This window comes from Ectothiorhodospira magna (genome assembly GCF_900110965.1).
GTDB classification, from domain to species: Bacteria; Pseudomonadota; Gammaproteobacteria; order Ectothiorhodospirales; family Ectothiorhodospiraceae; genus Ectothiorhodospira; species Ectothiorhodospira magna.
The window spans coordinates 1-55,609 of the sequence record NZ_FOFO01000016.1; the positions used below are offsets into that span (position 1 = coordinate 1).

General features: G+C 62.8%; 55 protein-coding genes and 1 pseudogene (1 of these 56 cut by a window edge). 38 read left to right on the top strand and 18 right to left on the bottom strand.

Going from position 1 to position 55,609, the window contains the following annotated elements; translation table 11 throughout:
• Window positions 1-147: helix-turn-helix domain-containing protein (locus BMX62_RS07610; RefSeq protein WP_202906236.1), on the bottom strand; the 147-nt coding region annotated here is incomplete at its 3' end.
• A gap of 262 nt (window positions 148-409) precedes the next feature.
• On the opposite strand from BMX62_RS07610, the gene BMX62_RS07615 reads away from it, so the two are divergent.
• On the top strand, window positions 410-1,438 hold the full coding sequence (locus BMX62_RS07615) for an NADP(H)-dependent aldo-keto reductase (RefSeq protein WP_090207026.1): 1,029 nt from the start codon (window positions 410-412) through the stop codon (window positions 1,436-1,438).
• A gap of 24 nt (window positions 1,439-1,462) precedes the next feature.
• A complete protein-coding gene (locus tag BMX62_RS07620; protein WP_090206824.1) occupies window positions 1,463-2,020 on the top strand; it encodes a thioredoxin family protein in 558 nt (185 codons plus the stop codon).
• Window positions 2,021-2,077: 57 nt separating this feature from the next.
• Here the strand turns inward: BMX62_RS07620 and BMX62_RS07625 are convergent, their stop codons facing one another.
• Window positions 2,078-3,007 (bottom strand): histone deacetylase family protein, encoded by a 930-nt coding sequence (locus tag BMX62_RS07625; RefSeq protein WP_090207029.1) that lies wholly within the window; start codon window positions 3,005-3,007, stop codon window positions 2,078-2,080.
• Window positions 3,008-3,195: 188 nt separating this feature from the next.
• Between BMX62_RS07625 and BMX62_RS07630 the strand changes: the two genes are divergently transcribed.
• Window positions 3,196-5,877: a bifunctional acetate--CoA ligase family protein/GNAT family N-acetyltransferase gene (locus BMX62_RS07630; protein WP_090206827.1), complete on the top strand. Its 2,682-nt coding sequence runs from the start codon at window positions 3,196-3,198 to the stop codon at window positions 5,875-5,877.
• 24 nt (window positions 5,878-5,901) lie between these two features.
• On the opposite strand, the gene BMX62_RS07635 is transcribed toward BMX62_RS07630, so the two are convergent.
• Together BMX62_RS07635 and BMX62_RS07640 are read right to left on the bottom strand one after the other, a co-directional pair.
• Window positions 5,902-8,931: an efflux RND transporter permease subunit gene (locus BMX62_RS07635; protein ID WP_090206830.1), complete on the bottom strand. Its 3,030-nt coding sequence runs from the start codon at window positions 8,929-8,931 to the stop codon at window positions 5,902-5,904.
• Window positions 8,928-10,055 carry an efflux RND transporter periplasmic adaptor subunit gene (locus BMX62_RS07640; RefSeq protein ID WP_162273518.1) on the bottom strand — a complete coding sequence of 376 codons (1,128 nt, stop codon included), beginning with the start codon at window positions 10,053-10,055 and terminating at the stop codon, window positions 8,928-8,930. Before BMX62_RS07640 ends, BMX62_RS07635 begins: the two co-directional genes overlap by 4 nt.
• 191 nt (window positions 10,056-10,246) lie before the next feature.
• Here BMX62_RS07640 and BMX62_RS07645 point away from each other — a divergent pair, with 191 nt between their 5' ends.
• Window positions 10,247-10,600 (top strand): hypothetical protein, encoded by a 354-nt coding sequence (locus BMX62_RS07645; protein ID WP_090206838.1) that lies wholly within the window; start codon window positions 10,247-10,249, stop codon window positions 10,598-10,600.
• Between the two features lie 17 nt (window positions 10,601-10,617).
• On the opposite strand, the gene BMX62_RS07650 is transcribed toward BMX62_RS07645, so the two are convergent.
• The 4 genes from BMX62_RS07650 to BMX62_RS07665 all read right to left on the bottom strand — a co-directional run bounded on the left by BMX62_RS07650 (window position 10,618) and on the right by BMX62_RS07665 (window position 14,461).
• Window positions 10,618-11,637, bottom strand: a complete 1,020-nt coding sequence (locus BMX62_RS07650; RefSeq protein ID WP_090206841.1) for a methyl-accepting chemotaxis protein — start codon at window positions 11,635-11,637, stop codon at window positions 10,618-10,620.
• A 150-nt stretch (window positions 11,638-11,787) separates the two neighbouring features.
• Window positions 11,788-12,306: a phosphatase PAP2 family protein gene (locus BMX62_RS07655; RefSeq protein ID WP_090207032.1), complete on the bottom strand. Its 519-nt coding sequence runs from the start codon at window positions 12,304-12,306 to the stop codon at window positions 11,788-11,790.
• Between the two features lie 10 nt (window positions 12,307-12,316).
• On the bottom strand, window positions 12,317-13,561 hold the full coding sequence (locus BMX62_RS07660; RefSeq protein ID WP_090206844.1) for a glycosyltransferase family 4 protein: 1,245 nt from the start codon (window positions 13,559-13,561) through the stop codon (window positions 12,317-12,319).
• A 174-nt stretch (window positions 13,562-13,735) separates the two neighbouring features.
• Window positions 13,736-14,461: an LOG family protein gene (locus tag BMX62_RS07665; RefSeq protein WP_090207037.1), complete on the bottom strand. Its 726-nt coding sequence runs from the start codon at window positions 14,459-14,461 to the stop codon at window positions 13,736-13,738.
• A gap of 465 nt (window positions 14,462-14,926) precedes the next feature.
• Between BMX62_RS07665 and pip the strand changes: the two genes are divergently transcribed.
• Both pip and dtd read left to right on the top strand, forming a co-directional pair.
• Entirely contained in the window at window positions 14,927-15,883 is a 957-nt protein-coding gene (gene pip / locus BMX62_RS07670) for a prolyl aminopeptidase (protein WP_090206851.1), read from the top strand.
• The gene (gene dtd, locus BMX62_RS07675) at window positions 15,880-16,320 is read left to right on the top strand and encodes a D-aminoacyl-tRNA deacylase (protein ID WP_090206855.1); all 441 of its coding nucleotides are present in this window, start codon (window positions 15,880-15,882) and stop codon (window positions 16,318-16,320) included. The genes pip and dtd overlap by 4 nt, the downstream gene beginning before the upstream one ends.
• Window positions 16,321-16,326: 6 nt before the next feature.
• Here the strand turns inward: dtd and fnr are convergent, their stop codons facing one another.
• A complete protein-coding gene (fnr, locus tag BMX62_RS07680) occupies window positions 16,327-17,124 on the bottom strand; it encodes a fumarate/nitrate reduction transcriptional regulator Fnr (protein WP_090206858.1) in 798 nt (265 codons plus the stop codon).
• A 223-nt stretch (window positions 17,125-17,347) separates the two neighbouring features.
• Here fnr and hisB point away from each other — a divergent pair, with 223 nt between their 5' ends.
• From hisB to gspJ, 18 genes and pseudogenes are all read left to right on the top strand, one after another.
• Window positions 17,348-17,941 (top strand): imidazoleglycerol-phosphate dehydratase HisB, encoded by a 594-nt coding sequence (gene hisB / locus BMX62_RS07685; RefSeq protein WP_090206861.1) that lies wholly within the window; start codon window positions 17,348-17,350, stop codon window positions 17,939-17,941.
• Between the two features lie 40 nt (window positions 17,942-17,981).
• Entirely contained in the window at window positions 17,982-18,629 is a 648-nt protein-coding gene (hisH, locus tag BMX62_RS07690; RefSeq protein WP_090206864.1) for an imidazole glycerol phosphate synthase subunit HisH, read from the top strand.
• Between the two features lie 26 nt (window positions 18,630-18,655).
• Window positions 18,656-19,393 (top strand): 1-(5-phosphoribosyl)-5-[(5-phosphoribosylamino)methylideneamino]imidazole-4-carboxamide isomerase, encoded by a 738-nt coding sequence (hisA, locus tag BMX62_RS07695; RefSeq protein WP_090206866.1) that lies wholly within the window; start codon window positions 18,656-18,658, stop codon window positions 19,391-19,393.
• A 14-nt stretch (window positions 19,394-19,407) separates the two neighbouring features.
• Entirely contained in the window at window positions 19,408-20,178 is a 771-nt protein-coding gene (gene hisF / locus BMX62_RS07700; protein WP_090206869.1) for an imidazole glycerol phosphate synthase subunit HisF, read from the top strand.
• A gap of 87 nt (window positions 20,179-20,265) precedes the next feature.
• Window positions 20,266-20,679: a phosphoribosyl-AMP cyclohydrolase gene (gene hisI / locus BMX62_RS07705; protein WP_202906235.1), complete on the top strand. Its 414-nt coding sequence runs from the start codon at window positions 20,266-20,268 to the stop codon at window positions 20,677-20,679.
• The gene (locus BMX62_RS07710) at window positions 20,669-20,995 is read left to right on the top strand and encodes a phosphoribosyl-ATP diphosphatase (protein WP_090206871.1); all 327 of its coding nucleotides are present in this window, start codon (window positions 20,669-20,671) and stop codon (window positions 20,993-20,995) included. Before hisI ends, BMX62_RS07710 begins: the two co-directional genes overlap by 11 nt.
• Before the next feature lie 65 nt (window positions 20,996-21,060).
• A complete protein-coding gene (gene tatA / locus BMX62_RS07715) occupies window positions 21,061-21,363 on the top strand; it encodes a twin-arginine translocase TatA/TatE family subunit (protein ID WP_090206874.1) in 303 nt (100 codons plus the stop codon).
• A gap of 67 nt (window positions 21,364-21,430) precedes the next feature.
• Window positions 21,431-21,700: pseudogene (gene tatB, locus BMX62_RS07720) on the top strand (Sec-independent protein translocase protein TatB); the annotation flags it as partial.
• 61 nt (window positions 21,701-21,761) lie between these two features.
• Window positions 21,762-22,796 (top strand): twin-arginine translocase subunit TatC, encoded by a 1,035-nt coding sequence (tatC, locus tag BMX62_RS07725; protein WP_090206877.1) that lies wholly within the window; start codon window positions 21,762-21,764, stop codon window positions 22,794-22,796.
• Window positions 22,797-24,341 carry a 2,3-bisphosphoglycerate-independent phosphoglycerate mutase gene (gene gpmI, locus BMX62_RS07730; protein ID WP_090206880.1) on the top strand — a complete coding sequence of 515 codons (1,545 nt, stop codon included), beginning with the start codon at window positions 22,797-22,799 and terminating at the stop codon, window positions 24,339-24,341.
• A gap of 45 nt (window positions 24,342-24,386) precedes the next feature.
• Entirely contained in the window at window positions 24,387-25,310 is a 924-nt protein-coding gene (gene gspC / locus BMX62_RS07735; protein ID WP_090206882.1) for a type II secretion system protein GspC, read from the top strand.
• A gap of 17 nt (window positions 25,311-25,327) precedes the next feature.
• Window positions 25,328-27,301 carry a type II secretion system secretin GspD gene (gspD, locus tag BMX62_RS07740; RefSeq protein WP_162273519.1) on the top strand — a complete coding sequence of 658 codons (1,974 nt, stop codon included), beginning with the start codon at window positions 25,328-25,330 and terminating at the stop codon, window positions 27,299-27,301.
• Window positions 27,298-28,830 (top strand): type II secretion system ATPase GspE, encoded by a 1,533-nt coding sequence (gspE, locus tag BMX62_RS07745; RefSeq protein ID WP_090206885.1) that lies wholly within the window; start codon window positions 27,298-27,300, stop codon window positions 28,828-28,830. The genes gspD and gspE overlap by 4 nt, the downstream gene beginning before the upstream one ends.
• Before the next feature lie 34 nt (window positions 28,831-28,864).
• Window positions 28,865-30,079, top strand: coding sequence for a type II secretion system inner membrane protein GspF (gene gspF, locus BMX62_RS07750; RefSeq protein ID WP_090206888.1), 1,215 nt, complete (start codon window positions 28,865-28,867; stop codon window positions 30,077-30,079).
• A gap of 31 nt (window positions 30,080-30,110) precedes the next feature.
• Entirely contained in the window at window positions 30,111-30,545 is a 435-nt protein-coding gene (gene gspG / locus BMX62_RS07755; protein WP_090207047.1) for a type II secretion system major pseudopilin GspG, read from the top strand.
• 5 nt (window positions 30,546-30,550) lie between these two features.
• On the top strand, window positions 30,551-31,120 hold the full coding sequence (locus BMX62_RS07760; protein WP_090206892.1) for a prepilin-type N-terminal cleavage/methylation domain-containing protein: 570 nt from the start codon (window positions 30,551-30,553) through the stop codon (window positions 31,118-31,120).
• Complete coding sequence (gene gspI / locus BMX62_RS07765) at window positions 31,111-31,506, top strand: type II secretion system minor pseudopilin GspI (protein WP_090206895.1); 396 nt, start codon at window positions 31,111-31,113, stop codon at window positions 31,504-31,506. The genes BMX62_RS07760 and gspI overlap by 10 nt, the downstream gene beginning before the upstream one ends.
• Window positions 31,503-32,162 (top strand): type II secretion system minor pseudopilin GspJ, encoded by a 660-nt coding sequence (gspJ, locus tag BMX62_RS07770; RefSeq protein WP_238375909.1) that lies wholly within the window; start codon window positions 31,503-31,505, stop codon window positions 32,160-32,162. Before gspI ends, gspJ begins: the two co-directional genes overlap by 4 nt.
• Before the next feature lie 28 nt (window positions 32,163-32,190).
• Here gspJ and BMX62_RS07775 read toward each other — a convergent pair whose 3' ends face one another.
• Window positions 32,191-33,087 carry a phosphoribosylaminoimidazolesuccinocarboxamide synthase gene (locus BMX62_RS07775; protein WP_090206901.1) on the bottom strand — a complete coding sequence of 299 codons (897 nt, stop codon included), beginning with the start codon at window positions 33,085-33,087 and terminating at the stop codon, window positions 32,191-32,193.
• A gap of 273 nt (window positions 33,088-33,360) precedes the next feature.
• On the opposite strand from BMX62_RS07775, the gene rpe reads away from it, so the two are divergent.
• The 8 genes from rpe to BMX62_RS07815 all read left to right on the top strand — a co-directional run bounded on the left by rpe (window position 33,361) and on the right by BMX62_RS07815 (window position 41,600).
• Window positions 33,361-34,050 (top strand): ribulose-phosphate 3-epimerase, encoded by a 690-nt coding sequence (gene rpe, locus BMX62_RS07780; RefSeq protein WP_090206904.1) that lies wholly within the window; start codon window positions 33,361-33,363, stop codon window positions 34,048-34,050.
• Between the two features lie 5 nt (window positions 34,051-34,055).
• A complete protein-coding gene (locus BMX62_RS07785; RefSeq protein ID WP_090206907.1) occupies window positions 34,056-34,736 on the top strand; it encodes a phosphoglycolate phosphatase in 681 nt (226 codons plus the stop codon).
• 98 nt (window positions 34,737-34,834) lie between these two features.
• Window positions 34,835-36,337, top strand: coding sequence for an anthranilate synthase component I (trpE, locus tag BMX62_RS07790; RefSeq protein ID WP_090206910.1), 1,503 nt, complete (start codon window positions 34,835-34,837; stop codon window positions 36,335-36,337).
• Between the two features lie 57 nt (window positions 36,338-36,394).
• The gene (locus BMX62_RS07795) at window positions 36,395-37,048 is read left to right on the top strand and encodes an anthranilate synthase component II (protein WP_090206913.1); all 654 of its coding nucleotides are present in this window, start codon (window positions 36,395-36,397) and stop codon (window positions 37,046-37,048) included.
• A complete protein-coding gene (gene trpD / locus BMX62_RS07800; protein WP_090206917.1) occupies window positions 37,045-38,067 on the top strand; it encodes an anthranilate phosphoribosyltransferase in 1,023 nt (340 codons plus the stop codon). The genes BMX62_RS07795 and trpD overlap by 4 nt, the downstream gene beginning before the upstream one ends.
• 6 nt (window positions 38,068-38,073) lie before the next feature.
• Window positions 38,074-38,874 (top strand): indole-3-glycerol phosphate synthase TrpC, encoded by an 801-nt coding sequence (gene trpC, locus BMX62_RS07805; RefSeq protein ID WP_090206922.1) that lies wholly within the window; start codon window positions 38,074-38,076, stop codon window positions 38,872-38,874.
• A gap of 82 nt (window positions 38,875-38,956) precedes the next feature.
• Window positions 38,957-39,544, top strand: coding sequence for a CBS domain-containing protein (locus tag BMX62_RS07810; protein ID WP_090206926.1), 588 nt, complete (start codon window positions 38,957-38,959; stop codon window positions 39,542-39,544).
• Between the two features lies 1 nt (window position 39,545).
• Window positions 39,546-41,600, top strand: a complete 2,055-nt coding sequence (locus BMX62_RS07815; protein ID WP_090206929.1) for a tRNA(Met) cytidine acetyltransferase TmcA — start codon at window positions 39,546-39,548, stop codon at window positions 41,598-41,600.
• Between the two features lie 83 nt (window positions 41,601-41,683).
• Here the strand turns inward: BMX62_RS07815 and metA are convergent, their stop codons facing one another.
• Both metA and BMX62_RS07825 read right to left on the bottom strand, forming a co-directional pair.
• Complete coding sequence (metA, locus tag BMX62_RS07820; protein ID WP_090206933.1) at window positions 41,684-42,757, bottom strand: homoserine O-succinyltransferase MetA; 1,074 nt, start codon at window positions 42,755-42,757, stop codon at window positions 41,684-41,686.
• A gap of 50 nt (window positions 42,758-42,807) precedes the next feature.
• The gene (locus BMX62_RS07825) at window positions 42,808-43,662 is read right to left on the bottom strand and encodes an ATPase (RefSeq protein ID WP_090206936.1); all 855 of its coding nucleotides are present in this window, start codon (window positions 43,660-43,662) and stop codon (window positions 42,808-42,810) included.
• 134 nt (window positions 43,663-43,796) lie between these two features.
• Here BMX62_RS07825 and BMX62_RS07830 point away from each other — a divergent pair, with 134 nt between their 5' ends.
• Window positions 43,797-45,707, top strand: coding sequence for an ATP-binding cassette domain-containing protein (locus BMX62_RS07830; RefSeq protein WP_090206939.1), 1,911 nt, complete (start codon window positions 43,797-43,799; stop codon window positions 45,705-45,707).
• A 64-nt stretch (window positions 45,708-45,771) separates the two neighbouring features.
• Here the strand turns inward: BMX62_RS07830 and BMX62_RS07835 are convergent, their stop codons facing one another.
• Window positions 45,772-46,323, bottom strand: coding sequence for a SprT family zinc-dependent metalloprotease (locus BMX62_RS07835; protein ID WP_090206942.1), 552 nt, complete (start codon window positions 46,321-46,323; stop codon window positions 45,772-45,774).
• Between the two features lie 402 nt (window positions 46,324-46,725).
• Between BMX62_RS07835 and BMX62_RS07840 the strand changes: the two genes are divergently transcribed.
• A complete protein-coding gene (locus tag BMX62_RS07840) occupies window positions 46,726-47,190 on the top strand; it encodes a hypothetical protein (protein ID WP_090206945.1) in 465 nt (154 codons plus the stop codon).
• A gap of 354 nt (window positions 47,191-47,544) precedes the next feature.
• On the top strand, window positions 47,545-47,751 hold the full coding sequence (gene cspE, locus BMX62_RS07845; RefSeq protein ID WP_008932428.1) for a transcription antiterminator/RNA stability regulator CspE: 207 nt from the start codon (window positions 47,545-47,547) through the stop codon (window positions 47,749-47,751).
• 239 nt (window positions 47,752-47,990) lie between these two features.
• Here the strand turns inward: cspE and BMX62_RS07850 are convergent, their stop codons facing one another.
• The 5 genes from BMX62_RS07850 to BMX62_RS07870 all read right to left on the bottom strand — a co-directional run bounded on the left by BMX62_RS07850 (window position 47,991) and on the right by BMX62_RS07870 (window position 52,287).
• A complete protein-coding gene (locus BMX62_RS07850) occupies window positions 47,991-48,479 on the bottom strand; it encodes an FKBP-type peptidyl-prolyl cis-trans isomerase (RefSeq protein WP_090206949.1) in 489 nt (162 codons plus the stop codon).
• A 97-nt stretch (window positions 48,480-48,576) separates the two neighbouring features.
• Window positions 48,577-49,719, bottom strand: a complete 1,143-nt coding sequence (rnd, locus tag BMX62_RS07855; protein ID WP_090206953.1) for a ribonuclease D — start codon at window positions 49,717-49,719, stop codon at window positions 48,577-48,579.
• A gap of 59 nt (window positions 49,720-49,778) precedes the next feature.
• Window positions 49,779-50,270 (bottom strand): rod shape-determining protein MreD, encoded by a 492-nt coding sequence (gene mreD, locus BMX62_RS07860; protein WP_090206956.1) that lies wholly within the window; start codon window positions 50,268-50,270, stop codon window positions 49,779-49,781.
• Window positions 50,263-51,201, bottom strand: a complete 939-nt coding sequence (gene mreC / locus BMX62_RS07865) for a rod shape-determining protein MreC (protein ID WP_143339698.1) — start codon at window positions 51,199-51,201, stop codon at window positions 50,263-50,265. The genes mreD and mreC overlap by 8 nt, the downstream gene beginning before the upstream one ends.
• Window positions 51,202-51,240: 39 nt before the next feature.
• Entirely contained in the window at window positions 51,241-52,287 is a 1,047-nt protein-coding gene (locus BMX62_RS07870) for a rod shape-determining protein (protein WP_090206962.1), read from the bottom strand.
• A 126-nt stretch (window positions 52,288-52,413) separates the two neighbouring features.
• Here BMX62_RS07870 and gatC point away from each other — a divergent pair, with 126 nt between their 5' ends.
• The 3 genes from gatC to gatB form a co-directional block, all read left to right on the top strand.
• A complete protein-coding gene (gene gatC, locus BMX62_RS07875) occupies window positions 52,414-52,701 on the top strand; it encodes an Asp-tRNA(Asn)/Glu-tRNA(Gln) amidotransferase subunit GatC (RefSeq protein ID WP_090206967.1) in 288 nt (95 codons plus the stop codon).
• 65 nt (window positions 52,702-52,766) lie between these two features.
• The gene (gene gatA, locus BMX62_RS07880) at window positions 52,767-54,221 is read left to right on the top strand and encodes an Asp-tRNA(Asn)/Glu-tRNA(Gln) amidotransferase subunit GatA (protein ID WP_090206971.1); all 1,455 of its coding nucleotides are present in this window, start codon (window positions 52,767-52,769) and stop codon (window positions 54,219-54,221) included.
• 27 nt (window positions 54,222-54,248) lie between these two features.
• On the top strand, window positions 54,249-55,609 hold the 5' portion of the coding sequence (gatB, locus tag BMX62_RS07885) for an Asp-tRNA(Asn)/Glu-tRNA(Gln) amidotransferase subunit GatB (RefSeq protein WP_090207051.1). The gene runs 73 nt beyond the window's last position; the window shows 1,361 of its 1,434 coding nt (coding positions 1-1,361); it begins with the start codon at window positions 54,249-54,251; the stop codon falls past the right edge of the window.

Genomic DNA, 55,609 nt, shown 5'->3' on the forward strand with positions numbered 1-55,609 from the left:
CAGTTTCTTGATGTCGTGTTTGGCGCTCAACGACTGGCCGTGGTGTTGGTAGCGATGGGATATGATGCGAAGGCCGGTGTTATAGACAAAGCGCACCGCGCCGAACTGGCAGTTCAGAAATGCCGCCTGTTCGGTCGTGGGGTAGATGCGTAATCTTTGTGGCCTTCAGCATGTCAGTGCTCGCTGCTACAATAGCCATAGATTAATAGCTATAACGGGGGATTTCAAGTGAGTGCGGATGCAGTCTACCGACGAGGGCGGCACAGCGTCACAACGTTGAAAGCCTATGTTCAGGGGCAGAAGACACAAAAATAGGGCCGCTTGCGCGGCCCCCGCTGACCTCCCCGCCCGAGTGGGCGAGGGTTCACGCGGGTTTTTGCTGAATCACCATGCCGGACGGGAGGACATCATGCAATACAGAACGCTGGGCACCTCGGACATCCAGGTCAGCCTGCTCTGCCTGGGCACCATGACCTGGGGCGAACAGAACACCGAAGCCGAGGCCTACAGCCAACTGGACATGGCCGTGGATCACGGCATCAACTTCATCGACACCGCCGAACTCTACCCGGTACCCCCCAGGGCCGAGACCCAGGGGCGCACCGAAACCTATCTGGGCAACTGGCTGGCCCGGCGAGGGCGCCGGGACGATCTGGTGATCGCCACCAAGGCCGCCGGTCCCGGACTGGAGCATATCCGCGGCGGCCCCAGACTCGACCGCGCTCACCTGGAGCAGGCCCTGCACGACAGCCTCCAGCGCCTGCAGACCGATTACGTGGACCTGTACCAGATCCACTGGCCCATGCGCAGCACCAACTACTTCGGCAAGCTGGGCTACGAGCATCAGCCGGAAGCCGATGACACCCCCATCGTCGAAACCCTGGCGGTACTGGGGGACATGGTCAAGGCCGGCAAGGTACGCACCATCGGCATCTCCAACGAGACCCCCTGGGGCCTGATGGCATATCTGCGCGTGGCCGAGGGCCAGAATCTGCCTCGCATCGTGTCCATCCAGAACCCCTACAACCTGCTCAACCGCAGTTTTGAAGTGGGGCTGGCGGAAATGGCCCACCGGGAACAGGTGGGTCTGCTGGCCTATTCCCCCATGGCCTTCGGTGCCCTGAGCGGCAAATACCTGGAATCCCCCCCCGCCGATGGCCGCCTGACCCTGTTCTCCCGCTTCTCCCGCTACTCCGGGGACACCGGCGTGGCCGCCACCCGCGCCTATGTGGAAATCGCCCGGCGCCACGGACTGTCACCGGCCCAAATGGCCCTGGCCTTCGTTAACAGCCGCAGCTTTTTGACCAGCAACATCATCGGCGCCACCCGGCTGGAACAACTGGAAGAGAACATCGCCAGCCTGGAGATCACATTGAGCCAAGCCGTCCTGGAGGAGATCGAATCGGTGCATCAGCGCCACACCATCCCCTGCCCATGACCCCATCACGAGGACAAAGCCACCATGGCAAGAACCGAATCAAACATGCTGGAACTGGGCACCCAGGCCCCGGCATTCAGCCTGCCCGACCCGAGCACCGGCAAGCGGGTGTCCCTGGATGACTTTCCCGATGCGAAGGGCTATGTCATCGCCTTCATCTGCAATCACTGCCCCTTCGTGCAGCTGATCCGGCACGAGTTCGCCCGTTTTGGCCGCGCCTATACGGAAAAGGGGCTGGCGGTCATCGCCATCAATGCCAATGATGTGGACAATTACCCGGAAGACAGCCCGGAAAAGATGAAGGACGAGGCCCGTCGTTTCGGCTACACCTTCCCCTACCTGTTCGACGAGACCCAGGAAGTGGCCAGGGCCTATGACGCTGCCTGCACGCCGGACTTCTATCTGTTCGACGGGGATCGGCGGCTGTTCTACCGGGGGCAGTTCGATGCTTCCCGGCCCGGCAGCGACATCCCGGTCACCGGCGCTGACCTGCGGGCCGCCGCCGACGCCCTGCTGGCGGGGCAGCCGGCGCCCCAGGACCAGACACCCAGCCTGGGCTGCAACATCAAGTGGAAGTCATAGCCTGACACGCCGCCCTTCTCCCCCGGTCGGGGGAGAAGGGCCAGGGCTGGCGCACCGTCACGGCCCGATCAGGGCATCCACGTGCACACAGGCCGACCGCCCCAGGGACGACAGGGCATAGCCCCCCTCCAGGCAGGACACCACCCGCCCTTCCCCATGGCGCAGGGCGATCTCCCTCAGCTTGCGGGTCACCCAGGCATAGTCGTCCTCGATCAGCATGAAATCCGCCATATCCTCCTCCCGATGGGCATCAAAACCGGCGGAAATCATCATCAGCTGAGGCCGGAAGGCCTCCAGGGCCGGCAGCCAGTGTTCCGCCACCGCTTCGCGGAATTCCGTCCCGGTGGTCCCTCTGGCCAGCGGCACGCCGACGATATGGTCGGTATCTACCTCCGTGCCGGTAAAGGGATAGAAGGGATGCTGAAACGTGGAACAGAAGATCACCCGCGGCTCGTTACGGAAGATCTCCTCCGTGCCGTTGCCGTGATGCACATCGAAATCCACCACGGCCACCCGCTCCAGCCCATGCCGTTCCAGAGCATGGGCAGCCCCCACTGCAATATTATTGAAAATGCAAAACCCCATGGCCCTGGCCCGCTCTGCATGGTGGCCTGGGGGGCGCACACTGCAGAAGGCCGATTTGGCCTCGCCGCCCATGACCAGGTCCACCGCCAGCACCACCGCCCCCGCCGCCCGTCGGGCCGCCTGCAGGGTATGCTCGGTCATCACCGTATCCCCGTCATCCAGACAGACCATCCCGTCGGCACCCGGTGCCGAAGCTTCCACCCAGTCGATATAATCCTCGGCATGAACCCGCAGCAGCTGATCACGGGTGACCAGGGGAGCATCGTAATGGCGCAGCAACATGCTCAACCCCGAGGCCAGCATACGGTCGTCGATGGCCGCCAGCCGCTCCGGCACTTCGGGATGATGGGTGGCCACCCGGTGCAGGGTGCAGTCGTAATGGGTAATGAATGCGATGGTCATGGTCATCGGCTCCTTTGTAGTCATGACCATGTTACCCCGAAGCAGTGCAGCAAAAAGAGGCCCGGAGGAAGGGGATGAAAGCGAGGAAGGGAATAAAAGCCCTGCTGAATAAACGCTTGTTCCGCACTGCAGCATCTGCCGTACTATACTCGGAAGAACATTCACTCAGAGGTATTGACCGTCGCATCATGGGACCACACTTTCTCAGCCGCATCTTCAACCCCCGCAGCGTGGCCGTCATCGGCGCCAGCGAACGGCCCAACGCCCTTGGCACTTTGGTCTTTGGCAACCTTATCGACGCTGGCTTCAAGGGTGAACTCTATCCGGTCAATCCCAGGCATGAGACTGTCCAGGGCCGCAAGGCTTACCCGGATGTGGAAGCCATTGGCCGTCCGGTGGACATGGTGGTGGTGGCCACCCCGGCCCGCACAGTGCCCGGCATCCTGCGTCATTGTGGAGAACACGGCGTTCGCGGGGCTGTGGTCCTGTCCGCCGGCTTTGCCGAAAGTGGCCGGGTGGGCAAGCGCTTGGAACAGGAAGTGATGGAGATTGCCAAGGAGTACGACCTGCGCCTCATCGGCCCCAACTGCCTGGGCATCATTCGACCCAGCCGGGGCATGAACGCCACCTTCAGCAAGAACCGGGCCCTGCCCGGCAACCTGGCCCTGGTGTCCCAGTCCGGCGCCATCTGTACCGGCATCCTGGACTGGGCGGAAAGCCAGGAAATCGGCTTTTCCGCCGTGGTCTCCATGGGGGATGCCTCGGACGTGGATTTCGGCGACGTGCTGGACTACCTGGCCCTGGACCGGGAGACCCGCAGCATCCTGGTCTACGTGGAGGGGGTCCGCAACGCCCGACGCTTCATGAGCGGCCTGCGGGCGGCGGCCCGCATGAAGCCGGTGATTGTCGTCAAATCTGGCCGCCATGCGGAAGGCTCCCGGGCCGCCATGTCCCATACCGGCGCCCTGGTGGGTGCCGATGATGTGTTTGCTGCCGCTCTGGAGCGGGCCGGTGCAGTACGGGCCATGACCATCCAGCAGCTGTTCTCCGCGGCCCGCATCCTTTCCAGTGGTTACCGGATCGAAGGCAACCGGCTGGCCATCGTCACCAACGCGGGCGGCCCGGGGGTCATGGCCACGGACCGGGCGGTGGAACTGGACATCACCATGGCTCAACTCAGTGCCGCCACCATGGAAAGCCTGAACAAGGCCCTGCCAGCCCAATGGTCCCACGGCAACCCGGTGGACCTGCTGGGGGACGCCGACGCCGAACGCTTCGAGTCCGGCCTTAAGGCCTGTCTGGATGACGATGGCGTGGACGGCACCATCGTCATGCTCACCCCTCAGGCCATGACCGATCCCCTGGGGGTGGCCCAGGCCATCACACCGTTGACCCGCAAGGCTCAAAAACCGGTACTGGCCTGCTGGATGGGCGACAATCAGGTTCGGGCCGCCCGGGAACATTTCACCAAGGAACGCCTGCCCCACTTCACCACCCCGGAAGCGTCGGTGGAAGCCTTTGCCTATCTGGCGGCCCACAAGCGCAACCAGCGCCTGCTGCTTCAGGTGCCCAGCCCTCTGTCCGACCGCACCCGTACCGATGTGCAGGGCGCCCGGCTCATCATCGAAAGCGCCCTGTCGGAAGGTCGAAAGGTGTTGAGCACCATGGAATCCAAGGCCATTTTGTCCGCCTTTCGCATTCCAGTCACCCAGACCATGCGGGCCAACACCCCCAGTGAAGTCCTGGTGGCCGCCGGCACCGTGGGGTATCCGGTAGCCATGAAGATCGACTCCCCCGATATCACCCACAAATCCGATGTGCAGGGGGTGCGACTCAACATCGCCAGTGCAGATTCCGTGCGCAGTGCCTTTCAAACCATGATCGATGATGCCCGGCGCCTGCGCCCCGATGCCCGTATCAATGGGGTCACCATCGAGCGGATGCACAAGAGCACCTATGGCCGGGAACTGATGGTGGGCGTATTGCGGGACCCGGTGTTCGGCCCGGTGATCAGCTTCGGTGCCGGCGGCACGTCCGTGGAGGTCATCAAGGACCGGGCCGTGGCCCTGCCGCCCCTCAACGAGGTCATCATCGAGGGCATGATCGCCCGCACCAAGGTGGCCAGACTGCTCAAGGAATTCCGCAACATGCCGGCGGTGGACGACGAGGCCCTGGAGCAGGTGCTGCTGCGGGTGTCGGAGATGGTCTGTGAACTGCCAGAGATTCAGGACATGGACATCAACCCCCTGATCGCCGACGAACGGGGACTGGCGGCGGTGGATGCCCGCATCTCCGTGGACTATCCGCCGTCGATGCCGGACCGCTACGCCCACATGGCCATCCACCCCTACCCCGCCCATCTGGTGAACAACTGGCAACTGCCGGACGGCATCAATCTGACCATTCGTCCCATCCGGCCAGAAGACGCCAGGATCGAGCAGGAGTTCGTGCGCAACCTCTCACCGGAGGCGCGCTACTTCCGTTTCATGCAGGCGGTGCATGAGCTGACCCCCCACATGCTGGTGCGCTTCACCCAGATCGACTACGACCGGGAGATGGCCCTGATCGCGGTGCGTGAACAGCCGGACGGCTCGGAACTGCAGATTGCCGTGGCCCGCTACACCGCCAACCCGGACCAGCAGAGCTGCGAATTCGGCCTGGTGGTGGCGGACGAATGGCAGGGCCGGGGCATTGGTTCTCACCTGATGAACGAACTCATGGACGTGGCCCGCTCCCGGGGCCTGCGCACCATGGAGGGCGAGGTACTGACCCAGAACACCAACATGATCGCCCTCATGCACCGGCTGGGCTTCACCTCCCGCAACAGCACCGAGGATGACGGCATCAAGGTGGTGAGCAAGCGGCTCTGACCTCACCAGGCCGGGCCGCCCGCGTCAGCGACCAAACAGGATGGCATAGAACAGGGGTACCGCCAGCAGGGTCAGCAGGGCGGCCAGGGCCAGGCCAAACATGATGGCGATGGCCATGGGCGCCCAGAACGGACCGGACAGGGCCAGGGGGATCATGCCCAGCACCGTGGTCAGGGCCGCCAGCATCACCGGCCGGACGCGGCTCACCGCCGCCTCCACCAGGGCTTGACGGGTATCCGCTGCCCGCTCCATCTCCAGGTCGATCTGCTCCACCATCACGATGGCATTCTTGATGATCATGCCCGACAGGCTCATCACCCCCAGCAGGGCCATGAAACCAAAGGGCTGCTGCAGCAACAACAGGCCGGCGCTGACCCCCACCACCCCCAGGGGCACGGTCAGCAGGATGATCAGGGAACGGCGATAGCTGTTGAACTGAGCCATGAGCACCAGCGCCATCAGACCCAGCACCACCGGCACCGGCTGCAGAACCCCCCGCTGGGCCTCGGCGGACTTGGCCGCCTCCCCGTCCCAGTCCAGGCGATATCCCACCGGCAACGGCAGATCCGCCACCACGCGGGCCAGATCCCGCACCACCTCATGGGCGGTGACGCCGGGCACCAGATCCATCTGCAGGGTCAGTGCCCGCTCCCGGTCCAGACGCCAGATCACCGCATCGTCCCAGACCAGGGAAACATCCGCCACCTGCAACAACGGCACCGGGCGGTTTCCCTGCTCCGGCCAGATCACCATGGTCTCCACCCGGGTGGGATCGGTACGCTCCTCCAGGGGGAAACGCCATACGATGGGGATGCGTTTGTCGTCTTCCAGGTAGACGCCGATGGCCTGGCCGGCAAAGGCGGTGGCCAGGGCCTCGGCCACGGCGGCGCTGGTGACATTGGCGCGCCTGGCCCGTTCCTGGTCCACCTGAACCTGGATTTGCGGGGTTCTATCCCGCCAGTTGGGGTGGATATGGGCCACCCGGGGATCGGCCCGCAGCCGGGTTGAAGCCTCCTCTGCCAGTGCCCGCAACACTTCCCGGTCCGGCCCCAGGATACGCAGCATCACCGGATAGCGCACCGGATCGCCCAACTGCATGGGCCGCACCCGGGGTTGTGCATCGGGAAACCCCTCCCGCACAAAATCCAGGGTCCGGGCCATCATCGGCTCCAGATCCCCGACCTCATGCAAATTGACCAGGATCTGACCAAATGCGGGATTGGGGCTTTCCGGCAGCATGGGCAGATAGAAACGGGGGGTACCCTCGCCGATGAAAGCGGTCACCGTCGCCACTTCCTCCCGGGCACCCAGCCAGCTTTCGATGGCCGCCATGTCGGCGGCGGTATGGGTGATCCGGCTGCCCTCGGGCAACCAGTAATCCACCATGAACTGGGCCCGCTGCGCCGGCGGGAAGAAGATCTGCGGCACCAGCATGAAACCCAGCACCGCCACGATCAAAAGGCCCACGAAGGTGGCCACCGCCGTGCGCCGCCAGACCAGTACCCCGCGGAGCAGGGTGCGAAACCCGCCGTACAGCCGTCCCCCATAGGGGTCCTGCCCTTCGCCGCTGGCGCTCACCTTCATCCAGCGATGGCACATCACCGGAGTCACCGTGATGGCCAGCACCCAGCTCAGCAACAGACTAAAACCCACCACCCAGAACAGGGAACGGGTGAATTCCCCGGTGGCGGTATGGGTCAGGGCGATGGGGGAGAAGGCCAGCACCGCGATCAGGGTGGCGGAGAGCAGCGGCCAGGCCGTCTCGGCCACCGCCTCCCGGGCCGCCTCCAGACGATCCAGGCCCCGTTGCATCTTCACATAGGTGAGTTCCGCCACCACGATGGCGTTGTCCACCATCATGCCCAGCACGATCACCAGCGCCCCCAGGGACACCCGATGCAGGTCGATGCCGGTGATCCACATGGCGATGAAGGTGGCCAGGATGGTGAACGGCACCCCGGAACCCACGATCAGCCCGGTGCGCAGCCCCAGAGAAATCAGCAACACGGCAATGACGATCACCACCGCCATCACCAGATTGACCATGAATGCGTTGATTGCCGTGCGCACCTCCCGGGGCTGGTCGGCGATGACACCGAAGGCCATGCCCACCGGCAGGCCGCGGGTGATCTCGTCCAGGCGTTCGTTCACCAGACGGCCCAGGTCCACCACGTTCACCCCCGAGGTGGGCACGATGCCGATGGCCAGGGCCGGGGCGCCATCATGGCGCAGCAGGGCCTCGGGGGGATCGGCAAACCCCCGGCGCACCTCGGCAAAATCCCGCAGATAGACCAGATTGCCGGTGACCGGGCTGCGGATGGCCAGATCCCGGATCTGCTCCAGGGACTCGAACACCCCGCTGGCGAAGATCCGCACCTGCCGGGGCCCCAGTTCCACGAACCCGGCCGGGGCCACCACGTTCTGACGGTTCAGGGCCTGCACCACCAGATGGGGGGTCAGACCCATCTCGGCGATCTTGTCCCGGGAGGTTTCCACGAACACCCGTTCCCCCTGGGCACCGAAGATCTCCACCTTGGCCACCCCCGGCACCCGCAACAACTCACGGCGCACGGTATCGGTGATGCGATCCAGATCGTCGTACCCGTACCCTTCCCCGGTGAGGGACAGCAGCATGGCAAACACATCCCCATACTCGTCATCCACAAAGGGACCGACGACCCCCTCCGGCAAGCGCAGCGCCGCCTCGTTGACCTTGTGGCGCAATTCATCCCAGATCTGGCGCAACTGGTCGGGGCCATGGCGCTCCTGGATGTCCACGAAGATCACCGATACCCCGTCCCGACTGTAGGACTCCACCTGCTCCAGCGAACCCATCTGCTGAATCTTGAGTTCGATGCGCTCGGTCACCTCCTGTTCCACCCGCACCGCCCGGGCACCGGGATATTCGGTGTAGACCACCGCGGTGCGTACCGTGAACTCAGGGTCTTCCAGTTGCCCCAGCTGGGTATAGGCAACGATGCCCACCAGCACCAGCAGCGCCACCACGAAACCCACGAAACGGCCATTGGCGATGGCCCAGACAGCGGCGTTCATCGGCGTGCCCCCCGGATATCATCCTCGGTCAGCAACCGCACCCGCTGACCTTCCTCCAGATGCTGCACGCCGGCCACCACCACCCGCTGACCGGGCTGCAGATCTCCCCGGACACGAATGCCGTCCCGCTCCAAAGGCCCCAGACTCACCGGGACCCGGTGTACCCGTTCATCCGCCTCATCCAGACGCCAGACATGATGATCACCCCGATGTTCCGTCACCGCCGTCAACGGCACCAGAAAATAATCGGCATCCACCCCTTCCGGCAGCGCTGCGCGAAAGTCCACCCGGGCCGTCATGCCCGGCAGGATCATCCGGTCCGGATTCGGCACGGCGATGCGCACCGGATAGGTCTGGGTATCCTCGTCCACGTCCACCCCGATGGCCCGGACATGACCGGCATAGTCGCGGCCCAGGGCGGCAAAATGCACGTCCACCGCCTTCAGGCGCTCACGGTGTACCACCAGGGTCTCCGGCATGCCCACCCGCAGTTCGATCATGTCCAGTCCATCCAGCACGAAGACCACCCGCTGGGGGCTTACCTGCTCGAAAGGCTCGACGGCACGCACCGCCACATGGGCATTGAAGGGCGCCCGCAGCACGGTGTCCTCCAGCGCCGCCCGGGCCGTGGCCAGCCCTTCGGCCAGGGCATCCCGCTGCCCCCGGGCCTGTTGAAAACCGGCCTGAAGACGGTCGAAATCGGCACGGCTGATGGTGCCGTCGGCCACCAGGGTGCGGCCCCGCTCGAAATTCGCCCGGGCCTCCGTCAGTTTGCCTTCGGCGGCCGCCAGCTGCCCTTCCAGTTCACGCACCTTGAGCCGGTAATCCCGGTCATCCAGTCGTGCCAGCTCGGTGCCGGCGGCCACGTAATCCCCCAGATCCGCCCGCACCGAGACCACCTGGCCGGACACCCGGAAGGCCAGGCCGGTCCGTTCCGCCGCCTCGGCCCGGGCGCTGAAACTGCGTGCCGCCAGTCCCGTCGGGCTTTCTAGTTCCACCGCCATCACCGGGCGCACCCGGGGCTCGGACTCTGGTTCGGGTGGGCCGCCGCAGGCAACCAGCAGGACGGCAAGCAGGGAAAACACGCAAGGCAACCAGACTCGGCGGGAGACAAGAGGAGGCATCCGTTCTTTCCTTTGGCGAGGACGGGTGAGGATCAGACAAGGCATGGTGCCAGCATAACAGGGATGAGGCCAACTTCGGGCGGGGGCGGACAAGCGCCCCATTGCTGGTGATCAATGACAGGGGCGGGCTGATGAATTAGTCTGTGCTGATGAACGATTCCGGCTCTTGGACACTCTGGCTACTCATACCCATGGCGTTGGTCGCGGGTATCGGCATCACCCTCTGGGCCACCACCCCGGAACTGGCCCTGCCCGAGCGCGCCATCATCGTGCATGTGCAAAATCGCACCAGCGAAACCATCCCCACGGTGGAGATCGGTTATGCCAATGTGGACACCGAACAACACACCACCCTGCTGCAGCTGCGAGCCGGCGAGACCCGCACCATCACCCTCAATCATGAACCGGGTCTGGGCTACAACATCGAAGCCCACCTGGCCGATGGCCGGGTGCTGGATATCTGCGGCGGGAGGCATCCCGAGAGCCGGGTGATGCGGGAAGTCATTACCCGGGACTCCATCCTCTCGGGCATCGGCCAACCCTGATCGTAGCGTCGGCGAGATCAATGGTACTCGATGGCACCAAACCAACCCATTCCCTCATAGGTTTCATATCCTGGCGTCCGGGCAAAGGCCACCATACGATGCTCAAGAAGATCGTAGCCCTTGTCCCGGCTGCCCGGATTGAATGAATACACTTCCTTGAGAGAGGGATTGCCCTGGGAATCGGCGATCACCCGGTGCTGTGCATCCAGCAGCATGACGCGGCAATGGCTTCGCTCATGTTCATCCAGGGCAATGCCGGAAACAATGGCCTGGGCCTGAGGCGCCCAGTCAAAGAAGATGGCCAGAACACCCAGGGCTTCACCATAGGTCTCACCCTGACTGCGAATGGCTGTGGCATAAGTGGCGGTGGGGGTATCGTCCAGTGCGGGATGGGTATCAATATCGGCCATGGCAAACTGATCACCGTTGCGGGTTGTCATGGCGTGACGAAACCAGGGCATGGAAGATGCGTCATATCCCAGCGCCTGAGGATAGATGTCCGGGCGTCCCTGGGCGATCACCCTGCCATGTTTGTCCATCACCCACAGGTCCAGATAGACCGTATAAGAACGCAAAATGGTTGCAAGACGACTGCACGCCAATGACTGCAGCGCCTGATCCTCGGGGTTTTCCACCAACGCCACCAGAGCGCTGTCAGTGGCCCACCAGCGCACATCGCAGGAACGCTCAAACAGGTTGCGGTCGATGAGTTCTATCGCATTTCGGGCAAGATCGGTAAACCGTCTGCCCCGCAACTCGGTACTCATACGGGTACCGGCCTCCTGAATCTGGGTAGCGTAATGGTCCACATCCCCGCGAAAATCTGCAGCGATCTGGTTGATGCGGGTGGATACATGACTGATTTCCTGGGCAACAACGCCGAATCCGGCACCGGATACCCCAGCCCTAGCGGCCTCGATGCGTGCATTGAGTGCCAGGATCTGGGTCTGGCGCATGATTTTTTCGATCAGGTCCACCTTGTTGCGGGTGGTTTCAGAGAGTTTATAAGCCAGCGTGAGAATGTTGTTATCCTGCATCAGACCTTGGTTACCCCCGGTATTGTGGTTCGTTAAGGGGGCAGAATGATACGGGAGAGGTGGGTTCCAGGCTACCAGGTTCATGCCGTCTGCAAGAAGGACTCACAACTGCGAGTCCTTCGTCGTTGTGCGGCTTGATTAGCCAGAGGATTACAGCATCAGGCTGGTACAGGCCACCAAGGCACCGATCATGGCCCCTGCCAACACATCGCTGGGATAGTGCAAACCCAATACTAACCGCGACAGGGCGATCATCACCATAAAAGGAATCACCAGCCAGGCCCAAGCGGGCAAATAGGCTACCAAAATGATAGTGAAGGCTACTCCGTGCATGGTGTGCCCGGAAGGAAAGCTGAAACGATCCAGGGCCGGCACATTCTGCAGGATGTCCCGATTTTGGGTGTAGGGGCGCTCGCGAACCGTGGTCTGCTTCAGGATCCGGTAAATAGGCAGGCAGAGCAGGCCTACCAGAGCCATGTGCAAGCTCACCTGTAGCGCCCACAGACCATGGATGATGGGCAGAGCCAGCATCAATACATACCAGAACACCCCATTGCCCAGACGACTGACCACGGCAAACACCCGATGGGTCAGCCACTGACGATTGGCCCGATTGAAGATCAAACAAAGAGGTAATTCGACTTCGGTCATTCGCTGCATCATACGCATGGGGAACACCTCACTTGGCTTGGGCAAACTCAAGAAACAGGGCTTCCAGTCGGTCATGCTCACAGCGCCAGTCCACTGTCTCGGCCTCGGCGCGGGCCTGGATACCCAGGCGTCTCCAAATATCGGGATCGACCACCAGTTCGGTGGCCAATTGCCTGAAGTGTTCAGCATCATCAAAGTGAGCCAGCAAGCCGCTTTCACCATGGCGAAGATGCTGGCGTCCTGCAGCGTAGTTGTAGGACACCACCGCCAGCCCCGAAGCCATGGCTTCCAGGACCACGTTGCCGAAGGTGTCTGAAATGGATGGGAACAGGAAGATGTCGCCACTGGCATAGTAGCCAGCCAGATCTTCACCGATATGTACCCCCGCCAGGATCAGGTCCGGGTGTTGTTCGCGTAGTTCAGCCGCGGCAGGTCCATCACCCACCAGGATGAAACGGGCGCGGGGTTGATGGACCTGCATGGCGCGAAAAGCCTCTACTGCCAGTTGCAGATTCTTTTCTGCGGCCAGGCGACCCACATAAATCACCGCAGGGTCATTGGGTTCAAGCCCCCACTGAGCACGTAGATCAGATCGACGGCGCGCCGGGTTAAACAAACGGGTATCCACACCCCGGGCCAGGATCCGACAGGTACCAAAACCCTGTTGCTGAAGTTCTGCCTGCAGGGTGTCCGTGGGGACCAAAGTACAATCAGTACGGCTGTGAAAGCGTCGCAGAAACCCACTGATCACCGGTGCCATGAACCCCAGGCCGTAATACTGGCTATAACGGTGAAAATTGGTATGAAAGCCGCTGATCACCGGGATACCCAGAGATCGGGCTGCGGACAGGGCAGAGCCACCCAGCAGACCTTCGGTAGCCACATAGATTACATCGGGCGGATGGGTACACCATGCCTTGCGAATGGCGCCTCGGGCCGGCAAGCCAAAATGCAGGCCGGGGTAGCCAGGGATGGGCAGACCTGGCGTAAGTTGCTCCCGCAGGTTCTCCTGAGGTGTCAGGGTACCGTGATCCTTCTTACCCTGACGGGGACGGATCAGGTGAACTGCATGCCCGCGCTCCAGCATGCTGTGAACCATCTGACGCAAGGTATGGGCCACACCATTGATCTCGGGGGGGAAGGTCTCGGTGACCATGGCAATGCGCAGACACCGCCTGGGTACTGCGACCAGATGAGGCTGTTGGTTGGCGGCTTCCGAAACACAGTTCGGCGCGGTCGTCCCGGATTCCAGGGGCTTTTGGGCGGGTTGCATGGGGCTTCCAGTGTGGACAGGTCGCCCCGATGCTAGGCGGATTGGTTTTCAGGTTGATGAAGAAGGCGTGAAGAACGGTTGACACCCGCCTCAATCCGGTTGCGAGCCTGCTGCTCAAGGGCGCCGGTTCGTTAAGGGGGCAGAATGATACGGGATTGGAACCTGTTTGCGGTATTACAAGTCCATCAACCGCTGTTTTTCCTCGGAGGTGGGTTCCAGGCCGCCATATTCATAGAAGTTGAAGATCGCGTCCACCACCGATTTGGCGTCGTCCACCAGCATGTAAAGGTCCAGGTCTTCCTTGCCGATGGTGCCTTCTGTCACCAGAGTATTCTCAAACCATTCCAGCAACCCTTGCCAGAACTGGCTACCCACCAGAATGATGGGAATGCGCCGGGTCTTTTGGGTCTGGACCAGGGTGAGAATTTCCGCCAGTTCATCCAGGGTGCCAAAGCCTCCGGGGAGTACCACATAGGCAGAAGCATATTTAACAAACATCACCTTACGGGAGAAAAAATGCCGAAAATCCAGGGAAACATCCTGATAGGGATTTGCGGTCTGCTCGTGGGGTAACTGGATATTCAGGCCAATGCTGGGAGATTTGCCGGCAAAAGCCCCCTTGTTGGCCGCCTCCATGATGCCAGGGCCACCGCCACTGACCACGGCAAAACCCGCGTCGGAAAGTTGCCGGGCAATCTCCTCTGCAAGGGCGTAGGTAGGATGTTCGGGAGGGATGCGGGCAGAGCCAAAGATGCTTACCGATGGCTTGATGCGGGCAAGGCGCTCGAATCCTTCCACGAACTCTCCCATGATCTGGAATATTTTCCAGCTTTCGTGGGTGAGCATGGTGTCATCCATGGGCTGCAATCCTGGATGGCTGGCGCGTTCGTGACTCTTCATCATTTCCCGCGAGAAACCCCGACCTTCAGGGCAAGGCTCGCGTCCTCCTGTATGGGTTTGAGTTGAAGGATATGGCCATCGCCGACCGCCCGTTGCAACAGACGGCAATGGCGGTACGAGAAACAGCAGGACACCAGCCCTGAGTCGATTCGGGTTGGGATGACAGAAGGTGGGATCAGGCTGGACATGACCGCCGAAGATACCCATAGAGCGGAATCCCTGGCAAGTCTTTCCTTGAGGAAAAGACTCCCGCCATCCCTGGCAGGAGGAGGTCCATCCAGGCCCGGTGATTGAAAAGAGACCGGTGAGGTACTTCCCGTACCGTGGGTATATGATTCCATAGGGGACGGGGTGGGTAACACCACCCAAATTCCCCAAAAAACCAAGTTTTGGTGCAAAAACCTGTAGGGATTTTCCTACACCCATGCCTTGAGCCTCTTGTTGAACCCCAGAAGGTTTTTTCTCATGTCTGTCGACCCCCTGTTTCCTGATTGTCGTCCCTATCGCATCCGGCATCTGGATGTGGACCCACCCCATCGTCTTCATCTGGAAGAGTGCGGACATCCCAAAGGGCTGCCGGTGGTGTTTCTGCATGGTGGTCCCGGTGGGGGATGCGAACCCTGGCATCGGCGTTTTTTCGATCCGGATCGTTATCGTGTCATCTTGTTTGATCAACGTGGCTGTGGTCGTTCTACACCCCATGCCTGCCTGGAAAGCAATACCACCTGGGATCTGGTGGCGGATATGGAGCGCATCCGCGAGCATCTGGGGATCGACCGCTGGGTGCTGTTCGGTGGCTCCTGGGGGTCCACCCTGGCCCTGGCTTATGCCCAGACCCATCCCGAGCGGGTGCTGGGCATGGTGTTGCGGGGCATTTTCCTGTGTCGTGACGAGGATATTCGATGGTTCTACCAGGAGGGTGCCGGACGCCTGTTTCCCGATCATTGGGCCGACTATCTGGCGCCGATTCCCGAAGCCGAGCGCAGTGACCTGGTGACTGCCTATTACCAGCGCCTGACCGGGGCAGATGAGGTGGCCCGCATGGCCGCGGCCAAGGCCTGGTCAGAGTGGGAAGGACGTACCGCCACGTTGACCCCCAATCCGGCGGTGGTGAGCCATTTTCAGGATCCCTTCACGGCTTTGGGACTGGCCCGCATCGAGTGTCACTACTTTCACCACGGGGCTTTTCTGGAACCTGGGCAGTTGCTCCGTGATGCCGGGCGTCTACGGGATATTCCCTGCCATATCATCCACGGACGCTACGATGTGGTGTGCCCGGTGGACCAGGCGTGGGCCTTGCATCAGGTGTGGCCGGAAGCCGAGTTGACCATCATCCCCACTGCCGGCCATGCAGCCAGCGAACCGGGCATTGCCCAGGCGTTGGTGGCGGCCACCCAGACCCTGGCGGATCGTCTGGCATGATCGCCCTGTTACAGCGGGTCAGCCAGGCTCAGGTGGTGGTCGATGGCGAGACCATCGGCGAGATCGGTCCCGGCATCCTGGCGCTGGTGGGGGTGGTGCAAGAGGATGGCCCGGCTCAGGTGGCGCGTCTGCTGACGCGGATATTGGGCTATCGACTGTTCGAGGACGAACAGGGGCGCATGAATCTGAGTCTGCGGGACACCGGCGGGGGCCTGCTGCTGGTGCCCCAGTTCACTCTGGCGGCAGATACCCGCAAGGGCATGCGGGCCAGTTTCACCCCGGCGGCAGATCCTGCCACAGGGCGGATGCTGTTTCTTGAACTGGTCGCACAAGCGCAAGCCAACTGGCCCCTGGTGGCCACTGGCCGCTTCGGCGCCGACATGCAGGTCTCGCTGACCAATGCCGGACCGGTGACCTTCTGGATTGAGGCCCGCTAACCGGCCTCAATCCATTGGGGATTTGCCGGGGTTGCACTGGCCGTTGTTGCAGTGCCCCCGCAAATCCTCCCCCACCGGATGGATACCCGCCACGGTATGCAAACCGTCAAGATCATAGATGGTGATCAGTTTGCGTCGCACCTGCATCAGTCCGGCACCCTGGAAGCGGGTAAACAGCCGGCTGACGGTTTCCACCGCCAGCCCCAGATAATTGGCGATGTCGTTTCTCGACATGGTGAGATTGAATTCCGTGCGGGAGAATCCGCGAATGCCCAGGCGGCTGGAAAGGCTCAGCAAAAAAGCCGCCAGTCGGGCATCGGAGGCTTTTTTGCCCAGCAGCATCATGAAATGTTCATCGGTCTGGATTTCCCGGCTCATGATGCGAAACAGCTGGTGCTGTAATTCCGGAATGCGTACCGACAGTTCCTCAAGGCGATCAAAGGGAATTTCGCAAATGCTGGTGGTTTCCAGAGCCCGGGCGGCGCAGGGGTGGATGCCGTCGCTGATGGCGTCCAGGCCCAGCAGTTCACCGGGCAGATGAAAGCCGGTGATCTGTTCCTGGCCATCATCGGTCAGGGTGTAGGTTTTCACCGTGCCGGAACGCACCGCATAGATGGAGGTCATACGATCGCCGGGGCGATAGAGGTGATCCTTGCGCTGCAAGGGGCGTTTGCGGTTGATGATCCGTTCGAGCAGCTGCAGCTCATCATCGCTGACCCCCAGGGGCAAGCACAGATCGTGGAGACTGCAGCTCTTGCAAGCATGCTTGAGACTGCCTAGATCGAGGATCTTCGGGGCGGACATGCGGGTTCAACCACTCCTGCAGCCATCGGGCCGCCAGCTCATTGCCGAGGTTCGGTAACGCACTGATTCGGCACATTACCCAAAGCCGGGCCGGGAGACAAGCACGGGCGTCACCGGGCGGGCACAGGCATACCCTGACCTTAACCAGGGAAGGATGTCAATATAAGGGCAGGGCTGTGGTAGGATGGGCCCCTGACCTGCTTCACCAGAGCCTCAAGCATTCATGACCTCCCGTACAGCCCAGATCTCCCGCGATACCTTGGAAACCCGGATACAGGTGACCCTTGACCTGGATGGTCAGGGCCGGGGTGAATTGGCCACCGGCGTGCCCTTTCTGGATCACATGCTCGATCAGGTGGTCCGCCACGGCTGTATCGACTTGTCGGTGCAGGCAGATGGAGACCGCCACATTGACGACCATCACACCGTGGAGGACGTTGGTATTGCCCTGGGGCAGGCCATGGCCCAGGCGGTGGGAGACAAGCAGGGGATTCGTCGCTACGGCCATGCCTATGTGCCCCTGGACGAAGCCCTGTCCAGGGTGGTGATCGACTTCTCCGGTCGGCCAGGACTGCACTATCATGTGACCTACCCCAGGGACCGTATTGGTCAGTTTGAGGTAGAACTGTTCGAGGAGTTTTTCCAGGGTTTTGTCAACCATGCCCGGGTCACCCTGCATCTGGACAGTCTACGGGGCAAGAATGCCCATCATATTGCCGAAACCCTGTTCAAGGCCTTTGGCCGTGCCCTGCGCATGGCCCTGGAGCCGGACCCCCGCATGCAGGGGATCATGCCCTCCACCAAGGGCGTGCTCTAAAACCGCTTGTCTTCCCGGCCCGACTTTTGAAGAACCCTCTATGAATACTGTTGCGGTGGTGGATTACGGCATGGGCAACCTGCGTTCCGTGGTCAAGGCCCTGGAGCATGCGGCTCCGGCCGGTACCCGGGTGCTGCTTACGGATCGCCCGGCGGATATCCTCGAAGCAGACCGGGTGGTGTTTCCCGGTCAGGGAGCCGCCCGTGACTGCATGCTGGCCCTTGATCAGCGGGGCTTGTCGCAGGTATTGCGGGAAACGGCGCTCACCCGGCCATTTCTGGGCATCTGCATGGGCATGCAGGTGCTCATGGACCACAGTGAGGAAAACGGAGGCACCGATTGCCTGGGGATCGTCCCGGGTCGGGTGCGCGGATTTGGCGTCCATCTGACCGATGCCCGGGGCGAGCGCCTGAAGATTCCCCACATGGGCTGGAACCAGGTCCGCCAGGTCCATGCCCATCCACTGTGGGCCGGCATCGAACAGGACAGCCGTTTCTATTTCGTGCACAGCTATTATGTCGAGCCGGCCACCCTCCCGGTGGTGGCGGGCACCACGGACTATGGGATGCCGTTTACCTCGGCCATCGCCAAAGACCATATCTTCGCCATTCAGTGTCACCCAGAAAAAAGCGCCGCCACGGGTCTGACCCTGCTGCGCAATTTCATGCACTGGACCGGCGGCGTCTGAAATCAGTCAATCAGGGGAATTAGATCATGCTGGTGATCCCGGCCATCGACCTCAAGGACGGCAAATGTGTGCGGCTGCGCCAGGGGCGCATGGATGACTCGACGATATTTTCCGAAAGCCCGGTGGAGATGGCGGCCCGCTGGGTGGACGAAGGGGCAAGACGGCTGCATCTGGTGGATCTGGACGGCGCCATCGCTGGCCGTCCCCGCAACGCGGAGATCATCGGCGAGATCGTCTCCCGCTTCCCCGACCTGCCGGTGCAGGTGGGGGGCGGCATCCGGGACGACGACACGGTGCAGGCTTATCTGGACGCGGGGGTGCAGTGGGTGATCATCGGCACCAAGGCCGTCAGCGCCCCCCATTTCGTCAATGACCTGTGCCTGGAGTTTCCCGGTCACATCATCGTCGGCCTGGATGCCAAGAACGGCAAGGTGGCCATTGATGGCTGGTCGAAACTGTCCCACCACGACGTGGAAGACATGGCCAGACATTTCGAACAGGACGGGGTGGCCGGCATCATCTTCACCGACATCTCCCGGGACGGCATGATGCAGGGGGTGAACGTGGACTCCACCGTGAGCCTGGCGCGGGGCGTGAACATCCCGGTGTTTGCGTCCGGCGGCGTGACCAGCATCGAGGACATCCGCCGTCTGTGCGCGGTGGAAGACGAGGGCGTCACCGGCGTCATCGTTGGCCGCGCCCTTTATGAAGGCACCCTCAGTCTTGCCGAGGCCCAGGCCCTGGCGGACCAGAACGCCACCTGAGCCCAGGGTCCGCCATGCTTGCCAAGCGAATCATCCCCTGTCTGGACGTGGACCGTGGCCGGGTGGTCAAGGGCGTCAACTTCGTCGATATCCGCGATGCCGGTGATCCGGTGGAGATCGCCCGGCGCTATGATGCCGAAGGGGCCGATGAACTCACCTTCCTGGACATCACCGCCAGTTCCGATGAGCGGGAAACCATCGTGCACGTGGTGGAGCAGGTGGCCGAACAGGTGTTCATCCCCCTGACGGTGGGCGGCGGCATTCGCCGGATCGAGGACATCCGGCGCCTGCTCAATGCGGGGGCGGACAAGGTGTCCATCAATACCGCCGCGGTCTTCAACCCGGATTTCGTCCGCGAGGCGGCGGACCGGGTCGGTTCCCAGTGCATTGTCGTGGCCATCGACGCCAAGCAGGTGTCCGCGCCGGGGGCGCCCCTGCGCTGGGAGATCTTCACCCACGGCGGTCGCAAGCCCACCGGGCTGGATGCCATCGACTGGGCCCGGCGCATGGTGGACAACGGCGCGGGCGAGATCCTGCTCACCAGCATGGACCGGGACGGCACCCGTCAGGGCTTTGACCTGCCCCTCACCCGGGCCATCGCCGACGCGGTGACGGTACCGGTGATCGCCTCCGGCGGCGTGGGGCATCTTCAGCATCTGGTGGAGGGGGTCACCGAGGGGCATGCGGACGCGGTACTGGCCGCCAGCATCTTTCATTTCGGCGAGCACACCGTGGGCGAGGCCAAGCAGTACATGGCCGAACGGGGTGTCGAGGTGCGGCTGTAGGGGGAGGGGGGTGCCCGGTTGCTGGTCAATACCCCCGCCAACGGTTTAAAGTACATGCCCGATACCTCTATTCCCAGACTTTGGTGCATGACCCTGAACACTCCCCTGGACATGATTCGATGGAATGCCGACGGTCTTGTCCCCGTCATTGCCCAGGACCATGCCGATGGCTGCGTGCTGATGGTGGCCTGGATGAACCGCGAGGCCCTGGCCCGTACCCTGGAAATCGGCGAGGCGGTCTACTGGTCCCGCTCCCGTGCCCGGCTGTGGCACAAGGGGGAAAGCTCGGGGCATGTGCAGGTGGTCCATGACCTGCGGCTGGACTGCGACCGGGACGTGATTTTGCTCAAAGTAGAGCAAAAAGGCGGCATTGCCTGTCATACCGGGCGACGCCATTGCTTCTATCATCAGTATCGGGACGGTGAATGGGTGGAAGTCGACCCGGTACTCAAAGACCCGGAGGCCATTTACGGCCAGGAGGCCCCTGCCCATGGCCGATGATCGCATCCTCGAACAGCTGGCCCAGGTGCTGGAATCCCGCAAGGGTGCGGATGCTTCCAGCTCCTATGTGGCCAGCCTGTATGCCAAGGGTCTGGACAGCATCCTTAAAAAAGTGGGCGAGGAAGCCACTGAAACCGTGGTGGCCGCCAAGAACGGTGATCCTGAGCAACTGATCTACGAGACCGCCGATTTATGGTTTCACACTCTGATACTGCTGGCCCAGCAGGGACTGGGGCCAGGCCAGGTACTGGCAGAACTGGAACGGCGTTTCGGGCTGTCGGGGTTGGAGGAAAAAGCGTCTCGCGGCACCCGCTAGTCCGCCGCTTACGATACGGATCACCAAAGCGGATACATCATTACTGACACATCTGGAGGCATCTCATGGGTTTTGGCGGCATCAGCATCTGGCAATTGCTCATCATCCTGGTCATCGTGGTCCTGCTGTTCGGGACCAAGAAGCTGCGCAACATGGGCGGTGATCTGGGCAGCGCCATCAAAAATTTCCGGCAATCGGTGCGTGACGGCGAGGCCGGAACGGATGAGTCCCGCAAAGAGGCTTCCGATCCGGCCACACCCCAGCCCCCCTTGGAAAATCATCAGGAATCGGGTCGGGTTTTCGAGGCCGAGGCCACCCGCACCCCTTCCGCCGATGATAAACCCCAGGATGATCGGCGTTCGTCCTGATGTTCTCCGGTGCCGGCGGGACATTGGTGTCCCCTGGTTTTTTTGTGACGATTAAGACGGGCCACACATGTTCGATTTTGGATTCTGGGAACTCATCATCATCGGCCTGGTGGCGTTGCTGGTGGTGGGGCCGGAACGCCTGCCCAAGCTGGCCCGTGAAATCGGTCGCTGGGTGGGCAAGGTCCGTCGTTTCGTCAGCAGCGTGCGCTCCGATATCGAACAGGAGTTGCGGACCGAAGAACTCAGAAAGATGCTTGAGGATCAGGAGCGGGAGATCGGCCGCCTCAAGACCATGATGCAGGATACGGAGCAGGACCTGCGTCGGTCGGCGGACCAGCCCCGGGATCAGGACAGGTCCACGGAGTCCCCCGAGTCCGATCAGCCCCGGAAATCCAACCATGAATCATAATTCCGAGTCCCCCCAGGCCGGGAGCGAGGCCGAGGGAACCTTGCTGTCTCATCTGGTGGAACTGCGCACCCGATTGCTGCGCAGTGTACTGGCGATTTTGCTGGTATTTTTGGTGCTGTTCCCCTTCGCCAATCCCATCTATACCTTCCTGGCCGGGCCACTGATGGTGCATTTGCCGGAAGGCACCAGCATGATCGCCATCGAAGTGGCGGCACCGTTTCTGATTCCCTTCAAGCTGGTGCTGATGCTGGCCATTGTGATTTCGGTGCCTTTTTTGCTGTATCAAGCCTGGGCCTTTATTGCCCCCGGGCTGTACCGCCACGAAAAACGGCTGGCAGTGCCCCTGCTGGTGTCCAGTACCGTCTTGTTCTATCTGGGAATGGCCTTTGCCTACTTTGTGGTCTTTCCGCTGATTTTTGCCTTCTTTACCGCCTCTGCCCCGGAAGGGGTTGCCGTGATGACAGATATTTCCCGCTATCTGGATTTTGTCATCCTGCTGTTTTTGGCCTTTGGCATCGCTTTTGAAGTGCCCATTGCCACCATCCTGCTGGTGGCAATGGGGCTGACCACACCTGACCAACTGGCCGCCAAGCGACCCTATGTGATTGTTGGTGTGTTCGTGGTCGGCATGGTCCTCACCCCACCGGATATCATCTCCCAGACCCTGCTGGCCTTGCCCATGTGGCTGCTGTTCGAGATCGGTATTGTCCTGTCCAGGATTCTGGTCCGGCGCAAGGCGGCTCGGGAGGCTGCCGGAGACACATCCCCCCCCGATGACGATGATCCACCGGACCGCCCAAGGGGCAGCGGGGCCACTGACCTGTCGGCCCGTGCAGCGGCCGCAGCCGCCAAGGCCCGGGCCAAAGCCGCCACCGCCGCAGCCCGTGCCCGTCAGGGTCGAAAAAATGAAACCGACCCGCCGCTGTCGGCATCTGAGATGGATGAAGCCCTGGATCAGGCCGAGGCGGAGGCGCGCCGGCTACGGGGGGGTTCGGATAATCCCAAGCCAAAACAGGATAACTGAATGACCCAGTCTTCCCTCAATACCCCCCGTCGTCCCACGTTGCTGGTCATCATGGACGGCGTCGGGGTGAATCCAGGCAAGCTCAATAACGCCTATCACGACGCTGCAACACCCCGACTGGATCAGTATTTTGCCAACCACCCCCATACCCTGCTGGACGCCTCGGGGCGGGCAGTGGGACTGCCGGACGGGCAGATGGGAAATTCCGAGGTGGGGCACCTGATTCTGGGTTGTGGCGCCGTGATCCGGCAAGACCTGGTGCGCATTGATGATGCCATCGAAGACGGCAGTTTCATGGACAATCCGGCCCTGACTGCAGCGGCAAAGGCCGCTGCTGCTGCGGATCGTCCCCTGCATCTGGTGGGGCTGGTGTCCGATGGGGGTGTTCACAGCCATATCCGTCATCTCCATGCCCTGATCGAACTCTGTGGCCGCCATGATGCCCGCCCCGTAGTGCATATGATCACCGATGGTCGGGATACGGCCCCCAAGTCGTCCCCCACCCATGTGCCCGCCCTGGAACAAGCCCTGGCAGCCCACGGTGGCCGAATCGCTACCGTCACGGGCCGTTATTACGCCATGGACCGGGATCAGCGCTGGGAACGCACTCAACTGGCCTTTGATGCCATGGTCCACGGCAAGGGCATCAAGGCATCCAGTGCAGCCGCCGCCCTGACCGCAGCCCATGAAGCGGGAGAAACCGATGAATTCATCAAACCCCGGATCATCGACAAGGCGGGATTGATTCGTGCCGGAGATCCGGTGCTGTTCTTCAATTTCCGTAATGACCGGCCCCGCCAGCTCACTGAGGCCCTGGCTCAGGCGGCGTTCAGCCATTTTGACCGGGGAAACTTCACCCCCGCCGCCGTCACTTGCCTGACCCGCTACGATGCCCGCTATGAACTGCCGGTGGCTTTCCTGCCGGAGCGGCCCCAGGTGACCCTGTCGCGGATATTGAGCGAGGCAGGACTCCGGCAGCTACACTGCGCCGAGACGGAAAAGTACGCCCATGTCACCTTTTTCTTCAATGGCGGTGTGGAACAGCCAGCCCCCGGTGAGGATCATGTCATGATTCCCTCCCCCAAGGTGGCCACCTATGATCTAAAGCCGGAGATGAGTGCCCCGGAGGTGGCGGCTGCGACGATCAAGGCGCTGCAAAGTGGTGATTATGATTTTGTGCTGGTGAATTTTGCCAATGGCGACATGGTGGGTCATACCGCAGTCTACGAAGCCGTGGTCAAGGCAGTGGAAGCGCTGGATACTGCTGTGGGCCAGGTTCTGGATGTGGCCGTGGACGCAGGATATTCGGTGATTCTCACCGCAGACCACGGCAATTGTGAGGAACTGATCGACCCGGCCACCGGCGAACCCCATACCCAGCACAGCATGTATCCGGTGCCCTGTCTGATCATCGACAGCACCCTCTGGCGCTTGAATAGCGGGGCCGGCCTGAGCGCCATCGCACCCACCGTGCTGCAATTGATGGGACTGACGCAACCCGTGGAGATGACCGGAAAATCCCTGCTGCTTGAAGCCCTGTCCTGATCCGACACCGGAACTGCCGGTCAACCGCCTTGCAGGTCATCGGCCATGCTGACGTTTTCCAGAAGCATTTTCCTGTCGGGTATCCCCCCCCATCCGGCGGTTGTGGCCCGTCTGGGCCAGGGGTTGATGCTGATGCTGGTGGTGCTGTTGGCCTGGAGTCTGGCGCAACTGACCTGGGCCGTGCTGGTGCCCGCAACCAGCCCATCCATGCCGGTCGCGATGCAGGTACCGGGGGAACGTTTCCCCGCCACAGCGCCCCCTGCTGATCCAGGGCAGCGGCTGGCTTCGGTGGCGGATCTGCACCTGTTTGGTCAGGCCCAGGCCCTGCCTCAGACCCCGGCGGTGCCGGCCCAGGCACCAGAAACCCGGTTGCAACTGTCTCTTAAAGGGGTGGTGACCACCCCCGATCCAGCCCAGGGGGTGGCGCTGATTGCCGATGCGCAAGACAATGAACGACATTACCGGGTCGGCGCCCAACTGCCGGGAGGCGCCCGGCTGGAGCAGATTTTTGCCGATCGGGTGATTTTGTCCAGGGGAGGCAGTTTTGAGATGTTGCGCCTGCCCAGGGAAACCCTGGAGACCACGGCAGTGGTACCGGTCCGCCCCATAGCCCCGACCATCGCCAGGGGGGCATCCCAACGGGATGAGACGCTGGCGAGCACTCTGGCCGAACGCCGGGCCATCTGGCTGCAGGAACCCGCCCGGTTCATGGACAGCATCCGGGCAAGACCGGTGATGGTGCAGGGGGAGATACGGGGATTTACAGTATCCCCCCGGCGGGATCCGGCCCTGTTCCGCCAGGCCGGGCTGCGCCCTGGTGATGTGGTGACCGGCATCAACGGCACCCCGGTCAGCGCCATCACCGATCCCCAGGCGCTGCTGACCCAGTTGGCCCAGGCCACCGAAATCAGGCTGGACCTGGAGCGCCAGGGGCGTACCCTGTCCCTGACTTTGCCTGTCGGACCCTGACGTGGAGCACCATCCCCATGATTGATCATTGCCGAAAGTCCCTGATACGGTGCCTGCTGGCGATGAGTTGTCTGCTGGCGGCGGCCCCTGCGATTGGCGACGACGGGCCTACCCTCAATTTTCGAGATGTGGATATCCAGGCGCTGATCAGCTATGTGGCCGAGGAAACGGGGGCCAATTTCATTGTGGACCCTCGGGTGCGGGGACGGGTGACCTTGATTTCCGGCCGGCCAGTCAGTGCAACGGAGTTGTACGATATCTTTCTTTCGGTGTTGCGGGTCCACGGCTTTGCTGCCGTCCAGGCCGATGAGGTGATCAAGCTGGTGCCCGATGCCATTGCCAAACAGGCTGAGGTGCCCACTGCTTCCCACCAGCATCCTTTTCGGGGAGATACATACATTACCCGGGTCGTGACCGTAAACCATGTGGATGCGGCGCAACTGGTGCCCATTTTGCGCCCCCTGATCCCCCAAAGCGGCCATCTGGCCGCCTCCCCGGAATCCAACACCCTGGTGATTTCCGACACCGCGGCCAACGTCAATCGCATGGTGGAGATCATTGGCCGGATCGACCAGGAGAGCCGGGAGGATATGGAAGTCATCCCCCTGCGCCATGCCGCAGCCGGGGAAGTGGCCCGGATCATCAATACCATGGAAGGGGCCGAAGGTCGGCAGCGGCCTGCTGCCCGTCTGCAGGTGGTGGCAGATGAACGTACCAACAGTATCCTGCTGGCAGGCGACCCCAAACGCCGAATGCCGATACGGGTCGTGATTTCCCATCTGGATATCCCCATGGAAGGCGGTAATACCCAGGTCATTTATCTGCGCTATGCCAAGGCGGCAGATGTGGCAGACGTGCTCCGGGGGCTGGCCACCTCCATGGAAGGGGCCACGGCTTCCACCTCAGGCCGGGGAGGCGGTACCCATGTACAGGCCCATGACAGCACCAACGCGGTGGTGATCAATGGACCACCGGACGTGATCCGTGATCTGCGGGCGGTGATTCGGCAACTGGATGTGCGTCGGGCTCAGGTTCTGGTGGAAGCAGTCATTGCCGAAGTATCCACGGAACGGGCCAGGGAACTGGGGGTGCAATGGGCCGTCGGCTCCGAGCGGGACGGGGTGGGCATCGTCAATTTCGGTGGCACCGGGGCGGGCATCTACCCCTTGGCCAGGGGACTCTACGCCGGTGGGACAGACCTGCCCAATCTGGGGGACGGGCTGACCCTGGGGGGTCTGGGCCAGTCCGGTCGCACCACCATCGCCGCATTGATCCGGGCGCTGGCGGGAGATTCTGCCAGTAACATCCTCTCCACCCCCAGCCTGCTGACCATGGATAACGAGGAGGCCCAGATCATCGTTGGCCAGAATGTACCTTTCCGTTCCGGCCGGGCCATTGAGCAATCCGGTCAGGCTTTTGACACCATCCAGCGTCAGGACGTGGGTGTGAAGCTCACGGTTCGTCCCCAGATCAACGAAGGCAACGCGGTGAAGCTGGAGATCGAACAGGAAGTCTCCCAGGTGGCCCCCCGGATCAGCGGCCAGGATGCGGCAGACCTGATCACCAATAAACGCAGTCTGCGCACCAGCGTGATGGTGGACGATGGCCAAATGGTGGTGCTGGGTGGCCTGATTGATGATGTGCTGGTGCAGACCCGTAGCAAGGTACCGGGTCTGGGGGATATTCCCGGTATTGGCCGTTTGTTTCGTTATGATACGGCCAGTAAGGAAAAACGTAATTTGATGATTTTCCTGCATCCGATCATCGTGCGGGATCATCAGGATCTCACCGGGGAGACAGTCACCCGGTACAACCATATCCGGGCAGAACAATTGCTGTCCCGCGCCCGGAGCGTGTTGATGATGCCCGATGATACGGTGCCGGTGCTGCCGGACTGGGACGTATTGCTGCATCTGCCGCCCCCCTTCGAGGCCACTGCAGCGGCCACCCCAGGTGGGTTATCCATCCAGCCACCACCGGGGCGTCAATGACCGCCGGCGGCCCACTCAAGGCGGTGGAAGGGCTGCCTGTCCCCCCGCTGGATGGAGGTGCCCCGGCGCGGGGGGTGAGTTTCGGCTTTGCCCGGCGTCACGGGGTTGTGGTCATGGAAGACGGGGGAGACACCCCGCGGGTGGTCTGCCGGCCGGGTGTTGCCAGCCAGACCCTCACCGAACTGCGTCGCCATCTGGGGCGCCCCCTGACCCTGGAAACGGTGCCGGCGGAACAGTTCGACCTGCTGCTGCGCAGCCGCTATGAGGGCAGCAGCAACGATGCCATGCAGCTGATGGAAGGCATGGGAGAGGACGAGGACCTGGACAGTGTCGCCCAGAGCCTGGCGGAACCGGAAGACCTGCTGGAAACGGCGGATGACGCCCCCATCATCCGTCTCATCAATGCCCTGCTCACCGAGGCCATCAAGGAAAACGCCTCGGACATCCATATCGAGCCCTTCGAGAACCGTCTTACCGTGCGTTTCCGGGTGGACGGGGTGTTGCGTGAAGTGCTGGAACCGCCCAGGGTCCTGGCACCGCTGATCACCTCGCGGATCAAGGTCATGGCCCGTCTGGACATTGCGGAAAAACGTCTGCCTCAGGATGGACGCATCTCCCTGAAGCTGGCGGGCCGGGCGGTGGACGTGCGCGTCTCCACGCTGCCCTGCGGCCACGGCGAGCGGGTGGTGCTGCGCCTGCTGGACAAGCAGGCCGGGCGCCTTGACCTGAGCCATCTGGGCATGGACCCGGCCACCCTGACGGTGATGCAGCGGGTGATTGCACGGCCCCACGGCATCCTCCTGGTCACCGGCCCCACCGGTTCGGGCAAGACCACCACCCTCTATGCGGCCCTGTCCCAGCTCAATGACCGCAAGCGCAACATCCTCACGGTGGAAGATCCCATCGAATACTATCTGGACGGCATCGGCCAGACCCAGATCAACAGCAAGGTGGACATGACCTTCGCCCGGGGGTTGCGGGCCATCCTGCGGCAGGACCCGGACGTGGTGATGGTGGGGGAGATCCGTGACGTGGATACGGTCCACATCGCCGTCCAGGCCAGTCTCACCGGCCATCTGGTCTTTTCCACCCTGCATACCAATACCGCGGTGGGGGCGGTGACCCGGCTGCGGGACATGGGCGTGGAGCCCTTCCTGCTGTCTTCCACCCTGGTGGGCCTGCTGGCCCAGCGCCTGGTGCGCCTGCTCTGCGACCACTGCAAGGCCCCGTACCGGGCCTCCGCGGCCGACAGCCGTCTGCTGGGGTTGCCGCCGGGGGAACACACCCTGTTCCGTGCCGTGGGTTGCCCCGAATGCAATCACCTGGGCTACCGGGGCCGTACCGGCATCTACGAACTGGTGGAGGTGGACGAGACCCTCCGCACCCTGATCCATGACGGCGCCGGCGAGCAGGCCATGGAACGCCACGCCCGCCAGTGTACGGCCAGCATCCGCCAGGACGGCATTCGTCGCATCCTGGCCGGCCACACCACGCCGGAGGAGGTCCTGCGGGTCACCAAGGAAGATTGACCGCCGATGCGTCCCTGGATACCCGTACCGAATCATGCCCGCCTTTGAATATACAGCCCTGAAACCCACCGGACGTCAGGTCCGCGGGGTGCTGGAAGGGGATACCCCCCGCCAGGTCCGCCAGCAACTGCGGGAGAGCGGTCTGACCCCGCTGTCGGTGGAGGCGGTGCAGTGGCGGGAACGCCGGCGGCAACGGTTGCCGGGCCTGTCCCGGGGCATCAGCGCCATGGATCTGGCCCTGCTCACCCGTCAGCTGGCCACCCTGGTGCGTTCGGGGCTGCCCCTGGAGGAGGCCCTGGGCACGGTGGCCCGCCAGAGTGAGAAGGCCCGTATTCGCAGCATGCTCATGGCCGTGCGCACCCGGGTGATGGAAGGCCATTCCCTGGCCCGCGGCCTGGGGGATTTCCCCCATGTCTTTCCCGATATCTATCGCACCACGGTCGCCGCCGGGGAGCAGTCCGGGCACCTGGATGTGGTATTGGAGCGTCTGGCCGACTACACGGAAAACCGTCAGCAGATGCGCCAGAAAATACAGCTGGCCCTGTTCTATCCGGCCATCCTCACCACCATGGCGGTGCTGGTGACCGTGGCCCTGCTCACCTACGTGGTCCCCGAGGTGGTCCAGGTGTTCAGCGGCATCGGTCAGGAATTGCCCTGGCTCACCCGCACCCTGATCGCGGTGAGTGATGCCCTGCGGGATTATGGTCTGATCCTGCTGGCGGCACTGGTGGCGGCCGGTCTGCTGTTTCGGTATCTGCTGCGCCGGCCCGGTCCGCTGCGGGCCTGGCACCGCCTGTTGCTGCGCCTGCCCCTGGTGGGACGGCTTACCCGGGGCATGAATACCGCCCGCTTCGCCCGCACCCTGTCCATTCTCTCGGCCAGCGGCGTGGCGGTGCTGGAATCTCTGCGCATCGCCGCCGAGGTGATCTCCAATCGGCCCATGCGCGAAGCCGTACAGGCGGTGGCCCAGCGGGTGCGGGAGGGCTCCGGCATCGGCGTGGCCCTGGAGCGGTCCGGCTATTTTCCGCCCATGACCGTCCACCTGATCCGTAGCGGCGAGGCCGGCGGCGCCCTGGACGAGATGCTGGAGCGGGCGGCGGTGAACCAGGAGCGGGAACTGGAAACCCGCATCGCCATGATCATGGGCATCCTGGAGCCGGTGCTGATCCTGGTGATGGGGCTGGTGGTGCTGGTCATCGTGCTGGCCATCCTGTTGCCCATTTTCGAACTCAACCAGCTGGTCAATTAGTGGTCATACTCAACAAGGGGATTGCATGCGCATGAACATCCATCCACGCAGACAAGGCGGTTTCACCCTCATCGAAGTCATGGTGGTGGTGGTGATCCTGGGGATCCTGGCGGCCATTGTCGTGCCCCGGATCATGGATCGTCCCGACGAGGCCCGCATCACCAAGGTGCAGAACGACATTCGCGCCCTGGAGAGTGCCCTCAATCTCTACCGTCTGGACAATTTCGTCTATCCCAGCACGGATCAGGGCCTGCAGGCCCTGGTGCAGCGGCCCTCGGGCCAGCCGGAACCGCGCAACTGGCGCCAGGGCGGGTATATCGACCGCCTGCCCATGGACCCCTGGGGCAACCCTTACCAGTATCTGCATCCGGGCAGTCGGGGTGATTTTGATCTTTACAGCTTTGGCGCCGATGGCCGTCCGGGCGGTGAAGGCATCAACGCCGAGATCGGCAACTGGGATCAGTAATCCGGATGTCCCGGTCCGGCCCCGACCATGCCTGTGGCGGCTTCACCCTGCTGGAGGTGGTGGTGGTGCTGTTCATCGTCGGCATCATGGTCACCTTTGCGGTGATCGCGGTGGGCGACGGCGGCCGCGATCGTCACATCGAACAGGAAATGCGCCGCTTTGTCGCCCTGATCGACCTGGCCCGGGACGAGGGCATCCTCACCGCCGAGGAGACCGCCCTGAGCGTGGGTCGGCACGGGTACGGCTTTCTGCGCGAATATCAGGTGGATGCCCGCAGCTACGAGTGGCTCCCGGTGCCGGGGGATCGGCCATTGCAATGGCGCGATCTTGAAGGACTGGGCATCGAACTGGCGCTATTTCTGGAAGGACAGCCGGTAAGCCTGGAGCGGGCGCCGGCCCATCCGGTGCCCCATGTCTATCTGGGCATCAGCGGCGAGATCACCCCCTTTGAACTGCAGTGGCTCACCGATCAGGCCCGCACGCCTCGCTTCGTCATTCGCGGTCATCCCGGGGGGCGGATCGAGATACTGGAACCGGCGGACCCCCATGGCAGGGCATTGCAGCCATGGCGCTGAGGCCGCAACAGGGTTTCACCCTGCTGGAGGTGCTGGTGGCGGTCACCATCCTGGCGGTGGCCCTGGGCGCGGTGATCAAGCTGGGCAGTGACAACGCCCGCATCGCCGCCGAACTGCGTGACCGCACCTATGCCCATTGGGTGGCCGCCAACGTCATGGCCCGCTATCGGGCCGGGCTGGATACCCCAACCGAGGCTGTGGTGCGGGGAAGCAGCATGATGGCGGAACGGGAATGGTTCTGGGAGACGCGTGTGGAACCCATCCTGTTGGAGGTGGGTGATGTTGAACTGGGGCCCGTGCCCCGGATCGAGATCAGCGTCCGGGACCGGGATGATCCGGACATCTCCCCTCTGGTCCGTTTGGTGGGGTACTTGAATTGGCAGTGAAACGCTCTCGCCCCCCCCTTGCGCGACATGCACGCGGTTTCACCCTGCTGGAGCTGATCGCCTCCCTGGCCGTGTTTGCCCTGGTCTCGGTGATGGCCTACGGCGGCCTGCGGGCGGTACTGGAGGCGCGGGCCCAGACGGATGAATCCGCCGCCCGTCTGGCGGAGGTGCAGATGGCCATGACCCTGCTGGGGCGGGATCTGGAACAGGTGGCCCGTCGCCCGATTCGGGACGATCTGGGTGAATTCCAGATGCCCATTGATCATGATGGCCTGCAGGTGCCGCCGCGACTGGAGCTGATCCGTGCTGGAGTGCGGGGCGGTGCCGGTGGCAGCAGCCTGCAGCGGGTGGCCTGGGCCATGGAGGCCGGTAGCCTGTATCGGTTGCATTGGTCTGTCCTGGATGGCGGGGGAGATGATCCCGTTGATGCCATACCCGTGATCCAGGGCCGGGAGGGATTTGGACTGCGGGACTGGGAACTGCGGTTTCACCATCGGGACGGCATTGAAGGTCTGACCACATCGACCGTCTGGCCGCCTTTGGGCGTGGATCAAGACAATATGATCCTGCCCCTGGCAGTGGAGCTGGTGCTGGACCTGGAAGGCATGGGCAGGATATCCCGCTGGTTTCCCGTGCTTGAGCCGCCCCGTGATTGATCTGCAACCGGCTTGGGCCGTCAGTGGCTCAGGCCAGGGTCTGCCCGGTGAGCCGCACCAGCGCTTCTTGGTATTTGGCGGCCACCTGGGCCACCACAGCTTCGGGTAGCGCCGGACCAGGGGCCGTTTTGTCCCAGTTGAGGGTTTCCAGGTAATCCCGCAGATACTGTTTGTCAAAAGACGGCGGGCTGCTGCCGGGCGTATAGGTATCTGCTGGCCAGAAGCGGGAGGAATCGGGAGTCAGCACCTCGTCGATCAGATGCAAGGTACCCTGATCGTCCAGGCCAAATTCAAATTTGGTGTCGGCAATGATAATGCCCCGCTGCAGGGCATGGGCCGCAGCTTCCTGATACAGACGCAGGGCAGTATCCCGCACCTGGGCTGCCAATGCTGGGCCTAAAGTGCGTTCGGTATGGGCAAAATCCACATTTTCGTCGTGTTCCCCCACTGCCGCCTTGGTGGACGGGGTGTAGAGGGGTTCAGGCAGGCGATCAGCCATCTGCAGACCAGAGGGCAAGGCAATGCCACAGACATGGCCATCGGCCAGATAGCTCTTCCAGCCGGAACCGATCAGGTAGCCCCGGACCACCGCTTCCACCGGCAATGCCTTGAGACGTTTGACCACCACAGCCCGCCCTTCCAGAGGCGCCCGTTCTGCCGGGTCCGGGATCACATCGGCCAAAGTCAGGTCACATCCATGATGGGGCACCACATGGGCCAGACGCTCGAACCAGAACTGGGAAATCCAGGTCAACACCCGACCCTTGTCCGGTATCGGGGTGGGCAAGATCACGTCAAAGGCTGAAAGCCGGTCGGTGGTCACGATGAGCAGGTGCTTCTCGTCCACGGCATGCATATCCCGCACCTTGCCGCGGTGGATCAGGGGCAGGCTACGGATCGGACTATCGTATAAGGGAGCGTTCATCAGGCCACCGCCCTGAAAGCACGGGGCTTCCCGTGTACAGGGATACAGTTTAAGGGGTCAAAAACGCGCAAGGCGCGTCAGGCAATCAAGGGTCCAGTATAGTCCAAAGGTGGCCTCAATACACACATCCACCACCATGGCACATCCCGCAAAACCCAGGCGGGATATTGCAACCCAGGTGGCTTTCGCAAAACTGCAATATCATTATAATGACCGTGAACATTCCCCCTGCCAGGCGTGAGCCGGAGGGGTCAAGCAACGAGGCAATGACCCATGGCAAAACCTGATCTGATCGCGCCCTCCATCCTCTCCGCCGATTTCGCCCGGCTGGGCGAGGAAGTCACTCAGGTGCTGGCCGCCGGCGCGGACATCGTCCATTTCGATGTCATGGACAATCACTATGTCCCCAACCTGACCATCGGCCCCCTGGTGTGCGAGGCCTTGCGCAAGCACGGCGTCACCGCCCCCATCGACGTCCATCTGATGGTCAAGCCGGTGGACCGCATCATTCCCGATTTTGCCAAGGCCGGTGCCGATTACATCACCTTTCACCCGGAGGCCTCCGAGCATATCGACCGCACCCTGCAACTGATCCGCAACGAGGGCTGCAAGGCCGGCCTGGTGTTCAATCCCGCCACCCCGCTGTCCTATCTGGACTATGTGATGGACAAGGTGGACATGATCCTGCTCATGTCCGTGAACCCGGGTTTCGGCGGTCAGAGCTTCATCCCCGCCACCCTGGACAAACTCAGGGAGGCCCGCCGCCGCATCGACGAATCCGGGCTGGACATCCGTCTGGAGATTGACGGCGGCGTGAAGGTGGACAACATCGCCCAGATCAAGGCCGCCGGCGCCGATACCTTCGTCGCCGGTTCCGCCATCTTCGGCGCCGCCCGGGCGGAAGACCCCAACCGCTATGACAGCATCGTCACCGCCATGCGGGCTGAACTGGCCAAGGTATAAAGCCGATGACGATTCCGCAGCCCAAGATGGTGCTCATCGACCTGGACGGTACCCTGGTGGACAGCGTGCCGGACCTGAGTTTTAGTGTGGACCGCATGATGGAGGCCCTGGACATGCCCGTTCGGGGTGAGGCCAAGGTGCGGCACTGGGTGGGTAATGGGGTGGAACGCCTGATCAAGCGGGCGCTTACCGATGACATGGAAGCGGAACCGGACCCGGACCTGTATGAACGGGCACTGGCTCTGTTCATGGACATTTACCGGGACAACAATACCCACCGCAGTCAGCTCTATCCGGGGGTGCGTGAAGGTCTGGAAGCCTTGGCAGAAGCCGGTATCCGCCTGGGCTGCGTGACCAACAAGCCGGCCCGGTTTACGGCCCCTCTGCTGCGGGCCATGGACATCGACCGCTTTTTTGAACTGGTGCTGGCCGGAGATACCTTGCCCCAGAAAAAACCCGATCCGGCCCCCCTTTTGTATGCCGCCCATCAGTTCGACGTGCATCCCAAAGATGCCCTCATGGTGGGAGATTCCCGCAGTGACGTGAAGGCCGCCCGGGCGGCCGGATTTGGCATTGTGTGCGTCAGTTATGGTTATAATCACGGCCAGGATATCCGGGCGCAAAAACCGGATGCCGTCATCGACAGCCTCGAACAGTTGCCGGGGCTTATGGAGCAGATTGCCTGATGCCTGGGATGCTTATTCTAGTCCGGTCGACGCGATGGCGTGGGTGACAGCAGCCTGTTCATCCGCCGTGCCAACCTGTCCACCGGAAATGACCTTCCATGAGTCCCGAACAATTCGATGATCTGATCCGCCAGGGCTACAACCGCATCCCCCTGGTCCGTGAAGTGCTGGCCGATCTCGACACCCCCCTGAGCACCTACCTGAAGCTGGGCTCCGGTCCCTATTCCTACCTGCTGGAGTCCGTGCAGGGGGGCGAGAAATGGGGCCGCTATTCCTTTGTCGGCCTGCCCGCCCGGACCGTGGTCCGGGTCCGTGGGCACCAGGTCTGCGTGGAGGAGTCCGGCCGGGTGGTGGAAGAGGCCCGGGTGGATGACCCGCTGGCCTGGATCGAGACCTTCCAGACCCGTTTCCGGGTACCGGACCTGCCGGATCAGCCCCGCTTCACCGGGGGGCTGGTGGGCTACTTCGGCTATGACACCATCCGCTACATCGAGCCCCGCCTGGGTGGCGGTGAAAAACCCGATCCCCTGGGCGTGCCCGATATCCTGCTCATGGTGTCCGACGAGGTGGTGGTCTACGACAACCTGGCGGGACGGCTCTACCTGGTGGTCCATGCCGGTGCCGGTGAGCGCGAGTCCGCCGAGCGTCGCCTGGATGCACTGCAGGATCAACTGCGCCGGATCACCCATTTGCCACCGGCCCATCCCGCCCCCCGCAAGGTCAGCGAGTCGGATTTCATCTCCGGCTTCACCGAGGAGGGCTTCAAGGCGGCGGTGGATCGCTGCAAGCAGTACATCGTCGATGGCGACGTGATGCAGGTGGTGCTGTCCCAGCGTCTGTCCATCCCCTACGGCGCCCGTCCCCTGGACCTCTACCGGGCCCTGCGCAGTCTCAATCCTTCCCCCTACATGTTCTACCTGGACCTGGGCGACCACCATGTGGTGGGTTCCTCGCCGGAGATCCTGGTACGTCTGGAGGACGAGGTGGTCACCGTGCGTCCCATCGCCGGCACCCGGCCCCGGGGCGAGGACGAGGCCAGCGACCGGGCCCTGGAGCAGGACCTGCTGGCCGATCCCAAGGAGATCGCCGAACACCTCATGCTGATCGACCTGGGCCGCAACGACGCCGGCCGGGTCTCCCGCGTTGGCAGTGTGCAACTCACCGAGCGCATGGTGGTGGAGCGCTACTCCCACGTCATGCACATCGTCTCCAACGTGGTGGGCCGGTTGCGCCCCGGCATGACCGCCATGGACGTGCTGCGGGCCACCTTCCCGGCGGGCACCGTGAGCGGCGCCCCCAAGATCCGCGCCATGGAGATCATCGACGAGCTCGAACCGGTGAAGCGGGGTATCTACTCCGGCGCCGTGGGCTACCTGTCCTGGCAGGGCAACATGGACACCGCCATCGCCATCCGCACCGCCGTCATCAAGGACCAGACCCTGCATATCCAGGCCGGTGCCGGGGTGGTCCATGACTCCGTGCCCGACAATGAGTGGGCGGAAACCATGAACAAGGGCCGCGCCGTGTTCCGCGCCGTGGCCATGGCGGAGTCGGGGCTGGAGATCCAGCCCGCCTCGATGCGAGGGAAGGGGCGATCCTGACGCCGCTTCCCGCGGCCTTTTCCCGAGTCCAGCCAACCTCATTACGGTACGGCACATATGATCCTGATGATCGACAACTACGACTCCTTCACCTACAACCTGGTCCAGTATCTGGGTGAGCTGGGGGCCGATGTGGAGGTGCGGCGCAACGACGCCATCACCCTGGACGAGATCGAGGCCATGGCGCCGGAGCGGATCTTCATCTCCCCCGGTCCCTGCGCCCCGGATCAGGCGGGCATTTCCCTGGCCGCCATCGGCCATTTTGCCGGCAGGGTCCCGATCCTTGGGGTCTGTCTGGGGCATCAGTCCATCGGCCAGGCTTTCGGTGGCCGCATCGTCCATGCCCGCGAGATCATGCACGGCAAGACTTCCCTGATTCACCACAAGGACATGGGGGTGTTCCGGGGTCTGACCGATCCCTTCGAGGCCACCCGCTACCACTCCCTGGTGATCGAGAAGTCCTCCCTGCCGGACTGTCTGGAGGTCACCGCCTGGACCGAGACCCCGGACGGGACCCTGGACGAGATCATGGGGGTGCGTCATCGCACCCTGGACGTGGAGGGCGTCCAGTTCCACCCGGAATCCATCCTCACCCAACATGGCCACGACCTGCTGAGGAATTTCCTGGAGGCCCCGCCGAGGGTTGACCCCTCTCCGGGCGGCCGCAACAATCCGATCACACACGACGACAGGGGGCGGGCCATATCATGAACATGCAGGAAGCCATTCGCGCAGTCACCGAACAGCGTGATCTCAGCGGACCCGAGATGGTCCACGTGATGCGCCAGATCATGACCGGCGAGGCCACCCCGGCCCAGATCGGCGGCTTCCTGGTGGGTCTGCGCATGAAGGGGGAGACGGTGGATGAAGTGGCCGCCGCCGCCTCGGTGATGCGGGAACTGGCCACCCGGGTGGAGGTGGAGGCCGGGCATCTGGTGGATACCTGCGGCACCGGGGGGGATGCCTCCGGCAGCTTCAACATCTCCACCGCCTCCGCCTTCGTGGTGGCGGCCGCCGGCGGGCGGGTGGCCAAGCACGGCAACCGCTCCGTGTCCAGCAAGTCCGGCAGTGCCGACGTGCTGGAAGCGGCCGGGGTCAATCTGGATCTGGGGCCGGAGCAGGTGGCCCAGTGCATCAACCAGGTGGGCGTGGGTTTCCTGTTTGCTCCCAGGCACCATGGTGCCATGAAGCATGCGGTGGGTCCCCGCCGGGAGATGGGAGTGCGCACCCTGTTCAATGTGCTGGGACCGCTGACCAATCCCGCCGGTGCCCCCAATCAGGTGCTGGGGGTGTTCAGCACCCACTGGCTGGAGCCCCTGGCCCAGGTACTCAAGCTGCTGGGCAGCCGGCATGTGATGGTGGTGCACGCGGAGGACGGCCTGGACGAGATCAGTATCGGCGCACCGACCCGGGTGGCGGAACTGCGCGACGGCGAGGTGACCCGCCGTATCATCGCCCCCGAGCAGTTCGGCATGCCGCGCACCCCCCTGGATGCCATCCGGGTGGGGGGTGCCGAGGAGAGTCTGGCCCTGATCCGCCGGGTCTTTGCCGGCGAGCCGGGTCCGGCCCGTGACATCGTCATGCTCAATGCCGGGGCCGCCATCCACGTGGCGGGCCTGGCGGACTCCATGGCGGCGGGCATCCGCCGCGCCGGCGAGGTGATCGACAGCGGAGCCGCCGCGGCCCGCATGGACGAACTGGCCCGTGTCTCCCAATCCCTGAAGGCGTGAACCCCCATGACCGATACCCCCGATATCCTCAAGAAGATCCTGGCCCGCAAGCGCGAGGAGGTGGCAGAGCGCAGCGCCCGGACCTCCCTGGAGGATCTGGCCCGTTGCGTGGACGCCGCGCCGGCGGTGCGTCCCTTCCTGCGGGCCCTGGAGGATCGGGTGAATGCCGGGCGCCCCGCGGTGATCGCCGAGATCAAGAAGGCCAGCCCCAGCAAGGGCCTGCTGCGGGAGGACTTCGACCCGGTGGCCATCGCCCGCACCTATGCGCGGCACGGTGCCGCCTGTCTGTCGGTGCTGACGGATCATGATTTCTTCCAGGGGCATGAGTCCTATCTGGAAGATGCCCGCGCCGCCTGCGCCCTGCCGGTGCTGCGCAAGGACTTCATCATCGACCCCTACCAGGTCTACGAGGCCCGGGCGATGGGGGCCGACTGCGTACTCCTGATCGTGTCCGCCCTGGACGATACCCAATTGTCCGAATTGCTCAAGCTCTCCCATGACCTGGGCATGAACGTCCTGGTGGAGGTCCACGATGCCCCCGAACTGGAGCGTGCCCTGGCCCTGGATGCCTGCATCATCGGTATCAACAATCGCAGCCTGCGGACCTTTGAAACCCGTCTGGACACCACGCTGGATCTGCTGGCAATGATGCCGAAGAATCGACTGGTGGTGACGGAGAGCGGCATCCACACGACCCAGGACGTGGCCCGGATGCGCCAGGCCGGGGTGCATGCCTTCCTGGTGGGCGAGGCCCTGATGAGGGCGCCGGACCCGGGTCTTCAGCTGAGTGCCCTGTTCGATGCCTGATCCCGGGGCCGTGCTAGACTCGCTGTGACAGGCGACATAACAACAAGGTCGGGTTTTCCCGCCCCATGATCAGGAGGTTTTGATGGCTCGATACACGCTTGTTCCCTCCCATGCCCTCACCGACGATGCGGTGGTGCATCGCTTCCGTCAGGGGCTACCCCAGCGGGTCACCCTGGAAGACCCGGCGGTGGACGTGATGACGGACTTTCGTCGGGTGGAGGCTGTCACCGTCTCGGCTGAAACCGCCATGGATGCCGCGCTGCAGAAGATGATCCACTCCGGGGTGCGTCTGCTGATCGTGGTCTCCGACGACGACCAGATCCAGGGCGTGGTCACCGCCCGTGACATCCTGGGGGAACGTCCGGTGAAAGCGGTATCGGAGCAGCGCATCGCCCACAGTGAACTGACGGTCAGGCATGTGATGACCCACCGCAACGACATCAGCGCCATTGATCACTACGACGTGGTGCTGGCCCGGGTTGGGGACATCGTCGCCACCCTGCGGGAGGCCGGGCGTCAGCATGGCCTGGTGGTGGAATTCGAAAATGGCCGGGAACTGGTACGTGGCGTGTTCTCCCTGACCCAGATCGGGCGTCAGCTGGGGGTGGAGATCTCCGCCGAGGGGCCGGTACAGAGCTTTGCCCGGATCGAGAAGCTGCTGAATCGGTAGGGTGTCGCTACATGCCTTGCGCCACCTGATTTGCCTGGAAGCCTGTGAGGCTTCAGGGGATGCAAGAGTTGCCCAGTGGTGCGCCGCCCTGCCTGCCGGCAGTCGGGTGGCCTGGGTCGGGGGGCGGCCTCCGGTGGCGGTCGAGCATGTGCCCCTGTCCCGGGCCGACAGCCTGCTGGGCCGGGATCTGGATGCCCTGGTCTTCGATGCCGCCGCCGGGCTATCCGCCGATGCCCTGGGCGCCGCCTCCGGGGCACTGCGGGGTGGGGGCGTCCTGCTGCTGATCCTGCCGGGAAGTCCGTCATCCCCGGCTTCCCTGTTTCTGAAGCGTTTCCGACGGCACCTGCGCTGTGCCAACGGGTTGTGCCCAGGGCCGGATACAGCGGTATCCTCATGGCCCATGCCTCAAAAGCGGCCACCGACAGATCCGGCTGGGGGTCCCTGTCTGACCGAAGATCAGCATCACGCCGTGCAGGCCATCATGGACCTTGCCGAAAAACGGAGCACACCGGTGCTGGTGATCACGGCGGATCGGGGGCGTGGCAAGACGGCGGCTCTGGGGATTGCTGCGGCTGGATTGATGGCCGGCTCCCGATCGGCTGGCCAGGGCATTGATATTGGTGTCACGGCGCCCCGCCTCTCGGCCCTGGGGCCATTGTTTGAACAGGCCAAAGGGCTGCTTCCTGCTGATGCAGCACAGGCACCGGGGCTGTTGCGCCTGGGGGCATCCACCCTGATGTATCGTCCTCCCGACCGCATCCCTGATCCGATGCCTCATCTCATGCTGGTGGACGAGGCTGCGGGGATTCCGGTGCAGTGGCTGGATCAGTGGCTCAGTGCTGGCCTGGCGGCCCGCTGCCCCATGGTCTTTACCGGGACCATCCACGGCTATGAGGGCAGTGGACAGGGATTTGCCGTGCGCTTTCGCCGCACTCTGGCGCAGAGAGCGCCCGATGCCCATCACCTGTACCTGAACACCCCGGTGCGCTGGGCCGTCAATGATCCCCTGGAAACCCTCATGGCCCGCGGTCTGCTGCTGGACGCGGAGGCGGCGGAGGATGCGTCCATGACCGACGCCCGGCCCGTGACCTGTGAGCACAAAGCCTTTTCCCGCGAGCAACTGGCCGGGGACGAGGCCCTGCTTGGAGATATTTTCGGTCTGCTGACCCTGGCCCATTACCGCACCCGTCCGTCGGATCTGCAGCGGATGCTGGATGACCCGGCCCTGAAGGTGGTCGGCCTGATGCACCGGGGGCGGGTGGCCGCCGTGGCCCTGCTGGCGGATGAAGGTGAACTGGGGGTGGGGCTGTGCCGGTCCGTCTGGGCGGGAGAGCGTCGTCCCCAGGGGCATTTTCTGCCCGTGAGCCTGATGCTTTACGGCCACATGCCGCCCTCGGGGGGGATGCTGCGCTATCGCCGCGTGGTGCGTATCGCCGTCCATCCCGCTGCCCAGGGACGGGGGTTGGGCACTGCCCTGTTGCAGGCCCTGGTCGAGGAGGCACGGGAGGCCGGCATCGACCTGATCGGGGCCGGTTTCGGCGGAACGGACCCGTTGCTGCGTTTCTGGACCGGGCAGGGTTTTTGTCCGGTGCGGGTGGGGGTGAAGCCGGAAGTGAGCAGCGGGGGCTGGGCGGTGACCGTGCTGCAGGCCCTGACCACGGAGGGACAGGGGGTGCTGGACCCGGTGCGGGCCGGGTTTGGCCGCACCCTGCCGATGCTGTTGTCCGATCCCCTGCGGGGGATGGCGCCGGATCTGGCGGCCAGCCTGTTCCAGGGCCTGGAGCTTTCGCCCCTGTCCGGTGAGGATCGCCGGGTGATTGCCGCCTTTGCCCAAGGGCGGCGGGTCTATGAGGCTTGTCTGCCCGCCCTGCATGCCGGTGTGATGCGCGGCCTGGCGGCGTCCACCAAATCCCTGGCGGAGGACCACAGGGATGCCCTGGTGATGCGGGTGATCCAGCAGCGCCCCTGGGACACGGTGGCGCGGCATTTGGGGGTATCCGGGCGCAAGCCGGTGATTACGGTGCTGCGCCGTGCCGTCGCCGGTCTGCCTGACTGATCAGAATCCAAAAAAACCCCGGGCCTTGCTTCAGGACGCGAGCAGGGCCGGGTGAGCGCGGCGTAGCCGGGAGCGGCTACGGCTCAGGGCTTCACCCGCCCCAGCGGATCATCCGGGTCCACCTCGTCGCGAAACGGTTTCTTGCGGTCGATGTGGGTGTACTGGTAGACGTTGCCCATCCAGTTGTTGATGACGGCCTCGGCGGTGTCGTGCCAGGTGTTGTCCAGATGCTCGCAGATGAGCTGTTCCGGGAAGTCGGGGGGTGTGGTGCCCCGTTTCAGGGCCCGGTCCAGGCGGTCCCGGTATTCTTCCAGGATCGCCTGGCTGCGGGGGCAGAAATAATTGTCCACGAAGGGGGGGTAGTCCTTGCGCTCGCCCCGGGCATAGCGGGCCACCTCCCGCTTGTATTCCTTGAGCAGGCTGATGATGTCGTACTCCGGATGCCCCTGGAAGAAGACGATGCGGAACTCGTCCTCGCTCACCGCCAGATGCACCCCGGCCTCCTCGCTTTCCACCAGCACCTTGAGTCCGGCGCTCTCGAACTGCTGCCGTGAGATGTGATTGAAGCGGGAATGGGGCACGTCGAAGCGGGTATTGACCCCGGCCACCAGGGGGTGGGTGCGGTCCACCACCCGGTGGGGATAGACCCCCCAGCATTTTGAGGGCAGCGGGCTGCGGGTCTGGCCGTAGCGGAACTGCATCACCGCATGGGTGGCCAGGCAGGAGCACAGGGTGGAGGTGACATTGCCGTAGGCCCAGTCGATGACCTGGGCCAGCGGCTCCCAGAAGGGCTCCAGGGACAGGTCCGGCTGGGTGACGTTGGCGCCGGTGATGATGAGGGCGTCCAGCCCCTGTTCCTGGATCTTTTCCAGGGGCTCATAGTACCGGGCCACGTGCGCCCGACCCTGGGGACCCCGTTCCAGGGCGTCCAGGGTGAAGGGATGGATGTAGAACTGGGCAATCTGGTTGCTTTCCCCCACCAGACGGCAGAACTGGCGCTCCGTGGCCGCCAGGGCGGCATCGGGCATCATGTTCAGCAGCCCGATGTGCATGGCGCGGATGTCCTGCTTGAGGGCATAGTCCGAAGGCAGCACCGTCTGACCTTCCTGCTTCAGGCGCGAGAAGGTGGGCAGTTCCGAATGGGCAACGAGCGGCATGGCGGGTGTCCTGACTGCGGGTTTGACGGGAAGGAGCGAGGGCCGTGGCGTCAGCGCTCCGGGCGCTGGCTGTCCAGGGCCTGTTCGATCAGACGGTTGAAATCCGCTTCGGTGCGGACTTGGGCGATGGCATCGGAACTGATGGTATAGCCATACTGCCTGGCCAGGGCCTCGTAGCGGGGCAGGCGATCCCGGAACAGACGCGGGAAGGTCCAGCGCACAAAATCGTCCGGATCCATCTGGGCCACGTATTCCAGCTGCTTTTCTTCCAGATAACGAGCCAGCTCCCGATCCAGGAAGTCTTCCCGGTAATACAGGGGCTTGGGGCTTTCCTCGGCGCGACGGATCAGTTCCTGCTCGTTGGCCTCGGTGGTCTTGATGTAGATGATCAGGGTGTGTTCCGCCAGCAATTCCATGACCCCGGGGTCATCCAGTTCACAGACGCTGCCGCCGGCGTCGTTGATGACGTGATTGAAACCATAGATGTCCTGGGCCTTGAGGATGAACTCGGGCACATCGCGCATGGCGGCCACTTCGGCATCGTGATGCAGACGTTGACGGCGCTTGAATTCCTTCAGGCAAAGGCCGCCCTGCTCGGGATTGCCCAGCTTGCCAAGAAAGCTGGAGACCGGTTGCAGGTTGTCCACCGACAGGTTGTTGACGATGCTGATGGAGTCGGAGCGCAGCAGTTCCTTGAGAAAGGGAATATGCATCACCTGGCGCTTGATGTTGTCCAGGATCGGCTCATCCAGATAGCGGCTGCCGATACGGTAGTCCCCGGAGTAGTGAAACCAGTGGGCGCGGCGGAGCTGGTGGGCGAGGCGGGTCTTGCCCACGCCGGACATGCCCAGCAGGGTGATGGACTTGTTCTTCCAGTGCCGGTATTCGGAGGCCGTGAGTCTCAAGGGGGGATTCCGTCATTGATGAATGGATCAGGCCGCATTTTACGGGATACGCCCGCAAAGTAGCGATCCTCGCCGTCCCGATCCCCCTATCTGCCCTGGGTTACAATGGGATTTTACTTTATCGGATATGCCCCATGCCTCTGCTCGTCTTTCGCAATATCAAGCTCGGTTTCGGTCAGCATCACCTGCTGGACGGCGTGGATCTGTCCATCGAGCCGGGGGAGCGCCTGTGTCTGGTGGGGCGCAACGGGGTGGGCAAATCCACCTTCATGCGCCTGATCACCGGTGACATGCAGGCCGACGACGGCGAGATCGTGGGCCGGGACGGTCTCAGGGTAGCCATGCTGGAGCAGGCGGTGCCGGAGGGGCTTGGCGGCAGTGTCTTCGATGTGGTGGCCGACGGGCTGGGCCATGTGGGCGAACTGGTGCGTCGCTATCACCGGCTGGTGCATGACCTGGGCGAGCGGCCCGACGACTCCCAGGCGTTGCAGGCCCTGGAGCGTTGCCAGCATGAGCTGGAGGCGGTGGGCGGCTGGACCCTGGAGCAGCGGGTGGAGACGGTGCTGTCACGCCTGGAACTGCGGGGGGAGGCGCCCTTCGACAGTCTTTCCGGCGGGCTCAAGCGCCGCGTGCTGCTGGCCCGCGCCTTGGTGACGGCGCCGGATCTTCTGCTGCTGGACGAACCCACCAACCATCTCGACGTGGATGCGATCCAGTGGCTGGAAGGGTTCCTGCTGGGGTTCGAGGGCAGCCTGCTGTTCATCACCCATGACCGGGCTTTTCTGCGCCGTCTGGCGACCCGCATCATCGAGCTGGATCGGGGCCGGCTCACCAGCTGGCCCGGCGACTATGACACCTACCTGCAGCGCAAGGCCGAGGCCCTGGAGGCGGAGGAACGCCAGAACGCCCTGTTCGACAAGAAACTGGCCCAGGAGGAGGTCTGGATCCGCCAGGGGATCAAGGCCCGGCGAACCCGCAACGAAGGCCGGGTGCGTGCCCTCAAGGCCCTGCGGGCGGAACGGGCCGAACGTCGGGAGCGTCTGGGCACCGCCCGTCTGCAGACCCAGTCGGCGGCCCCGTCCGGACGCATCGTGGTGGAAGCCGAGAACCTGTGTTTCAGCTACGCCGGGAAGCCGGTGATCCGTGACTTCTCCAGCCTGATCCTGCGGGGTGACAAGGTGGGCATCATCGGCCCCAACGGCGTCGGCAAGACCACGTTGCTGCGGCTCTTGCTGGGGCAGTTGCAGCCCGGTGCGGGCACGGTGCGCCAGGGAACACACCTGGAAGTGGCCTATTTCGATCAGCACCGGGCCGCCCTGGATGAGGAGGCCAGCGTGGTGGACAATGTGGGCGAGGGTCGTGACCGGGTCACCGTGGGCGGCGAGAGTCGCCATGTGCTGTCCTGGTTGCAGGATTTCCTGTTCGAGCCGGCCCGTGCCCGTCAGCCGGTGAAGGCCCTTTCCGGAGGCGAACGCAACCGCCTGCTGCTGGCCAAGCTGTTCACCCGGCCCGCCAACGTGCTGGTGCTCGACGAACCCACCAATGATCTGGATGCGGATACCCTGGAGATGCTGGAGTCCCGCCTGGTGGAATTTGACGGCACGGTGCTGGTGGTGAGCCATGACCGGGATTTTCTGGATAACGTGGCCACCAGCGTCATCGCCTGGGAAGGGGAGGGGCGTTTCCGGGAGTATGTGGGCGGTTACAGTGACTGGCTGCGCCAGCGCCCGGCGCCCAGGGTGGCGCCCGCCGAGCCGGCCCGGCCAGTGGCAGCCCCGGCACCGGCATCGAAACCGGCGGCACCAAGGGCGGTGAAACTCAGTTACAAGGAGCAGCGGGAACTGGAGGCGTTGCCCCAGCGGATCGAGACCCTGGAAGAGGCACTGGCGGGGATTCAGGCCACCCTGGGCGATCCCGCCTTCTATCAGCGCGGCGGTGACGAGATTGCCGCCATGCAGTCGGCCCTGGCGGACAAGGAAGCGGAACTCAATACCGCCTATGCCCGCTGGGAAGACCTGGAAAGTCGGACCTGTTCCCCGACCTGAACAGCGCAGTTTAACTGGACAATATGTTCCGCACCGAATCAATCCTTATGACTGGGCACTCCCATCAGGCTGATTTTTTCTGTGGCCTTGTTCCGTCTGCATCAGGATCAAACTGCAGTTTGTCACCACAATGGCGACAGTAATAGACCCGCTCTCCCTGCTGGGCATTGCGATGTCGTCTTGCTCCCAGGGCATACACCCGGCAGTGACAGCGATAGGAATAGGTTCGGGTCTGGCGGACAGGAATCAGGCTCAGATCGGTGTTATGGGTCACCCGAGGCTCAAATCCCAGTTGAATCATCACTTCCTGCCATTCCGGGCCATGGGGACGCCGTCGCCCGGCTCCCAGACCAAAACGTCGGTAGATCACGCTGTGGGCCACTTCGTGGGCGATGGTGTCAGGAAAATGATTGCGCCAGTCCAGGGCAAAAATATGGGGATTGAAACGCAAGGATTCCTGGCCCACCACGACTCGCCATTGCCCTGCCGCCCGCCCCCGCAGATCAATGCGAACCTGGGGTGGGGTATTTTCCAGCCGATAAAGACGTGCTGCCCGGGCATACAGTTCCCGGGCTTTATTCTGAATGGCCTGTTGTTGTTCCGGTGTGAGGGGCATGCCGATACAGTCATCAAAGTCAGTGAGAGGGTTGCAATTTACTTTTTTTGGGGGATGTATCATTTTCAATGGATTGCCATGACCCCCCAGACCAAACTATACTCAAACCGGGTTAAAAAAAGTACAGAAACAACCCCCTCTTGATTTTGGGGTAAGCCTGATCCAGAAAGCCGCAATCCCAACAGGCCATCATCATGCAACACATTGACCCCTGTCTGGGTCAATGTCCTGATGTTTTTCGGCCAGGTCTTTCAATGCGGTCCGGTGGACAGGAGTCCCGTCTTTGCATCGGGTCACCCGTTACCCTCTTCATATTCACACTCATCATACAACCCACAACACTGTACAGGAGGACGCGATATCCTTCCCCACCCTGCAGGATGGGGGTTTTCGCGCAAAATAATGACGAACGATATTCTCAATGGCATGACCTCGGCGGAAATCTATGCACTGGCACGCCAACGTGAAGCCCAGGAAAATGAACAGGCCGAACAGGCCTGCCGGGAAAAACTGGAAACACTAAAAGCCCAGCGCAAAGACCTGATTGCCCGACAGACCGCCGAACTGGCAGCCATCGACCGGGACATCAAGGCCCTGGGTGGCCGGGTTCCCCCAGGGCGCAAAAGCCCTGCCGGCGAAGGCAGGAACGGAGACGAGGGTGACGCAGGCCAAAGCGCATCCGGCGTTGGCCTGAGCAAAATGGTACTGGATCTGATCCATGAGCGGGGGGAAATGACCACCAAGGCACTTCGCCAGGAACTCCAGTCCCAGGGCGTAGAGACCCGTCACATCAGCCAGACCCTGGCCTATCTCAAGCGCAACAATCGCCTGCGCAATATCAGCCGGGGTGTCTACGGTCCCCTCTGACCCGCTTCCAGGATGGGATCCCCCCGGCATCGGCTCCGAAAGGTGGGTTAAGGGCCTTTCGGAGCACCAATCCCCGTCCAATCCCTGCCGAGGGCAAATTTTTTATCTTCAAAGCGCCCTCTTTTCTGGCGGCCTGTATTACGGCAACAAATTGATGCATAGGGAAAAATACCCCTTTCCCCACAGGGTCTGCCAAAATTTGAGGGCATCAGAAGGGCGGGATGCTATAGCATATGAGCCATTAAGCGGATAGACTGGCTCTGTGTGGTGGTACAGGTTGTCCGTTTAACGTCGGCACGGGAACCGCTGCATGGCGCTGTAGTTAACTTGAAAGATCAGATTGAGGTTTAGTCAATGTCTACCGGTACTGTTAAGTGGTTCAATGAAACGAAGGGTTTTGGCTTTATCGCCCCTGCAGACGGTGGTGCCGACGTGTTCGTGCATTACTCCGCCATCAACTCCGATGGCTTCAAGACCCTGGCTGAAGGCCAGAAGGTCAACTACCAGGTTCAGCAGGGTCCCAAGGGCCTGCAGGCCGTCAATGTGACCATCGACGCCTAAACGTTCTGTCCCTGCTGGAGCTGGAGTCCCTGCAACGGGGTTCCAGCTCCTTCTTTTTTTCAGCCCGCGTCGTCGGGCGTTTTCAGTTGTACTGCCGACCTTCTCTCTGATCTGCCGGACAGGGATGTTCTAGCGATTTGGCATATTGCCGCCCACGACCCCAAAACCGGGGGCTTGTGGTGCCCAGTACAGAGAGGGCGCTTCCCTGCACCCTCCAGATCAATACCGCTTAATATCTGCTAGTGATCGTTGGCGGCACCGATGCCGTGGGCATGGCCGTGGTCCATCTCCTCCGGGGTGGCATCTCGCACGTCATGGATTTTGACCTGAAAGTTCAAGGTCACGCCCGCCAGGGGATGGTTGGCATCAATCACCACATTGTCACCATCAATGGCAGTGATGGTGACCACCTGCATACCGCCGTTGTCGCCACCGGCATGGAACTGCATGCCCACTTCCAGTTCATCCACGCCCTGAAACTGACTGCGGTTGAGGGTATGAACAAGGCCGTCATCCCGTGGGCCATAGGCCTGTTCGGGCGCCACCTTGACCGTCAGTTCATCACCGGCCTGCTTGCCTTCCAAAGCCTGCTCCAGCCCAGGAATGATATTTCTGGCACCGTGGAGATAGGCAAAGGGTGCCTGCCCGGAAGACTGGTCGATCACCCGGCCATCCTCGTCGGTGAGCGTGTATTCGATGCTGACTACCTTGTTGCTGCCGATCTGCATAAGGCCGATCCTTTGATGCTTTGAATGGAGTCCCAGTCTAACGCGGCTGGCATGCCCAGATCACCTGCAGGAACAGCCAGGCGGATTAAAGCAGCAATCAATCTAGGTGCAATTGTCCAGACTCGACCCGTATGGCCTGTTGTCCCTGCAACCACTGTTGCAGGGTATTGCCCGCCAGACGGGCGCGCCACCCCTGGAGCAGGATGCAGTCGGCCTGGCCGGCAACCAGACTTTCCACATCCCTGCGGTTACCAATGGCCGCCGGACTGATGCCATGTTGCTGCGCCTGATAGCGCAGCAAACCCATGGCCACATCCACCAGAACTTCCTGGGCCGGTGAGAGCTGAATCAGAGGCGGTAAGCTGGGCCAGGCATCCCGGGGACATTGCGCCCCCTTTTGCACCAGCTCCAGCAAAGTCTGGCTGTATCGGCGCAGGATCGTATCCTGCAGGCCCCGGGTTCGGCTCAGTCTGGCCATGTTGGACGGCTTGCGGCGGGCCAGGTCCAAAATCACCTCATCCTGCAACAGCCAGCGACGGGGCTGGTTCGTTCGCATGGCCTCCTCCTCCCGCCAGCAGACCAGTTCCTTGACAATGGCCAACTGGCTGCCCCGCAGGGTATGGATGCCCCGGATGCGGCGCCACAACATTTCACAGGTCGACTGTGTGACCGGATTAAAAAGGTTCCGGGAATCTTCCCACAGCCAGGACAGGCGATCATTGCGTTCCAGGGCATCGTGGATCAGGGGATAGGCGCGGGCCAGATAGCGCACATCGTCCGCTGCATAATTCAGCTGCTCGGGATCCAGGGGGCGTCGGGACCAGTCGGTACGAGACTGGCCTTTTTCCAGGGACACCCCCAGCACAGCCTGGACCATCTTGGCGTATCCGATTTGATCGCCATAGCCCAACAGGGCGGCAGCCACCTGGGTATCAAATACCTGGGTGGGTATAAACCCCTCCCGATAGTAGAGGACTTCCAGATCCTGAGCCGCCGCGTGAAATACTTTGACCAGATCCGGGCGGCGCAACAGGTGAGTCAGGGGGGTCAGGTCATCCAGCGCCAGGGGATCGATACAGACCACCTGATCCAAAGTGGCCACCTGAATCAGGCAGAGCTTGGGGTAGTAGGTTTTTTCCCGGATAAATTCCGTATCCAGCGCCAGCCAGGTACAAGGTTCCAGTGCCTGACACAGGGCTTCGAGGGCTTCGGGAGTGTCGATAAAGCGTGCTTGGTCCATGGCTTGATCAAGGTTTCCTGGTAGTCAAGGGAATCTTGGCTGCACGGCGAACGTTTGGGTCAAGCCAGGCTCAGACACCAGCGCCGTCGTACGCCACGCAGCAGAATGAAAATCAACGGCCACAGCAACAGGCTCGAAAGTACCGGCGCCCAGTACAGCCAGGTGCCTGGCCCATGTCCGGTGATGCCATAGACCCACAATACCATCAGCTTGAACAGGGCCACCATGACGCCCACCGTAATGGCCTGTTGCCATAGGGGATAGACCCGCACCCGCTGATGGACCCGAATGCTGATCCAGGCGATCATGGCCATGGCCAGGGCATGCTGACCCAACAGGGCACCCTTGGTCACATCCAGCAACAGGCCCAATCCCCAGGCACTGCCCACACCCACCCGCCGGGGCAAGGCCATGCTCCAGTAAATCACTGCCATCGCCACCCATTCCGGACGCCAGTACACCCATTGATCCGGCAAAGGGATGATGGTCAGTACAAAAGCCACCAGCAAGGTCACGGGAATGACCAGCAGCAGGCCCCGCAGTTTATCCATCGCCATGCTCCGTGCCGTGGGTATCACCCTGTTCCTGTTGCGGGTCTGATCCACCATCGGCAGGCCACAGCAGCAGCACCTCTCTGGAACGGTCCAGATGGGCCATGGGTTGGGCATCCACCACCGCAAAGGGTTCCCCTGAGGGGCGATCGACCCGAATGACCCTGGCCACCGGATAGTCGGCAGGAAAGCGTCCACCCAGCCCGGAGGTGCTGATGATATCGCCAGGTTCAATGTCTTCACTGGGCGGAATAAACCGTAATGACAGACGCTCCGGATTGCCAGTCCCCACCGCCAGGGTCCGCAGACCGGTACGATTGACCTGTACCGGCAGCGCATGGCTGGGGTCGGAGATCAACAAGGCCACACTGTGCAGGGTATTCACTTCCAGTACCTGTCCTACCACGCCGACAGCGTTGATCACCGGTTGCCCCGGATAGACACCGTGAATCCGTCCCTTGTTCACCAGAATCTGCTGGCGAAAAGGGTCCAGATCCACCGCCAGCAATTCAGCAATCACCACCTGTTCCCGTAAGCGGGAAGAGGTATCCAGCAAGGCCCGCAGTCGTTCATTTTCTGTTTCCAGGGCTTCAAAGCGCAACAGCAGACCGCGTAATTTCAGTTGCTCTTCCCGCAGTTGGCGGTTTTCTGCGATCAGGGATTGATGGCTGGAAAACTGCTCCACCACCCAATATCCCCCCCGCACGGGTAAATCCGCCAGATACTGAATCGGATACACCAGCAGCGCCAGGGTGGATTTGACCTGTTGCAGATGGTGATGGCGATGGTCCAGGGTCATGAGCACCAGGGACAACACCACACACAACGCCAGCCGGAAAGCGGGAGAAGGCCCCAGATTGAAGAGCGGCTGTTTGATGGCAGACCCTCCTGCAGAAACGAATGCCGACCCTGGCCGGACAGAAGGTGGGATATGCCGAGAGACAATGCGGGTCGGCGGATGAGGCGGGTGTTATTCCACGGATAGAAAATCCGTACCTTGACTATCCAGCATCTCCAGTACCTTGCCGCCACCCCGGGCGACGCAAGTCAGTGGATCGTCAGCCACCAGCACCGGGATACCGGTTTCTTCCATCAGCAGCCGGTCCAGATCCCTCAGCAGGGCGCCGCCACCGGTGAGCACGATGCCCCGTTCCGCCACGTCGGAACCCAGTTCCGGCGGGGTCTGTTCCAGTGCCGTGCGCACGGCACTGACGATGCCGTGCAGAGGCTCCTGCAGGGATTCGAGGATTTCGTTGCTGTTAAGGGTAAATGCCCGGGGCACCCCTTCGGCCAAATTACGGCCCTTGATCTCGATCTCCAGCAGTTCCTTGCCCGGATAGGCGGAGCCGATTTCGTGCTTGATGCGTTCGGCGGTGGCCTCACCGATGAGGATGCCGTAGTTGCGGCGCACATAGGAAATGATGGCATCATCGAAGGTGTCTCCGCCGATGCGCACGGAAGCGGAATACACGATGCCGTTGAGGGACATGACCGCCACTTCGGAAGTACCACCGCCGATATCCAGCACCATGGAACCACGGGCCTCGTCTACCGGAATACCGGAACCAATGGCGGCGGCCATGGGTTCCTCCATCAGATACACCTTGCGGGCGCCGGCGCCGGCGGCGGATTCACGGATGGCCCGTCGTTCCACCTGGGTGGCGCCACAGGGTACGCACACCAGCACCCGGGGACTGGGACGAAACAGGCGATTGCTGTGTACCCGCCGAATAAAATGCTGCAGCATCTTTTCGGTGGTGGTGAAATCGGCGATCACCCCATCCTTCATGGGGCGGATGGCCTGAATGTTCTCCGGCGTTCGACCAATCATTTTTTTGGCCGCGATCCCCACCGCCTCAATGGAGCGAGGACCACCAGGACCCCGATCCTGACGGATGGCCACCACAGAAGGTTCGTTGAGCACAATACCCTTGCCACGCATGTAAATCAGCGTGTTGGCGGTACCAAGATCAATGGAGATGTCGTTGGAAAGGAGACCGAGTATGCGGCTGAGCATGATGGTTTTTGGGCGTCGCCTGCGAAAGGCGCTACTCTATCAACCAGAGGAGGCTTTGGGCAAGGCGCAGACTGTGCTACTTTACGCAGTTTGGCCCTAAACAACGGAAACATTCCGGAGTCCGTCATGTCCCTGTCACAAGAACAGGTCCAGAAGATCGCTCACCTGGCCCGCCTGGGCGTGGAAGCGCAGGCGCTGGACACCTACGCCCGTACCCTGTCGGACATTCTGGATTTTGTGGAACAGATGGACGGTGTGGATACCGAGGGCGTAGAGCCCATGGCCCATCCCCTGGAACTGTCCCAGCGCCTGCGTGCCGATGTCCCCACCGAGACGGACCAGCGGGCGCATTTTCAGGATATTGCTCCGGCAGTGGAGGACGGCCTCTACCTGGTCCCCAGGGTCATCGAATGATCCGATGGCCGCCCGCTGTGCAGTGAGCCTGAACCGCCCAACGGCCTTCAAACACGGAATTTCCCATGCACCACAAGACCCTCGCTGAACTTGCCGCCGCCCTCGGGGACGGCAAAGTATCCAGTGTTGAACTCACCGAGCACTTTCTGCGGCGCATCGAATCCCTGGATCATCGGCTCAACAGCCTGATCACCGTCACCGGGGAGCAGGCCCTGGAGACAGCCCGTGCCGCCGACGCCGCCCGGGCCAGGGGCGAGGCCGGACCGCTGACCGGCGTGCCCATTGTTCACAAGGACATCTTCTGCACCGAGGGCGTGCGCACCTCCTGCGCCTCCCGCATGCTGGACAACTTCATCTCCCCCTACGATGCGGGGGTGGTGGAGCGCTTCAAGGCCGTCGGCTGCCCGGTGCTGGGCAAGACCAACATGGACGAGTTCGCCATGGGGTCTTCCAACGAGACCAGTGACTACGGTCCGGTGAACAATCCCTGGGACACCCAGCGGGTGCCCGGTGGCTCCTCCGGGGGTTCCGCCGCCGCGGTGGCGGCCCGCCTCGCCCCGGGGGCGACGGGGACCGATACCGGCGGCTCCATCCGCCAGCCGGCGGCCCTGACCGGCATTACCGGCCTCAAGCCCACCTACGGACGGGTCTCCCGCTGGGGCATGATCGCCTTTGCCTCCAGTCTGGACCAGGGCGGCCCCATGGCCCGTACCGCCGAGGACTGCGGCCTGATGCTCAACGTCATGGCCGGTTTCGACGAGCGGGATTCCACCAGCCTGGAGCGCCCGGCGGAAGACTTCAATGCCCGCCTCAATACCACCCTCAAGGGCCTGAAGATCGGCCTGCCGCGGGAGTTCTTCGGCGAGGGCATGGACCCGGGCGTGGCCCGGGTGATCGATGAGGCCATTGATTTCTACAAGAAGCTGGGGGCCGACTTCGTCGAAGTGGCGTTGCCCCATTCCGGTCTGTCGGTGCCGGTTTACTATGTGGTGGCGCCGGCGGAGTGTTCTTCCAACCTGGCCCGTTTTGACGGCGTTCGCTACGGTTACCGCTGCGAGGACCCCAAGGACCTGATGGACCTCTACATGCGCTCCCGGGGGGAAGGCTTCGGACCCGAGGTGCAGCGCCGCATCATGGTGGGTACCTATGCCCTCTCGGCCGGGTATTTCGATGCCTATTACCTCAAGGCCCAGAAGATCCGTCGCCTGATCGCCGACGATTTTCGCCAGGCCTTCGGGCAGGTGGATGTGATCCTGGCGCCCACCACCCCGACCACGGCCTTCCGCCTGGGGGAGAAGACCGCCGACCCGGTGACCATGTACCTGTCGGACATCTACACCATCGCGGTCAATCTGGCCGGACTGCCGGCCATGTCCCTGCCCGCCGGTTTTTCCGAGGGACTGCCCGTGGGCATGCAGTTGATCGGCAACTATTTCGACGAAGCTCGCCTGCTGGGCGTGGCCCACCAGTACCAGCGGGGCACCGAGTGGCATCAGATGGCCCCCGCGGGCTTTGAATAACTGTTGAGACCTGGGGTCTGAATAATGATGGAATGGGAAACGGTCATCGGGCTGGAAATCCACGCCCAGCTGTCCACGCAATCCAAGATCTTTTCCGGCGCTTCCACCGCCTACGGCGCCGAGCCCAACACCCAGGCCTGCGCGGTGGACCTGGGGCTGCCCGGCGTGCTGCCGGTGCTGAACCGGGAAGCGGTGCGCATGGCCGTCAAGTTCGGCCTGGCCATCGGTGCGCCCATTGCGCCCCGCTCAATCTTCGCCCGCAAGAATTACTTCTATCCGGACCTGCCCAAGGGGTATCAGATCTCCCAGTATGAGCTGCCCGTGGTGGGGCGTGGGCAGGTGGACATCGAGTTGGAAGACGGCCAGACCCGTACCATCGGTGTCACCCGGGCTCACCTGGAAGAAGACGCGGGCAAGAGTCTGCACGAGGATTACCACGGCATGACCGGGGTGGACCTGAACCGTGCCGGCACCCCCTTGCTGGAGATCGTCTCCGAGCCGGACATGCGCTCCGCCCGCGAAGCGGTGGCCTACATGAAGAAGATCCACGCCCTGGTGCGTTATCTGGAGATCTGTGACGGCAACATGCAGGAAGGCTCCTTCCGTTGTGATGCCAATGTGTCCGTGCGCCGCAAGGGCACCGAGAAGTTCGGCACCCGGACCGAGATCAAGAACCTCAACTCCTTCCGGTTCCTGGAGCGGGCCATTCACTTCGAGGTGGAGCGTCAGATCGACATCCTGGAAGGCGGTGGCGCGGTGGTGCAGGAGACCCGCCTGTTCGACCCGGACAAGGGGGAAACCCGCTCCATGCGTTCCAAGGAGGAGGCCAATGACTATCGCTATTTCCCCGATCCCGATCTGTTGCCCCTGGACATCGAGCCCGCCTTCATCGAACAGGTCCGGGGTTCCCTGCCGGAGTTGCCGGACGAGAAAAAGCACCGTTTCATGAACGATCACGGCCTGTCCGCCTATGATGCCGGCGTACTCACCGCCAGCCGGGAAATGGCCGAATACTTCGAACAGGTGGCGGCTGCCGTGGAAGGTCAGGCCAAGCTGGCGGCCAACTGGGTGATGGGGGAGCTGACCGGCGCCCTCAACCGGGAAAGCCGGGAGATCACCGACAGCCCCGTCTCCGCCGAGGCCCTGGGGGGACTACTGCGACGCATCCAGGACAACACCATCTCTGGCAAGATCGCCAAGGAGGTCTTCGAGGCCATGTGGGCCGGTGAAGGCGATGCGGATCAAGTGATCGAGGGCAAGGGGCTCAAGCAGATCACCGATACCGGTGCCATCGAGCAAGTGATCGATCAGGTGATTGCCGACAATCCTTCCCAGCTGGAGCAGTACCGTAGCGGCAAGGACAAGCTGTTCGGCTTCTTCGTCGGTCA

Excerpts from the sequence above, each read along its gene's own strand:
- metA (WP_090206933.1), bottom strand. The coding sequence starts at position 42,757 with ATGCCGCTCGTTGCCCATTCGGAACTGCCCACCTTCTCGCGCCTGAAG.
- BMX62_RS07760 (WP_090206892.1), top strand. The coding sequence starts at position 30,551 with ATGTCCCGGTCCGGCCCCGACCATGCCTGTGGCGGCTTCACCCTGCTG.
- BMX62_RS07810 (WP_090206926.1), top strand. The coding sequence starts at position 38,957 with ATGGCTCGATACACGCTTGTTCCCTCCCATGCCCTCACCGACGATGCG.
- gpmI (WP_090206880.1), top strand. The coding sequence starts at position 22,797 with ATGACCCAGTCTTCCCTCAATACCCCCCGTCGTCCCACGTTGCTGGTC.
- pip (WP_090206851.1), top strand. The coding sequence starts at position 14,927 with ATGTCTGTCGACCCCCTGTTTCCTGATTGTCGTCCCTATCGCATCCGG.
- BMX62_RS07840 (WP_090206945.1), top strand. The coding sequence starts at position 46,726 with ATGACGAACGATATTCTCAATGGCATGACCTCGGCGGAAATCTATGCA.
- rnd (WP_090206953.1), bottom strand. The coding sequence starts at position 49,719 with ATGGACCAAGCACGCTTTATCGACACTCCCGAAGCCCTCGAAGCCCTG.
- trpC (WP_090206922.1), top strand. The coding sequence starts at position 38,074 with ATGACCGATACCCCCGATATCCTCAAGAAGATCCTGGCCCGCAAGCGC.
- gspF (WP_090206888.1), top strand. The coding sequence starts at position 28,865 with ATGCCCGCCTTTGAATATACAGCCCTGAAACCCACCGGACGTCAGGTC.
- gspI (WP_090206895.1), top strand. The coding sequence starts at position 31,111 with ATGGCGCTGAGGCCGCAACAGGGTTTCACCCTGCTGGAGGTGCTGGTG.
- BMX62_RS07870 (WP_090206962.1), bottom strand. The coding sequence starts at position 52,287 with ATGCTCAGCCGCATACTCGGTCTCCTTTCCAACGACATCTCCATTGAT.
- tatC (WP_090206877.1), top strand. The coding sequence starts at position 21,762 with ATGAATCATAATTCCGAGTCCCCCCAGGCCGGGAGCGAGGCCGAGGGA.
- trpD (WP_090206917.1), top strand. The coding sequence starts at position 37,045 with ATGAACATGCAGGAAGCCATTCGCGCAGTCACCGAACAGCGTGATCTC.
- gatC (WP_090206967.1), top strand. The coding sequence starts at position 52,414 with ATGTCCCTGTCACAAGAACAGGTCCAGAAGATCGCTCACCTGGCCCGC.
- BMX62_RS07630 (WP_090206827.1), top strand. The coding sequence starts at position 3,196 with ATGGGACCACACTTTCTCAGCCGCATCTTCAACCCCCGCAGCGTGGCC.
- BMX62_RS07710 (WP_090206871.1), top strand. The coding sequence starts at position 20,669 with ATGGCCGATGATCGCATCCTCGAACAGCTGGCCCAGGTGCTGGAATCC.
- hisA (WP_090206866.1), top strand. The coding sequence starts at position 18,656 with ATGCTGGTGATCCCGGCCATCGACCTCAAGGACGGCAAATGTGTGCGG.
- BMX62_RS07795 (WP_090206913.1), top strand. The coding sequence starts at position 36,395 with ATGATCCTGATGATCGACAACTACGACTCCTTCACCTACAACCTGGTC.
- BMX62_RS07655 (WP_090207032.1), bottom strand. The coding sequence starts at position 12,306 with ATGCGTATGATGCAGCGAATGACCGAAGTCGAATTACCTCTTTGTTTG.
- gspE (WP_090206885.1), top strand. The coding sequence starts at position 27,298 with ATGACCGCCGGCGGCCCACTCAAGGCGGTGGAAGGGCTGCCTGTCCCC.
- hisF (WP_090206869.1), top strand. The coding sequence starts at position 19,408 with ATGCTTGCCAAGCGAATCATCCCCTGTCTGGACGTGGACCGTGGCCGG.
- gspD (WP_162273519.1), top strand. The coding sequence starts at position 25,328 with ATGATTGATCATTGCCGAAAGTCCCTGATACGGTGCCTGCTGGCGATG.
- gspC (WP_090206882.1), top strand. The coding sequence starts at position 24,387 with ATGCTGACGTTTTCCAGAAGCATTTTCCTGTCGGGTATCCCCCCCCAT.
- gspG (WP_090207047.1), top strand. The coding sequence starts at position 30,111 with ATGAACATCCATCCACGCAGACAAGGCGGTTTCACCCTCATCGAAGTC.
- BMX62_RS07830 (WP_090206939.1), top strand. The coding sequence starts at position 43,797 with ATGCCTCTGCTCGTCTTTCGCAATATCAAGCTCGGTTTCGGTCAGCAT.
- hisH (WP_090206864.1), top strand. The coding sequence starts at position 17,982 with ATGAATACTGTTGCGGTGGTGGATTACGGCATGGGCAACCTGCGTTCC.
- BMX62_RS07665 (WP_090207037.1), bottom strand. The coding sequence starts at position 14,461 with ATGAAGAGTCACGAACGCGCCAGCCATCCAGGATTGCAGCCCATGGAT.
- mreD (WP_090206956.1), bottom strand. The coding sequence starts at position 50,270 with ATGGATAAACTGCGGGGCCTGCTGCTGGTCATTCCCGTGACCTTGCTG.
- BMX62_RS07635 (WP_090206830.1), bottom strand. The coding sequence starts at position 8,931 with ATGAACGCCGCTGTCTGGGCCATCGCCAATGGCCGTTTCGTGGGTTTC.
- BMX62_RS07785 (WP_090206907.1), top strand. The coding sequence starts at position 34,056 with ATGACGATTCCGCAGCCCAAGATGGTGCTCATCGACCTGGACGGTACC.
- BMX62_RS07835 (WP_090206942.1), bottom strand. The coding sequence starts at position 46,323 with ATGCCCCTCACACCGGAACAACAACAGGCCATTCAGAATAAAGCCCGG.
- trpE (WP_090206910.1), top strand. The coding sequence starts at position 34,835 with ATGAGTCCCGAACAATTCGATGATCTGATCCGCCAGGGCTACAACCGC.
- BMX62_RS07775 (WP_090206901.1), bottom strand. The coding sequence starts at position 33,087 with ATGAACGCTCCCTTATACGATAGTCCGATCCGTAGCCTGCCCCTGATC.
- cspE (WP_008932428.1), top strand. The coding sequence starts at position 47,545 with ATGTCTACCGGTACTGTTAAGTGGTTCAATGAAACGAAGGGTTTTGGC.
- BMX62_RS07625 (WP_090207029.1), bottom strand. The coding sequence starts at position 3,007 with ATGACCATCGCATTCATTACCCATTACGACTGCACCCTGCACCGGGTG.
- BMX62_RS07615 (WP_090207026.1), top strand. The coding sequence starts at position 410 with ATGCAATACAGAACGCTGGGCACCTCGGACATCCAGGTCAGCCTGCTC.
- fnr (WP_090206858.1), bottom strand. The coding sequence starts at position 17,124 with ATGTCCGCCCCGAAGATCCTCGATCTAGGCAGTCTCAAGCATGCTTGC.
- BMX62_RS07650 (WP_090206841.1), bottom strand. The coding sequence starts at position 11,637 with ATGCAGGATAACAACATTCTCACGCTGGCTTATAAACTCTCTGAAACC.
- rpe (WP_090206904.1), top strand. The coding sequence starts at position 33,361 with ATGGCAAAACCTGATCTGATCGCGCCCTCCATCCTCTCCGCCGATTTC.
- BMX62_RS07640 (WP_162273518.1), bottom strand. The coding sequence starts at position 10,055 with ATGCCTCCTCTTGTCTCCCGCCGAGTCTGGTTGCCTTGCGTGTTTTCC.
- hisI (WP_202906235.1), top strand. The coding sequence starts at position 20,266 with ATGACCCTGAACACTCCCCTGGACATGATTCGATGGAATGCCGACGGT.
- hisB (WP_090206861.1), top strand. The coding sequence starts at position 17,348 with ATGACCTCCCGTACAGCCCAGATCTCCCGCGATACCTTGGAAACCCGG.
- BMX62_RS07620 (WP_090206824.1), top strand. The coding sequence starts at position 1,463 with ATGGCAAGAACCGAATCAAACATGCTGGAACTGGGCACCCAGGCCCCG.
- gatA (WP_090206971.1), top strand. The coding sequence starts at position 52,767 with ATGCACCACAAGACCCTCGCTGAACTTGCCGCCGCCCTCGGGGACGGC.
- tatA (WP_090206874.1), top strand. The coding sequence starts at position 21,061 with ATGGGTTTTGGCGGCATCAGCATCTGGCAATTGCTCATCATCCTGGTC.
- BMX62_RS07660 (WP_090206844.1), bottom strand. The coding sequence starts at position 13,561 with ATGCAACCCGCCCAAAAGCCCCTGGAATCCGGGACGACCGCGCCGAAC.
- BMX62_RS07850 (WP_090206949.1), bottom strand. The coding sequence starts at position 48,479 with ATGCAGATCGGCAGCAACAAGGTAGTCAGCATCGAATACACGCTCACC.
- BMX62_RS07645 (WP_090206838.1), top strand. The coding sequence starts at position 10,247 with ATGGCGTTGGTCGCGGGTATCGGCATCACCCTCTGGGCCACCACCCCG.
- dtd (WP_090206855.1), top strand. The coding sequence starts at position 15,880 with ATGATCGCCCTGTTACAGCGGGTCAGCCAGGCTCAGGTGGTGGTCGAT.